Annotated in this window: 31 protein-coding genes (1 of these 31 running past the window's edge); 8 read left to right on the top strand and 23 right to left on the bottom strand. The window is 73.4% G+C overall.

Features of this window, described 5'->3' with window-relative positions; all coding sequences use genetic code 11:
• Positions 1 to 303: 303 nt before the first annotated feature.
• Positions 304 to 1134, bottom strand: a complete 831-nt coding sequence (locus AC3EQ1_RS13655) for an AfsR/SARP family transcriptional regulator (protein ID WP_432094585.1) — start codon at positions 1132 to 1134, stop codon at positions 304 to 306.
• Positions 1135 to 1812: 678 nt separating this feature from the next.
• On the opposite strand from AC3EQ1_RS13655, the gene AC3EQ1_RS13650 reads away from it, so the two are divergent.
• Complete coding sequence (locus AC3EQ1_RS13650) at positions 1813 to 2772, top strand: MBL fold metallo-hydrolase (RefSeq protein WP_432094584.1); 960 nt, start codon at positions 1813 to 1815, stop codon at positions 2770 to 2772.
• Between the two features lie 349 nt (positions 2773 to 3121).
• Here the strand turns inward: AC3EQ1_RS13650 and AC3EQ1_RS13645 are convergent, their stop codons facing one another.
• The 8 genes from AC3EQ1_RS13645 to AC3EQ1_RS13610 form a co-directional block, all read right to left on the bottom strand.
• Complete coding sequence (locus tag AC3EQ1_RS13645; protein WP_432094583.1) at positions 3122 to 3601, bottom strand: hypothetical protein; 480 nt, start codon at positions 3599 to 3601, stop codon at positions 3122 to 3124.
• A gap of 203 nt (positions 3602 to 3804) precedes the next feature.
• The gene (locus AC3EQ1_RS13640) at positions 3805 to 5205 is read right to left on the bottom strand and encodes a hypothetical protein (protein ID WP_432094582.1); all 1401 of its coding nucleotides are present in this window, start codon (positions 5203 to 5205) and stop codon (positions 3805 to 3807) included.
• The gene (locus AC3EQ1_RS13635) at positions 5202 to 10523 is read right to left on the bottom strand and encodes a hypothetical protein (RefSeq protein ID WP_432094581.1); all 5322 of its coding nucleotides are present in this window, start codon (positions 10521 to 10523) and stop codon (positions 5202 to 5204) included. The genes AC3EQ1_RS13640 and AC3EQ1_RS13635 overlap by 4 nt, the downstream gene beginning before the upstream one ends.
• Positions 10520 to 12733, bottom strand: coding sequence for a CHAT domain-containing protein (locus AC3EQ1_RS13630; protein WP_432094580.1), 2214 nt, complete (start codon positions 12731 to 12733; stop codon positions 10520 to 10522). Before AC3EQ1_RS13630 ends, AC3EQ1_RS13635 begins: the two co-directional genes overlap by 4 nt.
• Positions 12730 to 13608 (bottom strand): hypothetical protein, encoded by an 879-nt coding sequence (locus AC3EQ1_RS13625; protein ID WP_432094579.1) that lies wholly within the window; start codon positions 13606 to 13608, stop codon positions 12730 to 12732. The genes AC3EQ1_RS13630 and AC3EQ1_RS13625 overlap by 4 nt, the downstream gene beginning before the upstream one ends.
• Before the next feature lie 439 nt (positions 13609 to 14047).
• The gene (locus AC3EQ1_RS13620; RefSeq protein ID WP_432094578.1) at positions 14048 to 14395 is read right to left on the bottom strand and encodes a DUF3140 domain-containing protein; all 348 of its coding nucleotides are present in this window, start codon (positions 14393 to 14395) and stop codon (positions 14048 to 14050) included.
• Positions 14396 to 14833: 438 nt separating this feature from the next.
• Entirely contained in the window at positions 14834 to 15835 is a 1002-nt protein-coding gene (locus tag AC3EQ1_RS13615) for an SDR family NAD(P)-dependent oxidoreductase (protein ID WP_432094577.1), read from the bottom strand.
• 207 nt (positions 15836 to 16042) lie between these two features.
• Positions 16043 to 16513 carry an Asp23/Gls24 family envelope stress response protein gene (locus tag AC3EQ1_RS13610; protein WP_432094576.1) on the bottom strand — a complete coding sequence of 157 codons (471 nt, stop codon included), beginning with the start codon at positions 16511 to 16513 and terminating at the stop codon, positions 16043 to 16045.
• Between the two features lie 537 nt (positions 16514 to 17050).
• Here AC3EQ1_RS13610 and AC3EQ1_RS13605 point away from each other — a divergent pair.
• Positions 17051 to 17587 carry a CHRD domain-containing protein gene (locus AC3EQ1_RS13605; protein WP_432094575.1) on the top strand — a complete coding sequence of 179 codons (537 nt, stop codon included), beginning with the start codon at positions 17051 to 17053 and terminating at the stop codon, positions 17585 to 17587.
• A gap of 284 nt (positions 17588 to 17871) precedes the next feature.
• Here AC3EQ1_RS13605 and AC3EQ1_RS13600 read toward each other — a convergent pair whose 3' ends face one another.
• Together AC3EQ1_RS13600 and AC3EQ1_RS13595 are read right to left on the bottom strand one after the other, a co-directional pair.
• Positions 17872 to 18210, bottom strand: a complete 339-nt coding sequence (locus AC3EQ1_RS13600) for a chaplin (protein WP_432094574.1) — start codon at positions 18208 to 18210, stop codon at positions 17872 to 17874.
• Between the two features lie 592 nt (positions 18211 to 18802).
• Positions 18803 to 19108, bottom strand: coding sequence for a hypothetical protein (locus AC3EQ1_RS13595; RefSeq protein ID WP_432094573.1), 306 nt, complete (start codon positions 19106 to 19108; stop codon positions 18803 to 18805).
• Positions 19109 to 19682: 574 nt separating this feature from the next.
• Between AC3EQ1_RS13595 and AC3EQ1_RS13590 the strand changes: the two genes are divergently transcribed.
• Both AC3EQ1_RS13590 and AC3EQ1_RS13585 read left to right on the top strand, forming a co-directional pair.
• A complete protein-coding gene (locus AC3EQ1_RS13590; protein ID WP_432094572.1) occupies positions 19683 to 19880 on the top strand; it encodes a cold shock domain-containing protein in 198 nt (65 codons plus the stop codon).
• Between the two features lie 626 nt (positions 19881 to 20506).
• Positions 20507 to 21160, top strand: a complete 654-nt coding sequence (locus tag AC3EQ1_RS13585; protein WP_432094571.1) for a DUF4360 domain-containing protein — start codon at positions 20507 to 20509, stop codon at positions 21158 to 21160.
• A 447-nt stretch (positions 21161 to 21607) separates the two neighbouring features.
• On the opposite strand, the gene AC3EQ1_RS13580 is transcribed toward AC3EQ1_RS13585, so the two are convergent.
• The 3 genes from AC3EQ1_RS13580 to AC3EQ1_RS13570 form a co-directional block, all read right to left on the bottom strand.
• Positions 21608 to 22237, bottom strand: coding sequence for a hypothetical protein (locus AC3EQ1_RS13580; RefSeq protein ID WP_432094570.1), 630 nt, complete (start codon positions 22235 to 22237; stop codon positions 21608 to 21610).
• Positions 22238 to 22551: 314 nt separating this feature from the next.
• Positions 22552 to 22986, bottom strand: coding sequence for a histone-like nucleoid-structuring protein Lsr2 (locus AC3EQ1_RS13575; RefSeq protein ID WP_351511305.1), 435 nt, complete (start codon positions 22984 to 22986; stop codon positions 22552 to 22554).
• Between the two features lie 269 nt (positions 22987 to 23255).
• Positions 23256 to 23714, bottom strand: coding sequence for a cyclic nucleotide-binding domain-containing protein (locus tag AC3EQ1_RS13570; protein ID WP_432094569.1), 459 nt, complete (start codon positions 23712 to 23714; stop codon positions 23256 to 23258).
• A gap of 319 nt (positions 23715 to 24033) precedes the next feature.
• On the opposite strand from AC3EQ1_RS13570, the gene AC3EQ1_RS13565 reads away from it, so the two are divergent.
• The 3 genes from AC3EQ1_RS13565 to AC3EQ1_RS13555 all read left to right on the top strand — a co-directional run bounded on the left by AC3EQ1_RS13565 (position 24034) and on the right by AC3EQ1_RS13555 (position 29917).
• Entirely contained in the window at positions 24034 to 25944 is a 1911-nt protein-coding gene (locus AC3EQ1_RS13565) for a glycoside hydrolase family 15 protein (protein ID WP_432094568.1), read from the top strand.
• 5 nt (positions 25945 to 25949) lie between these two features.
• On the top strand, positions 25950 to 26900 hold the full coding sequence (locus AC3EQ1_RS13560) for a cyclase family protein (RefSeq protein ID WP_432094567.1): 951 nt from the start codon (positions 25950 to 25952) through the stop codon (positions 26898 to 26900).
• 254 nt (positions 26901 to 27154) lie between these two features.
• Positions 27155 to 29917, top strand: coding sequence for a winged helix-turn-helix domain-containing protein (locus AC3EQ1_RS13555; RefSeq protein WP_432094566.1), 2763 nt, complete (start codon positions 27155 to 27157; stop codon positions 29915 to 29917).
• Positions 29918 to 30089: 172 nt separating this feature from the next.
• On the opposite strand, the gene AC3EQ1_RS13550 is transcribed toward AC3EQ1_RS13555, so the two are convergent.
• From AC3EQ1_RS13550 to AC3EQ1_RS13535, 4 genes are all read right to left on the bottom strand, one after another.
• Positions 30090 to 31514, bottom strand: coding sequence for a DUF2252 domain-containing protein (locus AC3EQ1_RS13550; protein WP_432094565.1), 1425 nt, complete (start codon positions 31512 to 31514; stop codon positions 30090 to 30092).
• Between the two features lie 275 nt (positions 31515 to 31789).
• Entirely contained in the window at positions 31790 to 33268 is a 1479-nt protein-coding gene (locus tag AC3EQ1_RS13545) for a glutamate-cysteine ligase family protein (protein WP_432094564.1), read from the bottom strand.
• A gap of 159 nt (positions 33269 to 33427) precedes the next feature.
• A complete protein-coding gene (locus AC3EQ1_RS13540; protein WP_432094563.1) occupies positions 33428 to 33949 on the bottom strand; it encodes a metallophosphoesterase family protein in 522 nt (173 codons plus the stop codon).
• Positions 33950 to 34226: 277 nt separating this feature from the next.
• Complete coding sequence (locus AC3EQ1_RS13535; RefSeq protein WP_388852372.1) at positions 34227 to 34427, bottom strand: cold-shock protein; 201 nt, start codon at positions 34425 to 34427, stop codon at positions 34227 to 34229.
• A 287-nt stretch (positions 34428 to 34714) separates the two neighbouring features.
• On the opposite strand from AC3EQ1_RS13535, the gene AC3EQ1_RS13530 reads away from it, so the two are divergent.
• Entirely contained in the window at positions 34715 to 34966 is a 252-nt protein-coding gene (locus AC3EQ1_RS13530) for a hypothetical protein (RefSeq protein WP_432094562.1), read from the top strand.
• Between the two features lie 131 nt (positions 34967 to 35097).
• Here the strand turns inward: AC3EQ1_RS13530 and hypE are convergent, their stop codons facing one another.
• The 5 genes from hypE to hypB all read right to left on the bottom strand — a co-directional run.
• Positions 35098 to 36087 carry a hydrogenase expression/formation protein HypE gene (hypE, locus tag AC3EQ1_RS13525; protein ID WP_432094590.1) on the bottom strand — a complete coding sequence of 330 codons (990 nt, stop codon included), beginning with the start codon at positions 36085 to 36087 and terminating at the stop codon, positions 35098 to 35100.
• A 133-nt stretch (positions 36088 to 36220) separates the two neighbouring features.
• Positions 36221 to 37354 (bottom strand): hydrogenase formation protein HypD, encoded by a 1134-nt coding sequence (gene hypD / locus AC3EQ1_RS13520; RefSeq protein WP_432094561.1) that lies wholly within the window; start codon positions 37352 to 37354, stop codon positions 36221 to 36223.
• Complete coding sequence (locus tag AC3EQ1_RS13515) at positions 37351 to 37689, bottom strand: HypC/HybG/HupF family hydrogenase formation chaperone (RefSeq protein ID WP_432094560.1); 339 nt, start codon at positions 37687 to 37689, stop codon at positions 37351 to 37353. The genes hypD and AC3EQ1_RS13515 overlap by 4 nt, the downstream gene beginning before the upstream one ends.
• A gap of 9 nt (positions 37690 to 37698) precedes the next feature.
• Complete coding sequence (hypF, locus tag AC3EQ1_RS13510; protein ID WP_432094559.1) at positions 37699 to 40185, bottom strand: carbamoyltransferase HypF; 2487 nt, start codon at positions 40183 to 40185, stop codon at positions 37699 to 37701.
• A gap of 18 nt (positions 40186 to 40203) precedes the next feature.
• A protein-coding gene (gene hypB, locus AC3EQ1_RS13505) for a hydrogenase nickel incorporation protein HypB (RefSeq protein WP_432094558.1) crosses the window boundary here: on the bottom strand, positions 40204 to 40526 show its final stretch. The gene runs 466 nt beyond the window's last position; 323 of the gene's 789 nt are visible here — the last part of the coding sequence; its start codon lies beyond the right edge, outside the window — the gene reads right to left on this strand; the stop codon is at positions 40204 to 40206.

The following is a 40526-nucleotide window of genomic DNA, read 5'->3' as shown; positions in this document are numbered from 1 at the left end:
GTCGGGGAGCGCATCTTCCTCCGATTGCCGTCATCGGGCCCGGTGCGCTCCCGGACCGCGCGCGGCCGGGGATGATCTCTTGTGCGGTGACCGGATCTCCGGCCCCGGAACAAGAGATCATCCCCGGCCGCCCTGCTGTACTGCCGTCTGCCGCCCTGCCGCCCGAATTTCCGCGTCCACCGCTTCGGCTTCCGGCGTTCCGGCGTTCCGGCGTTCCGGCGTTCCGGCGTTCCGGCGTTCCGGCGTTCCGGCGTTCCGGATACAGCCTGTCATGCTGTACGCAGCGGTGCCGGTGTGCCCGTTCTAGGCCACATGTCCGGAGGGTCCGAGCTCCAGCAGGAAGAGTCCGGAGCTGCTCTTGGACTCCAGCGAGGGATCCGACCGGAGAATCGCCTGCTGAAGTCCCCGCACACGCGAGGATGGATCGATTCCCAGCTCTTCCCGGAGATTCTTACGCAGTATGCGGAACGCCTCCAGCGCCTGCGCCGGCCGACCCGCGCGGTACAGCGAAATAATGAAGAGCGAATAGAGATTCTCGTGCAGCGGGTACTGCACCACCAGACCGGAGAGTTCGCCGATCAACTCATGGTGTTTTCCCAGCCGGAGATCCGATTCCACCCGCTGTTCGACCACGCTCAATCGGTTCTCCTCAAGACTGATGCGGTGGGCCAGCAGTTGCGGCCCCACCCGTACGTCCGCGAGGACCGGTCCGCGCCAGATCCGTAACGCCCGGCGCAGCATCAGTGACGCCTTGTCGTTCTCGCCGTTCAGCAGAGCACGGCGACCCAGCTCCGCGAACCGCCCGAAAACACTGGCGTCCACCGCTCCGGGATCCGCTGCCAGGCGGTAGCCCCAGCCCGTGAACGGCAGTACATCGCGGGCGACCTCGGCGGCGCTGATCTGCAGGGCCCTGGCGAGCGAGCGCCGCAGCAGCACGATGTACGTCTGCACCGTGGTGACGGCGCTGGCCGGCGGGCCGCTCTCCCATAATTCGTCCACCAGGTGATCAACCGGGACGACCTGGCCGGCGCGGGCCGCCAGCAGGGCCAGCAATTGCCGCGGTTTCGGAGCGGTCGGCGCCGCTTCTCCGCCCGTGGACCGAACCGCCAAAGGCCCAAGAATTCCAATGTCCATGTTGGTTCTCCCCCCGAAACACATACGCCTCGACGTCGACTCGAGAAAATCGATGCAGTTGAGAAGGCGTACGTTCCGTCGCCGTGCAGACTTCGCGGCCGCACGGATCAGCCACGAAGAAAAGTTCCGTTCGATGCACCAATGGACGCAGATTCCACCGGGATGTCATCGAAATATTTTTGACGCCGTATCGCCTGAATCCTACCGGGACCACCTTCAACTATGTCAAGGGCGCATCGAGCTTTACGGCGCCCTGGCCATCGTGTGCCCATGTTAGCCGGAAGTAAAAATCGGAATGGCTCATTCCACCCATGTTCGGGATGACGGAAGGATGTCGTGCGGGAGCTTCGCGGGTTAAAGGCCCGCTATTTTCGAGAGTCATTTCGATATTCGAGAGAAAGGTGCCGCGCCAGTCCCCGTTCCGTGTACGCGTCCCGCTGCCTTGAGCGTTTCTGTGGCGAGCTCTGACACGGTGTCGCGCCCCCCATGGCTGCAGCGGGCTCCATGGCGGCAGCAGACAAGGAGACGGATCGTCATGATCTCTGCTCACCAGCGCGCGGTGCCACGACGGCAGCCGGCGCCCGGCGGACCGGTGGCCGCCCCTCCCGTCCACGGCAGCCCGGGGAACGGACCGGGGTCGGGCACGCACCGCCCGGCGACGGCCCCCGGAGGCCTGTCGTGACCGGCCGGAGCCCGGCAACGCCGTCGCACCGGGTCCCCTCGTCACCGCCGGTCCCCGCCTCGCACGAGGTGCGGGAGATCGCGGATGGCGTCCACGCCTATCTGCAGCCGGACGGCGGCTGGTGCCTGAACAACGCCGGCATCCTGCTCGGCAGGGACGGTGCCGTCGTGGTGGACACCGCGGCCACCGAGGCGCGGGCCCGCACGCTGCGGCAGACGGTGAGCGCGCTGAGTCCCCGGCCGGTGACGCTCGTCGTCAACACCCATAGCCATGGCGACCACACGTTCGGGAACCACCTCTTCGCCGAGGAGGCCACCGTGGTCGCCCAGGAGCGCGCCGCGGCCGAGATGGCGGAGCACGGACTGGCGCTCCAGGGCCTGTGGCCGGGAGTGGAGTGGGGACGGATCGAACTGAGCCTCCCCCGGGTCACGTTCCGCGACCGGATGACGCTGCCGGTCTCCGGTTTCCGGGTGGAACTGCTGCACCTCGGGCCGGGCCACACCGCCGGCGACGCCGTGGTGTGGCTGCCCGACCAGCGCGTGCTGTTCACCGGTGATCTGGTGTTCTCCGGGGCGACCCCGTTCGTCCTCATGGGGTCGCTGACCGGTTCGCTGCGGGTCCTGGACCGGCTGCGGGCCCTGGAACCGCTGCACGTCGTACCGGGGCACGGACCGGTCGGCGGGCCGGAGCTGCTGGACACCAACGCGGACTACCTGCGCTGGGTGCGCTCGGTCGCCCGGTCGGGACTGGCGGAGGGGCTCACTCCGCTGGAGCTCGCCCGCGCGGCCGGACCGGGCCCATTCGGTCATCTGCTCGACAGCGAGCGGCTGGTGGCCAACCTGGTGCGGGCCTGCGCCGAGGAGGCGGGTCTGGCCCCGGCGGGGCCGCTGGATGTGGTGGCCGCGTTCCAGGACATGGTCACCCTGCACGGGGGGCTTCCGGTCTGCAACGCGTGACGGACCGGACCCGCGTGAGGCCCGTCTCCGGAGACGACGAGGAGCCGGGCGGTCTCCACCGGATCGACGAGGAGGGCGGGCTCGGCGTCCGACGAGGAGCCGGGTACGGGTCTGTCGCTGTGACGGGACCGGACAGCCGCCCGGTCCCGTACCGGCGACCGGAACGCGATGGTCCGGTCGCGTTCCGGTCGGCAGAAGCAGCCCGTAGCGCAGCTGCCAGGCCACCGGGGCATGGGAACAGGGTCCGTACCGTGCGCCGATGGCGCCCGCGGTCGCGGCCGTGCCCGCCCCGGCGGCCCGTCAGCCCGGCGGCCGTCCGCTCCGACGCGACACCGTCGGAGCGGCAGCGCTACTGCCGGGCAGCTCCGTTCACCCGCTCCGCCCCGGTGCGGGCGTCCTGCGGCGAAGACGTGGACGCCGCTGGGGCGGGCTGCGGCGCCGCGGTGGGCGCGGCCCCGTTGATCTTGTCGATCGCCTGCCGGGCCTGTTCGATCGGCGACTGGGTCCCCGCTGCCGGCGCGGACGGCGGCAGCGGGGGCCGGCCACGGTCCGGTGTGCTCTGCACCGCGGTCGGACCGAGGTTCTCCTGCCCGTTCTGCGCGGCGGACGACCCGGGACTCTCCTGTCCTCCCCGCGAAGGGGCGGACCGGGAGCGCAGACGATGGCTGGCGGCCTCGTCGAGGCTGACCGGGCGCTGCAGATGCGCAGCGAGCCGGCCGGCCTCCTGGCCCAGTGCCGCCACGTCCTCCCAGCGGAGTCGGAGCACCACGCGGAGTTCGGCTTCCCCGTCGGGCAGTGCGTGCAGGGGAAGGCTGCTCTGGTCGTTCATGTGCTGTTCCTCCCGGAATCCGACAGGGAGCGCGGATGACGCCGCGCGCCCTGAAGGTGCTGACGTGCACCGAGTGGTACGCACATTCGACTCCAGCCGTTCACCGCTCCCCCACATCGCGTGCTACGCGATCCCGGCAGACCGTCACCGGGTGCCGTGCGGACGGGCCACCCCGCCACCGGGCCACGGTGGGTGACCGGACGTCAGTCCGCGGCGGCGCCCTCCGGCTCCCGGGTCGCCCGGGCGGCGTCCAGCAGCATGCGCCCGAGTGCGGCGTCATCGGGCGCGCCCTTGGGCCCCGGACGATTGCGGATGCCCTCCGGAACCGCCGCGGCGACCTCGTCGAGCACCCGCTGGTGGACCCGCCGTCCGGCGTAACCGCCCGGGTCCCGGCCGAAGGCGACCGCCGCCCCCGCCAGCGCCGGGGCGGGTGCCCCGGCCGTCCCCGGCTCCCGCCCGGCCAGCAGCCGTCCGGCAGCGGATTCGCCCTCCCCGGGCCGGGTGAGCAGCAGGACTTCGGCCAAACGGCGCCCGCCCAGTTCCTCGTACGGATCGCACAGCAGCGCTTCGGCCACGGCCCGCGCCTCCCCGTCCTCGTCCTCCCGGCCCGCCAGGAACTCGGCCGCCGCCGCGGGCACCGACTCCCGGGGGCCGTGCCCGGCGACCCGGAGCGCGGCGAGGCAGAGCCGCAGGCGCAGCAGGGGCGGTGGGTAGCGGTCCGCTCCGCTGCCGCTGCCGCCGGACGGAACCGCGAGGGAGTCGGCGAGCACGGCGGCGTAGGCCGGACCGGCGATGAGGCAGGCGCAGATGTCGGCGAAGGCCTCGTCCGCCCAGTCGTTCCAGAGCGCGGCCCGGGACGCGTCGGGGGTGCTGTGCCGCAGCCGGTACGGCAGTGTCCCGGCGCGCAGCAGGTCGTCCTGGATGTGGTGGCCGACCTCGTGCGCGACGAACAGCAGACCCGGCAGGTGGTTCCGGTGGGACCACGGCAACTGGACGACCGGGAAGGGTAGGTGCCGCACCAGGTGCGATCCGGGCACGGTGTGGAGGCCGCCCCGGGGCAGCAGGTCGCGGTACTGGCTGCCCTTGCGGTGTGCGCGGGGGGACGCGTCGCGGTGCAGACTGACCAGCGGGGGTTCCTTGGGCACCTCGGCTCCGCCGGCCGCCGTCAGCGCGGCCCGGTAGCCGGACCAGGCGAGTTCGTCGGCGACCGTCAGGAATGTGGCGTGCGACGGGATGTGGCGCAGCAGCAGCTTGCTCCGGAAGTAGTCCCAGATGTGGTGCAGATCGAGTACTTCCGCGGGCAGGTCGGCCGGGGGCGGGACGGTGATCCGCTTCTGGGTGGCGGAGATCGCTCCGGAGAGCGTCGCGGCGATCCGGGCGAACTGACTGTGGTTCCGCTGCAGGGGGCCGCCCGGGCGGGTGTATTCCGTCCAGAGCAGCAGTTCCTCGCGGAGTCCCTGGAGTCCGTCGTGCAGCTCCGCCGCGTGCCGGGCGCCGGCCCACGTGCTCCCGGCCCTCGCCGTTCCTGCTTCCGTCCCGGCGGGGGCGTCCTCGCTCCGGGGTGGCGGAAGACCGGCCTCCGCTGCCGGTGGCCGGCGCCTCACGGTGCCTCGAAGGCCGAGGGCGTGGCGAAGATCGCTGTCGCTGCGGTCGCCAGGGACTCCCCGGCCCGCCAGAAGCGGTTCCCCACCGGACGGTCCGGCAGGGTGCCGCCGTGCAGCCGGTGGCTGAGCTCCGCCAGCGACTGCCCGTCCGCGAGGCAGCCGGCGAGGATCCGGGTCGTCCGGAGGCTGCCCGCCCGGTCGAGTCCGGCGCCGACGACGGTGGGCACCGACCCGTGGGCGAACAGCAGGGCGGCGAACAGGTTGCGCAGCACCAGCTGGCGTCCGACGTCGATGTCGGACGCGGGGCGCGGCGGGTCGAGCACCACGAGCGGTTCGGTTCCGGAGGGGAAGGCCTCGAACCAGCCCGCCAGTTGGAAGGGGTAGAGGTCGGTGCCGGTGGTTCCGCGGCGGGCCGGCCAGTCCTCGGCGTAGGAGGACAGGTCGAAGCACGGGGTGCCCTGGTGAATGCGGAGCGGCGCGTGGACGTGGATCACCGCGGCACGGCTGCCGGGTGCCGCGGCGAGTACGAGCGGACCGGCGGCCTCCACGTCGAGGACCCGCCATCCGGCCCGCTCGTAGGCGCCGACCACGTCGTGGGAGTGGCGCACTCCGCGGGGCAGCGCGGGCAGTTCCTTGCGCAGCGTCGCCACCTGCGGGACGCCGGGGCTGAGCTGCCGTCGCCGGCGCATCCGGAACGCGGTGATCAGCGCGATTATGCCGGCGGCTCCCGCGGTGGCCGGCAGTGCCGCCGCCGCGACCGCCGCGGCAGCGGCGGCGGACGCGGTGGCCACCGTGGCGAGGGCGGCCACCGCGTCGTCGGACATGCCGCGCCGGAGCTTCGTCAGGGCATCGGACTGCGCCCCGGATCCGGGCCGGGTGTCGGCGGGGGCGCCCTCGCCGACGACATCGACGACCGCCGAGCGCAGCCATCGGGCCTCCAGCCCCGAGGCCGCCCGGGGAAGGCTGCGGTAGACGGGCAGCGGCCGGCCTCCCGGCCAGCCGTCCGGCGGGTCGGACCACAGGGCCAGTTCCCAGGGCAGGGCGTGGACGATCGGGTCGTCGCAGTCCAGACGCAGGGCACCGGCGTCGCGGTCCGGCCCGGCCCCGCCCCGGGCGGCCAGCACCCGGCGCATGAGCGGCTCCACGTCCTGCCAGTCGGCGGCGAGCAGATCGTCGGAGGACAGCATGCGCTGCTGGTCGAGACCGTCGGGCCAGACCACCGGGACGATGTGCTCCCCGGGCCGCCTCGACAGGAGACCGGACACCGGCGGGACGTCCCGGCCGGGGGCGGGCCAGCCGAGTTCGCGCAGCATCCGCCGGGCGTGCTCGGCCGCCGCGTCGTCCCGGGCCTGCTCGGCACGGTGCAGCCGCAGCCGGGCCGCCCACGCCGTCGGACGCTGTACGGCGCCGGTCAGCTCCGCGGCCTTCTCGATGAGGTCCGCCGCCTGTCCCGGGATCTGGCCGGGCGCTTCGGCGAGGTACAGCAGGCACACCCCCCGCAGATGGGGGAAATCGCCACCCGCGGCGTGGAGTTGGGGCAGCAGCCGGACCGCCTGCGCGGTGGCACCGCTGCGCAGGAGTGCCTGGGTGCCGCGCCAGACGGTCAGCAGCCGGTCCTCCCCGAGCTCCCGGCACGCCTGCTGAAGGGCCACTTCGAGCCGGGCGGTCGCGCCGGCCACCGGGCTGCGGTCCCCGGCGAGCGGTCCGGTGGCGTCGTACCCGGCGAGTACGAGCCGCTGGGCGTCGGTGTCCTGGCGGGTGGTGGCGGTGGCGGGCGCCGGGGCGAGGAGCGGGCGCAGCAGTTCCCACCAGGCCGAGCCGCCGCCCGAGCCGTCCGCCCACAGGTCGTCGCGGAGTTCAGCGAGCAGCGCGACTCTGGCCTGCGGAGGGCTCAGCGCCGCCACCGCGGACTCCAGCGCGGCCGCGGCCTCGGGCGTCGGTTCGGGGTGCTCCAACAGCAGGCGCAGGGCCAGCAGTCTCGGCGAGGCCCGGTCCTCGGCCACGGCGGCCTGCGGAACGCATACGGGGCTGCCGGTGTCCGCCGGGGGGCGGGGCCCGCCGGGGAGCTCGAGGTCCGGGGCCATCCTGCGGAGGGCGCGCAGCAGCAGCGCCGCCTTCAGGTCGTAGACGGCGGCGGTGTCGTCGGGGGCGGGACCGTTGCCGTCGGAGGGCTGGTCCCCGCCGTCGGGGGCCGGCTGCGGCGCGGGCGAGGCGACGCGGGCGGCCGTGCGCAGGTCGCCCACTTCGTCGGCCAGGAAACGGGCGTGCAGGTAACGGCACTCGGGGTGGCCGTCCACATAGCCGAGTTCGGCCCAGAGCCGGGTGGCCCGGTGGAAGCAGCTCTCGGCCCGTTCGACGGATCTCAGCTCGCCGAGGACGGCGCCCCGGAGCTGCTCGGTCTCCGCGAGGTGGCGGTAGCGGGCGGTGCCGTCGATGCCCCGGGCGTGCCGCTCGGCCTCGTCCAGGGCGGAGAGTGCCGCGACCGCCCTGCCCAGCAGCCATGCGGAGCGCGCGCGGAGCCGGGCCGCCGTCGAACGGTGGGCCGGGTCGGCCCACCGGGCCTCCGTCAGCCGGCTCAGGGCCGCCGCCGGCTCGTGGCGGGAGAGGAGCACGAAGGCCTCCTCCAGAGCGGCCCGGCCGTCGGCGTTCCGGGCGGCGGACCGGTGCACGTCCACCGCTCTCCGGCACCAGTCGAGAGCCTGGTCGAGGCGCCCGGCACGGCTGTGGTGCCGGGCGAGCGCGAGGGCGGCCTGTTCGGCCATGTCCAGATCGCCGAGGTCACCGGCCCGTCGGCCCAGGGCCTCCAGAATGGCCGCGGCGGCTCCCGGATTGCGGTCGTCGGCGTGACAGTCGCTCAGCACCCGCCAGAGGTCGAGGGTGCGGACCGGGTCGGGATGGTCCCGCAGCGCCTGCCACACCGCTTCGGCGGCCTCGCGGTGCTGTCCGTGGATGCGGAGCAGGGCCGCCTGGACCGCGGTCCGGCGCGGGTCCCGGGCGTCGGGGCCGCCGGGTCGGCGGTAGGCGTCCGCGCGGGAGGTGTGGCGCTGCGTCTCGGACCACAGGGGGTCGGAGGAGTCGACCTCGTCGCGCAGTGCGGTGCGGAAGGCCGCGTAGGCGAGGTGCTGGTGGGCCTCGCGCAGCACGTCGGGGCCGACGAGGGGGCGCCCGTGGGGCCCGGGCCGGGGCCGGCCGTCGTCGTCGACGTACTCCTCCCCGAGGACCTCCCCGGCCAGTTCGCGGACCCGTTCGAACGCCCCGTCGTCCAGGGCGCGGTGGACGGCGCCGCGCCAGCGGTCCACGGCCTCCGGGTCGCCGGTCTGGAAGCGGTGGTAGAGCGCGTCGGCGAGGTTGGACGACCACTCCTCGGGGTTGCTCTCGGCCCGCTCCTCGAAGCGTCGGGCGAAGGCGAGGTGCAGCTCGCGGAAGACGGGCTTGTCGGCGATGAGCCGGCGCATCGGGGCCCGGACGTCGCTGTGGAAGACGACGGTGTGCTCGTCCCCGCTGACGTCGGAGATCCAGGACGCCTGTCCGGCGTAGCCGAGGAGACGGCGCCAGGCGCGCTTCAGCTCGTCGGCCTCCAGCTGCGGCGGGGCGAACGGTCGGGCCTCGTCCCGGGAGCCCGCACCGTGGTCGAAGGGGAAGACGTCGTCCCGGCCGCGCAGGTGGTGCCGGTCCTTGCGGGGGTCGTCACCGTCGCCGGGCACGCTCATCCCGCGGGCCAGGGGCCGGCACATCACGTCGGTGAGGTGCTCGAACCGCAGCCGGCGCGGCACCACGCCGTACCGCAGGAGCCAGCGCACGGCCGGGTCCTCGATCCGCTGCACGACCCGGTCGACGAGATAGCGGACGAGCGGTTCGTGGTTGCCCGCCAGCTCCTCCGGGGTGATGCCCGGTTCCTGTTCGATGGTGTCGGCGAAGAGGGCGAGGGTGAAGGGCAGGCCACGGGAGCGGGCGACGGCCACGGCACGGAGCCGGGGGTCGGTGACGCCCCGGATGTCGCGCAGGTAGCCGTCCGCGGTCTCGGGGGAGAAGCGCTTCAGCTCGTGGTGGGCGGCGGGGCCGAGCGCCCGGTTGGCCTCGGCGCACCGGCGTCGCGGATCGAACCGGCCGGAGAGGACGAGGCGGAGCCGCGGGCAGGCCCGGACGATCTCGCCGAGGAAGCGCAGCAGGCGGTCGGCGCCCCCGTCGGAGCGCAGGGCCGCCTCCTCCATGGTGTCGACGACGACGAGTACGGGGCCGGGGTGTTCCAGCCGGTTGAGCCGGTTGACGAACTGCCGGGTGACGGTGGCGCTCAGCGAGCGGGCGCCGGAGCTGCGCAGGGCGTGGGCCGCGCTGGCGGTGGCGTCGGTGGACTGCCTGCGTAACAGCCGCCGGTAGGGGGCGAATTCGTCGAGGCGCTCGAAGGAGCGCTGCGGCAGCCGCCGCTGGAGCTGGTCGGCGATCTCCAGCAGCAGGAGCCAGGGGTGGCGGGCGGCGTTGACCGGGTCCAGGACGTCGAGGTCCAGGCGGGCGCAGGCCACGTCCCGGGGGGCGGGGACGCACACCCGGGACACCAGCCAGCGCAGGGCCATCGTCTTGCCCGCGCCCCCGGTGGCGTACAGCTGGAGTACGCGGGGCCCGTCCTCCCCGAGCAGCTCCATGGCCTGTTCGCGCAGGCCCGCCGGTTCCCGGTAGAGCGCGGACCGGGCGTAGTCGGCCGCCCAGTACGCCTGGGCCCGCAGATAGCCGCTCCGGTCCAGGGCCAGTGCGGCGGTGCCGGAGTCGGTGTAGGGACTTCGGTCGGGGTCGGTGAGGACGTCGACGAGGTCCTGGCAGCGGGCGAAGTCCCGGTCGTGGTCGGCCTCCTCGAACAGGGCGCCGAAGAGCTCGGCCGCCGCGGCGGGGTCGGCCAGCAGCAGGTGGCGCAGCTCCTCGGTGCGGTCCCCCGCTGCCCGCCAGTGGGTGGCCAGCCGGTCCGCCAGGGACCGCAGTTCGGGCGGGGGCGTGCCGTCGGTTCCGTCGAACCAGCGGGCGAGGTAGTGCGAGCGGTCCTCGTCGGCGAGCTGGTAGCGCCCCTCTCCGCCGGGGAGCGGCACGACCAGGCGCTCCGCCACCAGATCCGGGAGGCCGGGGGCGGCCGGGCCGTCGCAGGCGGGCCGCAGCAGCTGGTCGTAGACGGTGCTGTCGAAGACCGCGGCGGCCGCCGCGGCCCGCAGGACGGGGCCCCACTCCGCCGGCAGCGCGGAGCGGCGGATGGCCTCCGGCGACTCGCCCGCGATGAGCCGCCGGACGAGCTCGGCGACGGGGTCGTCGGCGGCTCCCTGGGTCGGGTCGGTCACGGCACCTCCTCCGACATCCGCGCGCCCTTCAGCTGGGCGGGGGGAAAAATCCTGCAGAGCTTCCCGAACAGTCCCACGGGCACCGGACCGTTGCAGAACTTACCGCGCGCCGCTTCGAATACCTGCTCGAACCACTCGAACTGCAGCCCGCTGCGCAGGCAGTGCTCGCGGGCCAGCCGGTGGAACTCCCCGGCGTCGAAGTCCTCCAGCGACACCTGCTGACGGAGCATCTCGTCCTCGGCCGGCAGGGAGCGGTGGACCCAGTTGGGCTCGGCGACCAGGACGAAGCGCACCGCGCCGCCGCGGTCCAGGGCGACGGGCCGCAGCAGCAGCGGGTAGACGAACTGCTCGAAGGCCTCCGGCAGGATCAGGTCCGCATTGTCCATGACGATGACGTGCGGCTGTTCCTGGGCCGAGGCACGGAGCACCTTGAGGAGCCCCGCGAAGATCTCCGCCCGGCGCGCGTCGGGCCGGCTGCTGTTCTCGTCGAACGGCAGCCACTCGTCGACGGTCGAGCTGACCGGATCGGCAGAACTCGGGGGAAGACCCCGGACGGCGCGGTTGAACGGCTCGTAGGAGTCGGCGAACACCGCTTCCGGCATGGGGGTGAGCTGGACCGGGTCGAGACAGGCCTCCCGGACCACCCGGACGGTGTCCAGCCAGTCCTTGTGGGTGCTGCGCCGCTGCGGGCTGCCGGGCCCGGGCCGGGGAAGGTCCCTGGCGGCCAGGTCGACATAGGTGGCCCGTTCACCGCGCAGGGCGCAGGTCAGCAGCCACCAGTGGGCGAGCCAGGTCTTGCCGATCCGGTACTCCGGGAAATAGTGCGTCTCGCCGGTGAGGACGAGGAGGCGGCTGCCGCGCCGGTCCCGGCCGTCGCTGTCGACCGACCACCAGGCGATCCGGCGTTCCGCCGAGCGCCCCAGGAAGAGCCGCAGGTCCGCGTACTGCTTGTTGAGCAGGACATCGGTCAGGGACTCGTCCGCGAGCGCGAATCTGACGGGGACGGCCAGCTGCGGGTCGCAGACGGTGGTGAGGACGGGCAGCGCCCACGAGCCGTCCGCGGTGGGCTCCGTGCGGAGCCGGCGCCGGGTGGCGGCCAGCGCGTCCTCCAGGGGTTCCTGTGCCCCGAGCCGCCGGTAGAGCTCGGCGGAGAAGGCCACCGCGACCCGGGACCGGATGTCCGCCTGCATCGAGATGACGGCGCGCGAACCGGTCCTGAGGAAGGCGTCGGCGAGGCCCCCGAGCCGGTCCGCCGGGTCCTCGGCGCTGCGGCAGGCGTTGAGCACCACGAGCCCGGGCCGCCAGGAGGCCAGCTCGGTGACGCCGGTCGAATCCAGTTCCCAGCCCGGGCCGGCCGCGGCCGCACCGCCCGCCGGCGGACCGCTCCCGGGCACGCCGCTCGGGGCGAACGGGTCCTGGGCGGAGGCCCAGTTGAAGACCAGCGCCGCCGATCCTGCCTCGCCACGGGGCATCCCGTGTCCGATGAAGTGCAGCACATGGGGACGGAGCCGTTCGATCGCCCGGGAGAGCCCGGCCTTCGAGGGGCCGTCGAGCACCTCCACGTCGCACCGCCCCGGCCGGTCCGCGAACGCGCCGCGGATGGAGGCCACTTCCTCGTCGGCGAGGAGCGTGCGGTCCCGGGGGTTGCAGACCACCACCAGGATCCGCAGCGGGCCCAGTTCGGCCTCCCCCGGGCACACGGGGCACTCCCCTTCGCCCCGGCAGTCCCGGGTGTCGGCCGCCGCCTCCGCTCCGGCGTGCCGCAGCAACCGCAGGCGGTCGTCCTGCCAGAGCCACTGCGGCCCGCGGCGCAGCAGCTCCCAGGGGACGACCCGGAGCCGGGCGGGGCCGATCTCCAGCCGTACCCGGAGCGGTGTCCTCGCACCGGGACGGGGCCGCAGTCCGTCCCAGAGCTCGGCGACGGGCCCGTCGAACAGGGCCCCGTACATCAGCTCGCCCGCGGCTTCCCGTTCGGACTCGCGGACGCCCGGGTCGAAGAGCCCGTCGAGGCGGGCGGGGCAGCGGTCGGCGGGACCTTCCAGCAGGTCCGCCGCGCCGGCGGTGACGGTGTGCCGGGCCTCGGTGCCGTCGGCGGCGCGCAGCCGCACTTCCAGCCGGCTGCCCGGGGTGTCGTCCAGGGCGTGGATCGAGAGGACCGCGCCGGCGCGGTCACCGGCCGGGCAGGTGCCCCCGGCCGCGGCGGCAGTCATGATCCATGGCCGTGGTCGCCGCAGCCCTCCTGGCTCCCCGGGCCCGTATCGGAACCGGCACCGGTGACGGACGGGGCGGGCTGCTCGGCGACGGCGACGGTCTCGAGCACCGTCGCCGGATCCTCCTGGGCTTCCGCGAGCAGCAGCGGGGGGACCGGGGCGGGCGCGGCACCGCGGCCCGGCTGCGCGAGGTCGTACTCGGCCGAGACCTTCCCCAGCCAGCTGCGGCGGATCCGGACGACACGGTAGAAGGGGGTCAGCTCCCGGCCGACCCACTCCAGCCCCAGCCGGTTCCGCTTGCTGAGTGCGGCCCCCGTGGCGATGTCGGCGAGCTGCACCGGGCCGGCGCCCAGTCCGGCGGAGAGCCTGAGTTCGGCCTCGGCCCCGGAGCCCGCGGCGGAGAGGACGGTGCCCGCCCCCACGTGCACCAGCTCCGTGACCGCCAGCAGCGCCGGGTCCCACCTGCCCTGCCAGATCAGGGCGGCCAGGTCGGAGGCCAGCCGACGGGTGTCCGCCACCCCGCTCTGGGTCAGGCCGTTGAAGACCGCGAGGACGCCGGCGTCCCTGCCGAATTCGACCCGGATCCCCGCCTCGGCCTGGGCCAGCGAGGAGAAGGCGGCGTCGGTCGCGCCGGCCGCTTTGAGGTTCACCTTGGCCGAACCGGCGGAGTCGTAGACGAAGTGGTCCTCCGTCGACTGCGTGCGGGTGGCGAATGCCACGCCCCGCTCGGCGAGCGTGCCGGCGCTGCGCACCGCGTCTCCGTCGTGGACCAGGACGTCGCCCAGTGCCACCCGCCGGCTGAGCGGCCAGCTGAGCCACCAGTCCGACCAGAAGTCGCTCATGGCATCGCGGTACGCCTCGAATGTTCTCTGCATGCCCCGTCATCCCCCCGCTCGCGGCCGATTTCCCCCGGTTGCATCGGCCCGCACGCTAACAGCGCTTCTTGCCATAATGTGACCGCTCGGGCACGGTGCGCAAGGTTCGGATGAAAAGTGAACATCCGGAGCGGAAGGCGGATCAGTTCTGGCCGAGCCTGACGATTGTCGATCGGTTCTCGTCGGCTACCCCCGGTGCGCCCTCCTCCCGGGCGGGCCTCACCGGCGTTCCGTTCCCCCGGGCCCCGGAAGCCGGGTGCCGACACGTCGCACCGGCATCCGCACGCGGCGGGCGGCACTCGGGCAGCACGCCGCCGCGTGTCCGTCCATCGGTGTGCGGTGGGCCCGTTGCCCTGTGCCGACCGGCCCGTGCGGGGCGCCGGTTCCGCCGCCCCGGCCGTCTGCGGGCTGCCGCATGGCGACCGGCGCGCCCCGATGGTCAGGCGCGTGGCTTGAGCGGGTCGTGCCCGACCAGCATCATCCTTCGCCGCCAGGGGCTGTTCTCGCCCTGGTCGGCCTCGTGGTCATCGCGATGGTCGTCGACCGTGTCGACCACGCGGAGCATCAGCCGCACATCGTCGTCGGTGAGATCCATACGGCGCTTCTGGAGCACCGCCAGGACCTGCTGTCCGTCCTCCGAGCCCGCGGCGTCCGCGGGGAGACCCGCGTCCTCCCGAGCTGCCGCCTCCGTTGTCAGGAACGCGCTCAGCTCCGTGGACGTCATGTTCACCACGCGGTGAAACTCGTCCCACACCGCCTCGAGCTCGAACTCGGAGATCTCCGCCACCGTCACTCCCCAGGGCCTGCTTGCCGACTACCGTGTCAAGGGCGTGTCACCGGGGCACCGGCTCCCGGCCGGCGACAACCGCGCGGTCCGCGACGGCCCTCGCCCGGGGACCGGACCCGCAGACCCGCCGCGCAGCCGACTCCGCGTCCCGCCGCACGTCCGTGCACCGTACGTCGCGGCCCGCTCGGGGCGACCCGTGCGACACACCCTGCTCGGGCGGGTGCCCCGGGAGGCCCACCGGAAACGGTCCGGCCGGACCCGGCCGGCAGCACGGCCCCGGGTCGCGAGCACGGCCCACGGTCGCGAGCACGGCCCCAGGTCGCGCGAGGAAGCCGACCGCCGGGCGTCGGCCGCCGAGCCGCCGCGGACGCACGACGCGCCACGAGTCCCCGCCGTCGACCGCCGGGGGCTCGCCACGTCGACAGGGGACACTCCGCGTCAAGAGGAGGGGCGGGGCCGCTCCCCCGGCCCGGCCGGGACCGCGCCGTACTGGTTGAACCGCTCCGCGGCCCGGCCGTTCAGGCGGCTGAACAGGGTGACCAGCCGGGCCTGCGCCACGCGCCCGGTCCGGGCGATCACCGAACCCTCCACCGTGCCGCCCGACGCACCGTCACCCGGCGGCAGCACGCGGGCGAGCAGGGAGTTCACCCGGGTCGTGACGACCGGGGCGACACCGTGGACCCGGGCGCCGATGCGGGCCATCGGCGTCAGCACCAGCCGTGGCCGACGGCGCTCGACGGCTTCCACGATGCGGTCGGCGGCCCGCTCGGCGTTCATGGACAGCAGCGGCAGCCCGGCGACCGCGGCGAACCAGGCGAACTCCCGGTCGGGATCGCCGGCGAACCGCGCGTGCAGATGGGATCCGGTGCGCATCAACCCGGGATGCACGGCGGTGACACTCACCCCGTGCTGTGCCTGTTCCTCGTGCAGCCCTTCGGCGAGCGTGCCGATCGCCGCCTTGGCACACGAGTACGGCAGCAGGTGCGGCACCGCGAGCAGCCCGCCGATGGAGCCGATCAGCGCCAGCCGCCCGCCGGCCCGGCTGTTCCGCAGATACGGAAGGGCCGCGAGAGAGGTGTTGAGAGCGCCGAAGAACATCGTGTCCATGGCGTCCCGGAACTCCTCGAGGCCGACCGATCCCACCGGCCCGACCTGGATGATCCCCGCGCTGCCGATGACGATGTCGACGCCCCCGCCCTGCGCCGCGGCCTCGGCCATCAGCCGGCCCACCGCTTCCTCGTCCCGGACGTCGCAGACAACGGTGTGCACGGTGACCCCGTACCCGGTGCGCAGCAGTTCGGCGGCCTCCGCCAGTTCGTGACCGTCCCGGGCGGCCACGGTGACCCGGCTGCCGCGGCGCCCCAGTTCCTTGGCCAGCAGCAGCCCCAGCCCCCGGGATCCTCCGGTGACGACGGCGGACAGCCCTCGCAGGTCGGACATGGACGCGCCTCCTCAGATGCGCTCCCGGCGCCCGCCCCGCCGGACACGGCACCTTCCGACCCGGCGCATCCGGCGGGTGCGCCGGGCAGCGGTGAACCGGGACCGCCCGGCAGGGCGATCACACGGCAGGCCGGAGCCCACCGCGCCGCCGCGGCGGCGGGTGACGCGGTTGCCCGGCACGGGTGCGCCGACGGACGGACCGGCCAGTTACTGGACCCGGGTCTCCTCGGGTTCCTCCTCGTCGGGGAGGTGGACGTCGTCGACGGCGATGTTGACCTCCACGACCTCCAGCCCCGTCATCCGCTCGATCGCGGAGATCACGTTCTCCCGCACATCGGCGGCGACGTCCGTGATGGAGACTCCGTACTCGACGACGACATCGAGGTCGATGGCCGTCTGGCGTTCGCCGACTTCCGCCTTGACCCCGCGGGTGACACTCGGGCGCCCGCCCGGGGCCCGCTCGCGTACCGCGCCCAGGGTCCTCGCCATACCGGCGCCGAGTGCGTGGATGCCGGGTACCTCGCGGGTCGCCATTCCCGCGATCTTCGTCACCACGCTGTCGGCGATGGTCGTCTTGCCGCGTTCGGCGGGACGCGCCGTGACCCTCTGTCCGGTCTGGGTTCCGGCTGCGCGCGTGCCGCCGGATTCCGTCTGTGTCGCGCTGAGCTGTTCGCCCATAACAGCCACCTCTCTCCGGGGACGCTGCCGTCGGACGGCAGCCTCCTCGTCGGCGTATCCGGGCCTCCTCCCACCCTAGGCGCGGTGCCCATCCTCGGCGCGTCGAGTCTCCGCGGGGCCGTCCGGCACCGCCGTTCCCGTCGTCGGTGGGTACGCGGCGGCGCCCGCCGCGCCCCCGGTCGGCCACCGACTCCGCGCCAGCCGCGCTCCCGGCCGGAATCCGGCACGGATCGGGGGCGACGCGGCACCCCACCGACGGCCCGCCCTCCCCGGGAAGCCGGCCGCGGCCGACCGACGGAGCCCACCCGGGTGACCGGTGGTGGGCCGGCCGGACGCCTCCGGTCCCCGTGCGCCGACGATTCGACCCTCTTTCGGGCGAAGAACACCGGAACATCCCGGATCCGGAGTGCTGGGGATGGTCTGGTGCTCTCTGTTGCGATCAGGGCCGGCGGACGAACGAGCCGCGGCCCTCCAGGACAGCGAAGCCTTGCGGACACGGCCCGCCCGCGCCCGCACGACACAGAATCGAAGAGGTCCATGCGCCCACTCACCGGCACGGCACTCACCCTGGCCTGCTGCGTCGCCGCCCTCGTGGCACCGGCCTCACCCGCCGGCGCGTCCCCCGACTCCGGTGCCCGCGCCGGCACCCGCACCGCGGCCGTCCCGGCCGGAGCGCACGGCGGTCTCCCCGAGGAGACCGGCAGCCTCCGGTTCGACGCCCGGCAGGACGCTCGGGCCGCTGAGGACCCGGACGCCCACGGCCGCTTCTGGTACCGCGTCAAGGACGGCGTGTTCTGCTACGAACTGACGGTGCGGAACGTCGCCACGCCGACCTCCGCCCGGCTGCACACGGGCAGCGGCAGGACGACCGGCCCCGTGGTGGTGACGCTCAGGACGCCGACGCGAGGCACCGCCGAGGGCTGCATCACCGCCCGGCCCGCCCAGACCCCGGCCAACGCCGACCGTGTGCTGACGGAGCAGGAGCTCGCGGACTTCGTCGACGACTCCTCCGGCTTCTCCATCGTGATCCGCAACAAGCCCTACCCCGAGGGGGCGATCCGCTGGCGGCTCTGACCGCACCCGGCGGCAGCCGACGCGGGGCGCGCACCCCGAAGGCTCCTCAACACTCCTGTTGTGGACGGCTGTTGACAGAAGTGCCGCCGCCGGTCGCGAGCCCCCGAGGCCGGGAGCTGCGATCGGCCCGGCGAGAGGCACGCGGGTGCGGATCCGGGCACACGAACGGGCCCCCGGCTGGAGCACCGGGGGCCCGTTCCCATCGGCCGACGCCGAGGAGAGGAATGTGCATTCCCTCTCCGATACACCCGAAGTGCATCGGCCAATGGCTCCTGCGCATGAAATCAGCGGTTCAGGCAGGTGTTTCCGAAGGCCGGGTTGAGAATTCCGGCACCGAGGTCGGTGGTGTTCCCGCAGGCGTTGGTGTCGAGGCCGGTGACGGCCTGCGTGACATTCCCGGAAAGGTAGCCGGGAGAGCCGAAGGAGGAACCCTTGACGCTGTCGTCCTCGATGTAGACGCGCTTCTTGACGACCTTCGTGCTCTTCTTGTGTGCCTTCGAGGCGTGGCGGCTCTTGTCGTCGTGCTTGGCCTTGTCGCCCTCGTGTGCCGAAGCGGCACCCGCGCCGGCCGCCAGCATTCCGGCAGCCACTCCGACAACAGCGATGCTCTTGATCGCCTTCATGACGAAACTCCCTCAGTAAGCGTGTGAAGCTGCCGCTGTCCGAAGCGGCTACCTACCCAACGCCTCCGACGCCGCGGAGTAACCGACGATCACCCGAATGGCCCCGGAAGAATGTGCCGTATCGAGGCCGCGTTCCACGGTCCGCGCAACGCGCCGGGCACGTCGTCCACATCACCGCTCACGCACGGGCGCATGAGCCGCTCCTGACAGCCCCGGGACGGCCCGTGCGCCGGCGGCCCCCGGGCCGGACCGGCAGTCTCCGGGGCTGCGTCCATGCCCGGCGCCGAGACATGAAAAGGGGAGAAACACATCCCGGTAAGCGGATGTGTTTCTCCCCTGCGGAGCCTTTACCGGCATCGCGCCCCGTGGCTTTCGCGGTCCCTTGCGCGGGATAGTGCGGGATCCATCTGAGCCCGCCGCACGTTCACGCCACAACGCTCAATGCATTCCACCCCGCACTGCGGAAGGGAATTCGTCCGGACCGGGAAACCCGTGGCCGGAGGACCGGGGCTCCGAACTCCGTCGCCGCCACAGCGGCCGCCCCGGTTCGCGATGGCCCGGTGGGTCCGCGCTCGCCCCGGGGCGAGAAGCCTCAGAGGACCGGCAGGGCGCCGAGGTCGAGGTCGCCGAGGTAGATCAGGCTGGTCTCGGGTGCGTAGTTGATGGCGGTGTTGTTCTCGCCGTTCTGGCAGAAGACCGGGCCTTCCGCCTCCTGGTGGACGTCGGCCAGGGCGGAGTAGTCGTACGCGAAGGCGGTCTGGTCGGTGTTGCCGCAGACGTTGGCCTGGAGGTCGCCGTCCTTGGCGTGACGCTCGTGGGCGGTCGCGGTGGTGGCGGAGACGCCGAGGGCCGCGACGGCGGCAATCGCCAGCACGGACGCCTTGATGGATGTGCGCATGTGTCTCTCTCCGTTCTCGGTTCTTCTCCGGATGGAAGAACGAATCGAGTATTACCGCCGCCCATGGCGGGGACTAACCGTCGCTCAGCTATTTGCGCCAGGCGCCGTACAAGGCCATCCCAACGGCGTAATAAATCTCGTTCCGAACGATCCGCACTGTGTACCGGCGGCTGCGTACCGGCGCCGTCGGTGGAGCCCGAGAAATGAGCGGAAGCCGTCGGCCGGCCGTCATCCGGTCTTCCGGCCGCCCCTGTCGGCCACTCGGCCGCTCCCGAATCCCCTGCAGCGGCAGGACGGTCCGGCACGCAGGAGTTGAGGGATCCTGCGAAGGGCCCCGTCAGCATGCGGGACTTCGATCGCGGGCTCAAGGGCGGGGGCCGGGGATTCAGCCGCGCGTGTGAATCGCCCGCCGGGAAGAAACCGAATCGGGGTGCCGGCGACTCTCGACTCGTATCCGCCGCCGGTTTCGGGAGATCCCGGCGGCGGCCCCGCGCGGCAACCGGCCCCGCGGGCCACCGCGGCGTGCACCGCACGACCGGCTCACCAGAAATGGACGCCCATGCCCCAGGGGATCGTGAAGTGGTTCGACAACGCCGGACAATTCGGCGCCATTGTGCCCGACGGCTGCGAGGCCGAAGTGGCGGTTCAGTACTGCGTCGTCGCGCAACGAGGCGGTGACCGGTTATTGAAGGCCGGCGACCGCGTCGTATTCGACATCACCCTGGATGCGGACGGCCGCAGAGCGGACAACATCCGTCTTCTCGACGGCTGAGAACGCCCCGTGCGACGGCTGCTTCCCGGTGGCGGCGGTCCGCACCGGTGGCAGGGACCGGAGTTCGTCGCCGGACGGCACCCGAGGGCGGGCAGCCCCTGCCGGGCGGCTGTCCGGGCGCCGAGCCCGGGGAGGCCGACGGGGCCGAACGGCACGATCGCGGCGCGCACCGCCGGCCACTGCGGGCAGGAGTCCTCCGCATCACGGTCGGCGGGCGTGGCGGCAAGGCCTCCGGCGCGCTTCCGGTACACAGCTCCGGCCAGTTCTCACCGGCACCCGGGCACTCATGCACATCGGCCAAAACTTGCGTCCCACACAGAACGCCGATGGCCGGATTCCGCACCGCACTCCGCCGGCTTCCCGCGGCCTTCCGGGGAGATGGGGTCCGGAGGGCCCCATCTCCCCGGGCCGGGCCCGCCGTACCTCCGCTCCGGCGCCGGAACCGGAGGTACCGGTCATGGGTTTCGGCCGTTGCGCGGCCGACCGGAAAGAAGCTGGCTTCCCCTCCCGGCCACCCCCTCCTCCGATCACGCCATGTACACCGGCAATCGCCTGTGGTGACATGGCGCCGCCAACTCGGCCCGCGCGGACCACCGCGCCCACCACCACGGTCAGGAGGATTCCCCATGCCCAGCATGGCGATCACCGGAAGCGCGATGGCGGCCTTGCTCGCCTCGCCCCTCTCGTTCCAGGCAAGCCCCGCTCCGACGCTTCCGGTTCCGCCCGACAAGATCGTCGTCGAGCTCGCCACCGTCAACGGTTCCGGGTGTCCCGAGGGCACAGCGGCCGTGGCCGTCGCTCCCGACAACACGGCGTTCACCGTGACCTACAGCGACTACATGGCGAAGGTGGGAGTGGGTGCGGATCCCACCGCGTTCCGGAAGAACTGTCAGCTCAATCTGAGGGTTCACGTTCCGCAGGGCTTCACCTATGCGATAGCCGCGGCCGACTACCGCGGCTTCGCCCATCTGGAACGCGGCGCGACGGGTCTGCAGAAGGCGAATTACTACTTCCAGGGGTCACCACAGACCACGGATGCGAGACATACGTTCACCGGGCCACTGAACGACGACTGGCAGACGTCCGACGTGACGGACATCCATGCGCTGGTCTGGGCTCCCTGCGGTGAGCGGCGCAACTTCAACATCAACACCGAACTGCGGGTGAACGCGGGGACGTCGAACCCGCAGAAGACGACGAGCTTCATGGCGATGGACTCGACGGACGCGAGCGTCAACACGGTCTACCGGCTGGCTTGGAAGGAGTGCCCGGAGAACTGATCCGCTCCGTACCGGCCCACCTGCGCCGGCGCGGCGGAGCGGCAGTCCCGACCCAACGGGGCGCGGCCGCGGGCGGTGCGTCCGGCGGCCGCGTCCCGGTCCGGCGGTGCCGTACGGGGCCGGGACCGGGCTTCGCGCCCCGGGTTCGGGATGCATGCGGGCGCGGGACGGGCACGGGCGCGTGACGGGGGCGGGCGCTCGACGGCGTCCGGCGGGGGTGAGTGGTGACGGCCGCCGCTCCCCACGGCAGCGGCCGTCCACCCGGGAGGCACTGACAGCCGTTCGCCCCAGTTCTGCCGGTGCCCGTGCTCCCACTGCCATGGAGCACTGACTGTCGAGTGATCCGCACAGGGCGGTTCAACCGCCGATTTTCAGCCCCGGTGCTGCACCGGCGGCGGGCGACGCACGGGGCGCGTCAGGCACTGACGGCACCTGACGCGCCTGCCGTCACTCGGCGTCCGGGAGTCCGGACATGGCGATGGCCGGGGAAGCGGCGGCTTCCCCGGCCATCTCCATCAGGGCGTCGTTGCCGACGGCCTGGTAGCAGGAGTCGGTGCCGTCGGTCCTCTTGGCGCACTTGCGGATCTGCTCCCCGACGACGGTGCCGTTCTCGCGGATCGTCAGGAGCGCGGTCTGGCGGGGCTCGCTGGGGTCGACCGTGCCGGCGGCCCACAGATCGCCGGTGAACCGGGTGCCGGAGGTGCCCTTGGTCGGCCGCTGGAAGCGGTGCGGGGCGGACACCCGCAGTTCGACGGTGACGTTGGTGGGCTGCCGGCAGGTCACGTCCCAGTGCGCCTTGGTGGTGGCGGTCCGCCCGTTCACGTCCACGTCGAGGTCGCTGACCAGCACGGTGCAGTTCGCTTCGGGCGCCTGGGCGGCGGCCGGAGTCGTGGCGTCGGCCGTCCCCGCCGGGGTGGCGGCGGCCGGGGCGGTGCCCGTGGGAGTCGTGGCGCCGGCCACGTCCGCCGGGGAGGCGGCGGCCGGGGCGGTGCTCGCCTGGGCCGTGGCCGGCGGCACGGGGTCCGCCGCGGCGGCGTCGGCCGGCGCGCCGACGGCCAGCCCTCCGACGAGGGTCATGGCGGCCAGAGCAGTCCGGGGAAGACGGGGGTGCATCGGTTACTCCCAAGGGTCCGGATGGAGATCGGTGATGTTCGCGATAACCGATCCTCCGCAGCCGGACCACCGGCGCGCGTGAGCCGCGCTGGCTTTCCCCACGATTCCACCCCAACACCCCACCCGGTCCCACGACCGGATGAGCCCCGGATGGCGGGACGGCGGAACAGGAATTCCCGGAGGCCCTCCGCGCGCCGGCCCGGGGTATTCGCACCGAACGGGACGGAGCCCCCGGCAATGGCACACGCCGGGGCCGGGAGCTCCGTCTCTCCGCCGCGTCAGTGGGCGGCTTCGTACTTCTCCACGACGTCCTTCGGAACGCGCCCGCGCATGCTGACCTCGATGCCCTGGGCCTTGGCCCACTCGCGGACCTTCACCGGGTCGGGCTTCGAACCGGAAGCCTGGGCGCGCTTGCCCTGGCCGCGACGGGAGCCGGAAATCTTGCGGCCCGCGCTGACGAACGGCCCCATGGCCTCAAGGAGCTTGTCGTAGTTGTCGGCACCGAGGTCGATCTCGTAACTGATGCCGTCAATGCTGAAAACGTGCGTAGCAATGTCGTCGCCCTGCTCCCCACTGATGTCGTCGGTAATGAGGGTGATCACGCGCTGTGCCACTGTGTCGGTCCTTTCCGGCAGGCCCATGGACGTTGCCTGCCGCTGCTGAATCTGCTCCGCATAGAGAGAGGCGCCGACCCGGGCCGGCGCCTCCGGCATGAAGAAGGATGGTGCTCCGATTCCCAGGAAATCGCGAGCTCGTGGACGATATTGTCATCCGTTGAACGAACAAGCCACCGCCATCGACGAACCTGACCGCAGAAATCGTGACCTTCCCGAGGAAGGACGAACGCGGAACGGAGTGCGTTCCCGCCCCGTAAGCGCTTACCGGTACGGGAGTTGAAGAACACCCCTTCAGGACCGTCGCCGCGGAACCCTGCCCCGGGTGACCGGGCGGACTTCCGGCCCGGCGCATTCCGGCGGGCCGGTCAGAGCAACGGCCCGCTGCCGGCCGGTCCGTAGAGGTCCAGCAGGCGTCTGCGCGATGCGGCGAGCCGGTGCCCGATGACCGTGGCGACCGCCGTGACCAGCTCGAGTCCGAGCGCCGGCTCGTCACGGCAGAGGCCGGTCACCGCCTCCGCGTCGAACTCGAAGGCCTCGACCTCGGTCAGCGTCTGGGCGCCGAGATGCCAGCGCCGGGGCGGTGCGAGCCAGGACCAGCCGACCAGATCGCCTTCTCCCAGTGTTTCCACGACGGGTGCGCGGCGGCCGGGGACATGCACATCGAGCGCCACTCCGCCCCGTCGAATGACCCAGAACCGGTCGGCCCGGCTCCCCTCCTCGAAGAGCCGCACCCCCGCCGGAATGAGCGTGACACTCGCCAGCTCCAACAGACGTTCCCGGTGGGCGTCCGACATATTGCTCAGCACTCCGGTGGGGACACTCATCGGGAATCCTCACTGCCGCCGGACGGAATCCACCGGGCCCCTGGGCCCATGGCGCCGTCGGACGGAAACCACTGGGCCCCTGCCCATGGCTCCATCGTCCGCCACCCCGCCGACGGCCGCACCGTCGCCCACCGCGACCGCGCCGTACCCCGCGGCGCACCGACGACGGAGACCCGGTGCGTCCGCCCGGTTCCGGTGGGTGACGGCGGGAGGGCCCCTCACCCGGTGCGGGTGAAGACCGGCCCCCGGGCGGATTGCGACGCTGGCGTTCCGTCGCACTCCGCGTCGCCCCGACGCCGCCCGGCCGGAAGGGTTCACCATGGACGACTACCCGCTCATCGCGGACCACGGCCTGATCGGCGATCTGCAGACGGCCGCGCTGGTCTCGACCGACGGCAGCATCGACTGGTTCTGCTGCCCCCGGTTCGACTCCCCGAGCGTCTTCGGCGCGCTGCTGGACCATGGGCGCGGGGGGTACTTCCGGGTGAGCCCGTCGAGGGGCGCCTACTCCGTCAAGCAGCTGTACCACCCGAACACCGCCATTCTCATCACCCGGTTCATGACGGAGGAGGGGGCGGGCGAGGTGGTGGACTTCATGCCCGTCTCCCGTGGCCTGGCCGCCACCCGGAACCACCGGCTGGTGCGCATGCTGCGCTGTGTGCGCGGGCGGATGGAGTTCAAGGTCGAGATCGCGCCGCGGTTCGACTACGGCCGCAGCCCCCACGAGCTCCATGTCAGCGAGTACGGGGCGGTGTTCACCGGCAACGGCATGGAACTGACCCTGCACACGGTGCGGGAGCCGGACGACGCCCGGCCTGCCCACGGGCGCTCGGTGGGCGGTGACATCCATGCGGTGCTGCCGCTGGAGGCGGGACAGCAGCGCGGCGTGGTGCTGGAGTCCTTCGCGGACGGGCCGCCCCGGGAGATCCACGCCGCCGAGTTCCAGCAGCTGTTCGACGACACCGTCCGGTACTGGCGTACCTGGCTCAGCCGTTCGCAGTACATCGGGCGGTGGCGGGAGGCCGTGGAGCGCTCCGCGATCACCCTGAAGCTGATGACGTACGCGCCGAGCGGGGCGATGGTGGCGGCCCCGACCGCGGGCCTGCCGGAGCAGCTCGGCGGCGAACGGAACTGGGACTACCGCTACACCTGGATCCGCGACGCGTCCTTCTCGGTGTACGCGCTGCTCGGGCTGGGCTTCACCGAGGAGGCCGCCGCGTTCATCAACTGGCTGCGCGACCGGGTGCGGGAGCAGGCCGGCGGCCGGAGCAGTCCCCTCAACATCATGTACCGGGTGGACGGCTCCGCCGACCTCACCGAGGAGGTGCTCGACCACTGGGAGGGCTACCGCGGTTCCCGGCCGGTGCGGATCGGCAACGGCGCGGCGGACCAGCTGCAGCTCGACATCTACGGCGAGGCGCTGGACAGCATCTCCTTCGCCGACCGCCGCGGGATCCAGCTGGACCACCGGGGCTGGATCTCGCTCAGCACCATCATGGACTGGCTGACCGAGCACTGGGACCAGCCGGACGAGGGGATCTGGGAGACCCGGGGAGGGCGCCAGGACTTCACCTACGGCCGTCTGATGTCGTGGGTGGCCTTCGACCGCGCGGTGCGGCTCGCCGCGGAACGCGGCCGGCCCGCCGACCTGCCGAGCTGGACCACCGAGCGCGACAAGATCTACGCGGAGATCATGGAGCGCGGCTGGAACCCCGAGCGGCAGGCCTTCGTCCAGCACTACGGAAGCGATGTGCTGGACTCGTCGCTGCTGCGGATGTCCACGGTCGGCTTCATCGCACCCCATGACCCGATGTGGACCTCGACGCTGGCCGCGATGGACCAGGAGCTGGTGTCCGACAGCCTGGTCTACCGGTACAACCCTTCGGCCTCGCCCGACGGGCTGCAGGGCTCCGAAGGCACCTTCTCGCTCTGCACGTTCAGCTATGTCGACGCACTCGCCCGGGCCGGACGGCTCGACCAGGCACGACTGGTCTTCGAGAAGATGCTGACCTACACCAACCACCTGGGGATGTACTCCGAGGAAGTGGCCGTGACCGGTGAGCAGTTGGGGAACTTCCCGCAGGCCTTCACCCACCTCGCGCTGATCGACGCGGCCATCACGCTCGACCGGGCGCTGACCCGGGCCGCGCACAACGCGCCGCCGGTCGCGGTGGGGATCCCGCCGCGCACCGTGGACGAGCCGTCCGATCCCGCGCGGCCCGCCGGGTGACCGCGATGACGACACGAACGGGGCCGGGCACCGCACCGCCGCTGGACCGGGACGCCTTCGAGGCCCTGCGGCGCCGGCTCGCCGACGAGGTGCGCCGGGGGCCGGACGACCGGCGCGGCGGCCTCGGGGAGCTGACGCCGGCCCGGCTGCTCGCGGCGGCCGGGGAGATCCGTACCGGCCGCACGGTCACACTCGCGGCGCCCATCGGGACCGAGCCGACGGCCGACAACCCCGAGCCGTGCGACCACCGGATGACCAGCCCGCCGGAGAGCGGGGCGAGCCCGGCCGGGCTGCACTTCGCCCTGGACCGCTTCGCGATGAACGTCCACGGCAACGCCGACAGCCACATCGACGCGCTGTGCCATGTGGTCTACGACGCGACGCTGTACAACGGGGTTCCGGCGACGGCCGTGACGACGGGCGGGGCGAGCGAACTCTCCATCGACGCGGCGCGCGACGGCATCGTCGGACGGGGCGTGCTGCTGGACATCCCCCGGCTGCGCGGGGTGCCGTGGCTGGAGCCGGGCGACCAGGTGACCGCGGGGGAGCTCGCGGCGGCCGAGGCCGCACAGCAGGTGCGCGTCGGCGAGGGGGACCTGCTCTTCGTACGGGTCGGCCACCGCCGGCGCCGCAACGAGCTCGGGCCGTGGGACGTCGCGGCGACCCGGGCCGGACTCCACCCGGAGGCCCTGCGGTTCCTGGCGGAACGGCGGGTGGCGGCGCTGGGCAGCGACAGCAACAGCGACGCCGCCCCGAGCGCCGTGCCGGGGGTCGGCTTCCCGGTCCATGTGCTGGGCATCCATGCGATGGGGCTGCATCTGCTGGACTATCTGCAGTTCGAGGACCTGCTGCCGTTCTGTGAGCAGCTGGGGCGGTGGTCGTTCTTCTGCGCGATCGCCCCCCTGCGGCTGCCGGCGGCCACCGGATCGCCGGTCAATCCGATCGCCGTGCTGTGACGGTGAGGGGCGACGCTCCGGGCCGGGCCCGCGGCACGTGAGCCTGGCGGCTGCGGCTGTAGCTGTAGCTGTAGCTGTAGCTGTAGGGGCGTGTGTGCTCCGAGTGGCGGACCGGGGCCGGTGTCGGTTTTGATGGTGTTCACCCCCCGGGTGGGGAAGCGCACCGGCCGATGGGCGGCGGCGACACCGTTGTCGCAAGCGTCCGCCACGGCCGGCCGTACCGAGAAGGCGGCCGAGCGCTCACGGTGGTGATCATGCGTCTGAGCACATCCCCGGCGTCCGACGAACCCCCCGAGAATCCCGTGTCCCGTGCGCGCCGCACGGCGCCCGCGGGCGGTGCGGCACGCGGCGGCAGCCGGACGCCCACCGGGGATCCGCTGCTCGGCGCCCGGTTCGCCGTTCCTCCGCCGCCGCGGACCCATGTGGTGCGCCGACGCCTGCTGACCCGGCTCACCGAGGGTGTCACCGGGCCGGTGACGCTCGTCAGCGGGCCCGCCGGGACCGGCAAGACCGTGCTGGTGGCCTCCTGGGCCGCCGAGGAGCAGCCGCCCGGTCCGGTGGTGTGGCTCACCACGGAACCGGACAACAACGCCCCGGGGGTGTTCTGGGCCTACACCCTGGAGGCCTTCCGTCACCACAGCGTCACCCTGGGTGACGACATCGGTGTCCCGACGCACGCGGATCATGTCGACCGGTCGTTGCTGACCCGGCTCGCCTGTGCCCTGTCCCGGCTGCCCGAACCGGTGGTGCTGGTCCTCGACGACTTCGACGAGGTGCGTTCCCGGGAGGTGGCGGCGGGTCTGGAGTTCGTGGTGCGCCACGCCGGGCCGCTCTTGCGTCTGGTGCTGGTCAGCCGGCTGGAACCGCTGCTTCCGTTGCACCGGCACCGCGTCGCGGGCCAGCTCACCGAGATCGACGGCGCGGACCTGGCGTTCACGCCGCGCGAGACGGCGCTGCTGCTGCGCCGCCACGGGCTCGATCCGTCGCCGGACAGCGTCCGGACGCTCTCGGCGCGGACCGGGGGCTGGGCCACCGGGCTCCGGTTCTCCGCGCTGTCCCTGCAGCGGGGCGACGCGCCGTACGGCTCCCCCGCGGGGCACGACGCGGTGGCCGACTACCTCACCGCGGAGGTGCTCGCGCCGCAGCCCGCGCCGGTCCGGGACCTGCTGGTGCGCAGCAGTGTGCTGGAGCGGGTGCATCCCGGCCTGGCGGACGAGCTGACGGGCCGGGACGACGCGGCCCGCACCCTGGCGGCGCTGGCCCGGGCCCACGCGTTCGTCGAGGCGGAGACCGGCACGGGGTGGTACCGCTGCCATCCGTTGTTCGCCGAGGTGCTGCGGGCCCGCCTGCGGCTCGCCGACGGGGCGTTGGAGCCGGAGCTGCACCGGCGGGCAGCCCGGTGGCTCGCAGCCGCCGGAGAGCTGGACGCCGCGCTCCCCCACGCGGCGGCGGCCCGGGACTTCGCCTTCGCGGCCGGGTTCCTGGTCGACAACCTCGCGGTCGGCCGTCTGCTGATGGGCGCCGGAGCCGACGAACTCAACGGGCTCCGGCCCGCGGTCGCCCCGGACCCGGACGCGGGGGCCGCCGTCCATCTCGTGGCAGCCGCCTGCGCCCTGGCCCGGGACGACGCCGCCGGCTGCCCGGCCCATCTGGAGCGCGCACGGCGGACGTTGGCCGACGACGACCCGGCGGCCCCGGCGCCGCGGCTCTCCCTGACGCTGCTCGGGCTGCTGGCCGGGAGCGGTACGGCGGACGGGGACGGCTGCGCCGCGGCGGACCGGGCCGCGGCCGAGGTGCGGGACCTGCTGGCGCACCTGCCCGGTCGCTGCGCGGCGGAGCATCCGGAGCTGCCGGCGCTGGCCCGGTACGGCGTGGCGGCCGCCCGGCTGCGCGCCGGCCGGCTCGACGAGGCCGAACACGCCTTCCGGGAACTGCGGGAGTGCTGCACGGACCCGGTCACCCGGCCGCTCCACGATGCGGCACTCGGTGCGGTCGCGCTGATCGAGTCGCTGCGCGGCGCGCTGACCGCGGCCGAGGCACACGCCCAGCAGGCGCTGGCGGCGGGGCGGCGTACCGGCCCCGCGCTGCTGCGCCCGTGGGGAACGGGCCATCTCGCACTGGCCGGTGTCGCCTCTGAGCGCCATGAGCTGCCGGCCGTCAAGCACCATCTGCAGCTCGCCGCCGAGGAGTTCGGCGCTCCGCTCGATCCGGTGGTGCGCACCGAGTGCGCCGTCATCCGCTCCCGCCTCGACCTGGCCACCGGCGACGTCCGGGGGGCTCTCGGCGGCATCGAGGCGGTGGCCGGAGGTCTGCCCCGGGAGGGCACCGATGCGGCAGCGGCTCCCCCGACCTGGCTGGAGGAGCGGGCCGCCGTCGCGCTGTCCGCCGCGCATCTGGCCGCCGGTCATCAGGAACGGGCCGTCGCCGTCCTGGAACCGGGTGCACCGGGTCGCCCCGCGCGCCTCGCGGCGCTCGCCCGGGCCCGGCTGGCGGCGGGCGACACGAGCGGGGCGCGGGAGCTGCTGGCCGCGCTGTCCGACGCGCCGGGCGCGGGTACGGCGGACCGCGTCCGCCTCCGGCTGCTCCAGGCCCGGGTGGCGGAACTGGACGAGGAGCCGCGGACGGCGCGGCGGTTGCTCGGTCAGGCGCTGCGGCTCGCCCGTCCCGAACTGCTGCGGCGGCCCTTCACCGACTCCGGCCCCTGGGTCGGCCGACTGCTCCGGGACGGGGCCGGGACGGCCGAGGAGCACGACTGGCTGGCCGTCGGGGCGGCGGGGGGCGGCGCGCTCCCGGAGGCCGGGAGTGGGCCGGAACCGGTGATCGTGGCGTCGCTCACCGACCGGGAGCGCGAGGTGCTGGCGCAGGTCGCCGGAATGCTGTCGACCGAGGAGATCGCGGCGGAGCTCTGTCTCTCGGTGAACACCGTGAAGACACACCTCAAGAGCATCTACCGCAAGCTGTCCGCCTCCCGGCGCAGCGAGGCGGTCCGGCGGGCCCGGTCACTCGGTCTGCTCTGACGCGCGCCTGCTCCGACGACCCGCACCTGCTCCGACGCGCGGATACCGGGGCGCTTTCCTGGGCGTGCGGCGGCCGGGCCCGCACTGCGCCGGGCCGTCCGGGGTGCCTTGCCGGGGCGCGCGGCGGCCGGGCCGCGCTGCCGGGCAGGCCGGCAGGCGTGCGGAACGCCCCTCACGCCGAGCGGGCCGTGACCCGGCCGGTCCGTACCGCCTCCACCAGCGCCGCATGATCGCGCTCGTTGCGGTCCGCATAGCTCTCGGCGAACCGCACCATGGCCTCGTCGAAGACGGCGCCGCGGCCCAGGTAGGCGGCGATGGCGATCCGGTCCCCGGACCGCGCGTGCGCCCGGGCCAGCGTGGCACCGCTGAGCCGGCCGAACCGCCCCAGCATCTCGGGGGCCATCGAAGCGGGCTCGGCGATGCCCTTCCAGTCCCGCAACTGGCGGACGTAGAAGTCCCGCTGCCGGCCGTCGATGCCCTCGGCGCGCTGCCAGCCGAGGAAGATGTCACTGGCCGACTGCATCAACCGCTGTCCGGCGACGACCCGTTGACCCTGGTTGTCGTAGGCGCTGGCCCCCACATGCGGGGCGAGGACGGACTCGTCGGCCTCCTTGGCCTGGAGCAGCAGCGGGTCCTGGTCGTCCCGGCCGAGCATCAGCACCAGCCAGCACCGGGTGCCGACGCTGCCGACGCCCACCACCTTGCGGGCCACGTCGGCCAGCCGGTACTGCTCCAGCAGGGTGCGGTGGTCGGAGCTGAGGCTGCGGCCGTACCGCTCGATCAGCTCGCGGAGCGCCTGTTCCAGCATCTCCCGCTGCACCTGCGGGAGCAGGTCGGTGAGCGGCACGATCAGGGGCGGGTCGGCGGCGATCCGGCGCTCGCCGTCCACGACGTGGGTGAGCTTCTCGAACGCCTGCAGCGTGTCGTGGGACCGGGCCTTGTCGAGGGCGCGCGCGAGGCGCTTGCGGTGGGCCCGGTCCAGCTGCTCCGCCTGGATCGCCTGGATCTGGTCCATGTCGGCGTGGGCGTACCAGACATCGAGATTTCCCATGTCCGCGAAGAAGCGCATGCGCTCCCGGTAGGAGCCCACGGCGGCCCGGACGATCGCGGCGCGTTCGGCCTCGTCCCAGCCGTTCTCGCGGCAGGCGATGACCAGGCTGGTCGCGAGCCGTTTCACGTCCCACTCCCAGGGGCCGGGCAGTGTCTCGTCGAAGTCGTTGATGTCGAACATCAGGTGCCGCTCGGGGGAGGCCAGCAGCCGGAAGTTCAGCATGTGGGCGTCGCCGCACAGCTGCGTGGTGAAGCCCGACACCGGCGTGTCCGCCAGGTCGGACGCCATGATCGCGGCTGCGCCCCGGTAGAAGCGGAACGGGGATTCCAGCATGCGTCCGTACCGGAGGGGCACCAGCTCCGGCACCCGGGTCGCCGACTGCCGTTCGATGATGTCCACCGGATCCGGGCGGCGCGGCGACGGCTCGAACTCTCCGTGGCTGGATCGGGGCGTGCGACCGCGGGCCGTCTTCCCCTCGTCGGCGCGCTCGCGCGGGGTCCGGAACGGCGCCTGAGTCTGGCTCGGTGGGGCCTGGAGCTGGGACATGGCGGACCTCCTGACGTACCGGCGCGGGCCACGCCCCCGGACGCGCCCGGAGCCGCGGGATCCCGCGGCCCGCCCCGTCCGGTGACCCGGCGAGCCGCCCTGGGAGCGCCACCGGCGGCTCTCCCTCTTCACGGTTCCACACGTCCGCGGGGCGCGCATGCGCACCCGGAACGGGCACCGCGCCGCAGCCGCGTCCGGGCCGCGCAGGGCGACGGACCGGCGGGAGGGGCCCGGGCCGCCGCGGCGCGGACGCCGAGGGCCGCCCGCGGCCGGGGTCAGTCCACCGGCCAGGTGTGGACCGGCGCGTTGAGGTGCATGTACGCGATGTACTGCTCGGTCATCCGGCGCAGCGCCTCATGGTGCCCGACCTGCGAGTTCCGGTCGATCGCGTGGAACATCTCCGCCTGCCAGAGGGCGCCGTTCCGCCCGCTCACGCAGCGCTGCTCGATGATGCCGAGCAGCGGTTCCCGCCACTCCGCGTCCAGCCCGAAGCGTTCCAGGCCGCGGTGGGCCAGCGGCAGCAGACGCCGCAGGACGAGTTCGGTGACCGGCACCTCACCCATGCCGGGCCAGTACAGCCGGGCGTCGATGCCGTGCCGGGCGGCGGTGTGCAGGTTGTCCTCGGCGGCGGAGAAGGACATCCGGGTCCACACCGGCCGGTCCTCCTCGGCCAGGGCGCGCACCAGACCGTAGTAGAAGGCGCCGTTGGCGTTGAGATCCGCCATCGTCGGCCCGGCCGGCAGCACCCGGTTCTCCACCCGCAGATGGGGCCTGCCGTTCACCACGGCGTACACCGGCCGGTTCCACCGGTAGATCGTCCCGTTGTGCAGGGTCAGCTCGGCCAGCTGCGGGATGTCGCCGTTCTCCAGGGTGTCCAGCGGGTCCTCGTCGTCGCAGAGCGGCAGCAGCGCCGGGTAGTAGCGGGCGTTCTCCTCGAACAGGTCGAAGACCGAGGTGATCCAGCGTTCGCCGAACCAGACGCGCGGCCGGACGCCCTGTGCCTTGAGCTCCTCGGCGCGGGTGTCGGTGGCCTGCTCGAAGAGCGGGATACGGGTCTCCCGCCACAGCTCCTTGCCGAAGAGGAACGGCGAGTTGGCACCGAGGGCCACCTGCACCCCCGCGATGAGCTGCGCGGCGTTCCAGTAGTTGGCGAAGTCGTCCGGGCTGACCTGGAGATGGAACTGGGTGCTCGTGCAGGCGGCCTCGGGGGTGATGGTGTCCGCGTAGGTGCGCAGCCGGTCGACGCCCTCGATCGCGATCCGCAGGTCCTCCCCGCGGGCCGCGAAGACCTGTTCGTTGAGGAGCCGGTAGCGCGGGTCCTCGGAGAGCGCGCCCGCACCGACGTTCTGCTGCTCCAGGGTCGGCAGGATGCCGACCATGATCAGATGGACGCCCAGGTCCGCGGCCCGGTCCTCCGCGTGGTTGAGGGCGTCGCGCACCTCCTGCTCCCAGGCGCCGGGGCCGCCGGAGGTCAGCCGGCGGGGCGGAATGTTGACCTCCAGGTTGAACCGGCCGAGCTCGGTGGACCAGGCGGGATCGGCGATCGCCTCCAGGGCCTCGGTGCTGCGCATCGCGGGCTCCGCGGCGCCGTCCACCAGGTTGAGCTCGATCTCCAGGCCGACCTGGGGACGCTCGAACTCGAAGCTCTCGGCCTGGAGCATCGCGGAGAAGGCGTCGAGGCAGCGCTGCACCTTCCGCCGGTACCGGCGTCGGTCGTCGCGGGTGAACACGAGCGCCGGGACATCGCGTCCCATCTGCCCTCCCGGGGTCTCCTCGGCCGTACACCCCCGCACTTCAGCGTCCCACGCCCGGCACACCCCGGCCAGCGACCGCGGACCGGGGCCGGAAGGTGTCACCGACCGTGGACCGGGGAGCACGGTCCGTACGGTGTGCGGCTCTGCCCCGGCGCGCGATCAGCCGGGGCCGGAGGCCGTGCGGCGCGGGGGCAGCCGGTGCAACTCGACGGCGGTGAGCGCGCCCTGGGCGATCTCGGCCGTCAGGTACGTGCAGTACGGCTGGCGTCGGCGGTCGGTGGGGGAACCGGGGTTCAGCAGGCGGAGGCCACCGGCGGCGGTGGTGTCCCAGGGGATGTGGCTGTGGCCGAACACCAGAACGTCGGTCTCGGGGAAGCGTTCGGCGCAGCGCCGCTCGCGCCCCTGCGCCGGTCCGGTCTCGTGCACGACGGCGAACCGCACCCCGTCCAGCTCCGCGCGGGCGACCTCGGGCAGCCGGGCGCGCAGTGCGGGGCCGTCGTTGTTGCCGTACACCCCGATCAGCCGTCGCGCGCGGGTTTCCAGGAGGTCCAGGGTCGCGGTGTCCACCCAGTCCCCGGCGTGGATCACCACATCGGCCCGGGTGATCCGGTCCAGGAGTTCGGCGGGAAGTTCCCGGGCGCGGCGGGGCAGGTGGGTGTCGGCGGTCAGCAGCAGGCGCACGGGGCGACGGTACCTCCGGTCACCGGCCGGCGGCCGCCCCGCGGACGGAGGGTGGCACGGCGCGCCGGGCGGCGCCTCGGGGCGTTCGTGCCGCTCCCCCGGTTGCCGCACGGAGAGCGGGACTCCGGTGGCGCACGGAGAGCGGGACGCCTGTGGCGCACGGACGACGGGACGCCGACACCGCGGGTGCGACGGGCTCCGGCGCCCGCGCGGACGGCGGGACGCGGCCGTGGTGGCCGCGTCCCGCCGTCACGCCGTCCGTCGGCGGCCCGCTCGGTCAGATGCCGCGAACGCGGGCCGCCTGCGGGCCCTTGGGGCCCTGGGTGATGTCGAACTCCACCCGCTGCCCCTCCTCCAGGCTGCGGTAGCCGACCCCTTCGATCTCGGAGAAGTGGACGAACACATCCGCACCGCTCTCGCGCTCGATGAACCCGAAGCCCTTCTCACCGCTGAACCACTTCACTCTGCCCTGTGCCACTTCCGCTCTCCCTGAAGAATGCGAGTCCTGAAAACGCGAGTCCTGAACAGCGCGTGTCCTCGAACAGCACGAGTCGCGCCTGTCCGACGGCCATGGGTAACCGGTCCGCCGGCGACGGAAACTCGAACAGAGGCACGCCGGCGTGCCCGCGGGAGTGACGCGCCGACGGTGGGCGGGCACCGTCGCGGTGCAGGGCCCCAGCGGGAGCCGGCCGGGCGGTGGGCCGATCCGGTGACCCTCCGCCGCGCCCCTGGCGCCGGTGCCCGGGGCGGCGCGAGGATCGTCCGATGAACCCGCCCTCCGGCCGCCCCGCACCCCACCTCGACCCCCGGGACGCCCACGGCGGCCAGGAACAGGAATCGCACCGGGCGGCGGCGGAGTGGCGGCGGCTGCGGGCCGCGGCGCGCAAGGTGGTCGCCGGGCACGCCGAGGACGCGGACGACCTGGCGTTCCTGCTGGAGGCCCTCGATCTGCACCCGGGAACCGACGGGCGGGTGCGCAGGGCGGAGCCCGGTGAGGGGCCGGTGCCGGGCTGCTGACCCTACGGGGCGCGCCGCCCTCCGGGACGCGTGGCCTTCACGGACCGGTCCGGGGCCGATGCCGCTGCCCCGGACCCGCCCCGGGCGGGCGGATGCCGGTCCGCCGCCGTGGCCGTACCTCCGTCGTCCGCTCAGCAGATGCGCGGCAGCTGCTCGCCGAGGGGGACGTCGACCACCCGGGTGCCGCCGAGGCCGGTGGCGGCCACGACCATCCGGGGGTGGTCCTCGACGCACTCGCCGACGATCACCGCTTCCTTTCCGTGCGGATGGGACCGCATGGCCGCCAGCACGGCCTCGGCGTGCTCCCGCGGTACGAAGGCGACGAGCTTGCCTTCGTTGGCCACGTACAGCGGGTCGAGGCCGAGGAACGCGCAGGCGTTGGCCACCGCGTCGGGCACCGGGAGGTTCCGCTCCTGCAGGAGGATCCCGACGCCGGACGCCGTGGCGATCTCGTTGAGGGTGGTGGCCATGCCGCCGCGGGTGGGGTCGCGCAGCACGTGCAGATCACGGCAGGCGCCGAGCATCGTCGCGACGAGCCCGGCGAGAGCGGTGGTGTCGCTCTCGACCTCCACCCCGAACTCCAGGCCCTCCCGGACGCTCATGATGGCGACGCCGTGCGCTCCGATCGCACCGCTCACGATGACCACATCGCCCGGCCGGGCGCGCTGGGGCCGGATGTCCACCCCGTCGGGGATCACCCCGATGCCCGAGGTGTTGATGAAGATCCCGTCCCCGTGTCCGGCCTCGACCACCTTGGTGTCGCCGGTGGCCACGGCCACGCCCGCCTCCTTCGCGGCGGCGCCGAGCGCCTGGGCGACCCGGCCGACTACGGAGATCTCCACGCCCTCCTCGAGGATGAAGCCGCAGGACAGATAGGCGGGCCGGGCACCGCTCATGGCCAGGTCGTTGACGGTGCCGTTGACGGCGAGGTCGCCGATGCTGCCGCCGGGGAAGAACAGCGGGCGCACCACGAACGAGTCCGTGGAGAAGGCCAGCCGTGCTCCGCCGAGGTGCAGCGTCGCCGAGTCGCCGAGTTCGGCGAGTTCCTCGCTGCCGAAGGCCGGGGCGAACAGATGCTCCACGAGCTCCGCCGACAGCGCCCCGCCGCCACCGTGCCCCATGACCACCTTCTCCTGGTCGCGCAGCGGTGCCGGGCAGGTCCAGCCGGAGAAGTCGGGGGCGTCCCCGGCACCCGGTGCGGCGTCCACCGGGGCGATGGCATCGGTCAGTTGCACCACATGCCGGTCGGCCGAATCACCCAACGGAAGTCGCCTCCTCCGTCGCATCGGACGCAGGCGGCTCGGACAGCCTGCGGTAGAGGTAGTACGCGGCGCAGGCGCCCTCGCTGGAGACCATGGTGGCGCCGAGCGGGTTGCGCGGGGTGCACTCCTTGCCGAACGCGGCGCACTCGTGCGGCTTGATCAGCCCCTGGAGCACCTCGCCGCTGCGGCAGACCGTGGACTCCCGGGTGTCGATGCCGGTGACCGCGAACCGGTGCTCGGCGTCGTACTCCCGGTACTTCTCCGACAGCCGCCAGCCGCTGGCGGGGATGGTGCCGATGCCCCGCCAGGCGCGGTCGGTGATCTCGAAGACGTCGTCGAGCATCGCCCGGGCCGCGGGGCTGCCGTCGGGCTGGACGGCGCGGGGGTAGGCGTTCTCCACCGTGTGCTCGCCCGCCTCCAGCTGGTGCACGGCGCGGCGGATGCCCTCGAGGATGTCGAGGGGCTCGAAGCCGGTGACCACGATCGGCACCGCGTGCCGCTCCGCGAGTTCGGGGTACTCCCGGATGCCCATCACCGTGCACACGTGGCCGGCGGCGAGGAACGCCTGCACCCGGCAGTCGGGCGCGTTCATGATGGCGTCGATCGCCGGGGGCACCCGCACGTGGGAGACGAGCAGGCTGAAGTTCTCGATGCCGAGCTTCTTCGCCTGGTAGACGGTCATCGCGTTGGGGGGCGCGGTGGTCTCGAAGCCGATGCCGAAGAACACGACCTGCCGGTCCGGGTTGTCCCGCGCGATCTTCAGGGCGTCCAGCGGCGAGTAGACGACGCGTACGTCGCCGCCCTCGCTCTTCACCTGGAAGAGGTCGCGTTTGCTGCCCGGCACCCGGAGCATGTCGCCGAAGGAGCAGAAGACGACGTCCGGCCGGGACGCGATCTCCAGGGCCTTGTCGATGACGTCCAGCGGGGTCACGCAGACCGGGCATCCGGGGCCGTGGATCAGCGAGATCCCGTCGGGGAGGAGCTGGTCGATGCCGTGCCGGATGATCGAGTGGGTCTGCCCGCCGCACACTTCCATCAGCGACCAGGGCTGCGTGACCGTGGCCCGGATGTCGTCGAAGAGGCGCTTGGCCAGAACGGGGTCGCTGAATTCGTCGAGGTACTTCATGACGGTGCCTCCTTCGACGGGTCGTTGCCGGGGCCGTTGCCGGTACCGGCCGGTCTGCTGGCCCCCGCCTCCTTGGCGGCGCGGCCCCAGGCGTCTCCGAACTCCTCGTCGAGGACGCCGAGGTGTTCGAACAGTTCCAGCGTCTGCCGGGCGGACTCCTCGTCCAGCCGCTGGAGGGCGAAGCCGACATGCACGATGGCGTAGTCACCGATCCGCATGTCGGGCACGTACTCCAGACAGACGTCCTTGACCACGCCGCCGAAGTCGACGCGGGCCATGCGTGTTCCGTCGCGCTCCTCGATCTCCAGCACTCGGCCGGGAACAGCCAGACACATCGCTCCTCCTCAGCTCGTGGCCCACGGACCGGTCGGTCGCGGTTGCTCCGCCGGGGGCCCGGACGCGGTTCGGGCGGCGACCATCACCTGTCCCAGGGCCAGGCCGCCGTCATTGGGGGGCACCTTGTGGTGCCGCAGCACGGTGAATCCGTCGGCGCCCAGCTGCTCGGCGCACGCCGTGGTGAGCACGGCGTTGCAGAAGACCCCACCGGTGAGGGCCACCGTGCTCAGGCCGGTCGCCTGCCGGGCCGCCGCGCAGATCTCGCCGACCAGGCCGGCCACGGCGAGGTGGAACCGGGCGGCGACCTCTCCCGGGCCCGCGCCGGAGCGCAGGTCCCGGACCACGGCGGCGAGCACCGGGGCCGGGTCGGCGAGCAGCGGGCCGCCGGTGCCGTCCCGGACGGCGAACCGGTAGCCGGGGCCGCACTCCGCGGTCCACGCCAGCGCCGCGTTCTCCAACTCCATGGCGGCCTGCGCCTCGTAGTCGACCCGGTGCCGGACGCCGGCCAGCGAGGAGACCGCGTCGAACAGCCGGCCCATGCTGGAGGTGGGGACGCAGTTGAGGTTCCGGTCCAGCTGCCGTCCGAGCAGGCGGAGTTCGCCGGGGCGGCAGGCGGCGGTGCAGGGGAGGTCCTCGTCCCACGGGAGGCCCGCGGCCCGCAGATGGGACAGCGCCATCCGGTAGGGGTTGCGGACGGCCGCGTCGCCGCCGGGAAGCGGGACGTACGCGAGGTGGGCGAAGCGCTCGAAGCCGTCGTAGTCCGCCACCAGCACCTCGCCGCCCCAGACGGCGGCGTCGTCGCCGTAGCCGGTGCCGTCGAAGGCGACGCCGATCACCGGGGCGGATCCGTCCAGGCCGTGCTCGGCCATCGTGGAGGCGACATGGGCGTGGTGGTGCTGCACCCGGCGCAGCGGGCGCCCGGCGGCGGTGCGCCCGGCCCACTGCGCGGACCGGTAGCCGGGGTGCCGGTCGGCGACGGTCACCACCGGGGTGACCGAGGTGAGCGCCCGCAGGTGACCGGTGGCCGCTTCGAACGCGTGCAGGGTCGACAGGTCGTCCATGTCGCCGACGTGCGCGGACAGCCAGGCGTACCGCCCGTCGGCGACGCAGAAGGTGTTCTTCAGGTCGCCGCCCACCGCGAGGACCGGCTCGACGGACACGGGCAGGGCGACGGGGAACGGGGCGTAGCCGCGCGAGCGGCGCACCGGGAGCTCCTCGCCGCCGCACACCCGCACCACCGAGTCGTCGCACGGGACGTGGATGGGGCGGTCGTGGGTGAGCCAGGCGTCGGCCAGCCCGTCGAGCCGGGTCAGTGCCTCGGCGTCGTCGGTGACGATGGGCTCGCCGGACCGGTTTCCGCTGGTCATGACCAGCACCGGGGGCCCTTCGGGGTCGCCCGGCAGTCCCAGCAGCAGCTGGTGCAGCGGGGTGTAGGGCAGCAGGAAGCCCAGGTCGGGGCTGCCAGGGGCGACGGCGTCGGCAACGGCCGGGGTCCCGGCGGCGGGGGTACGGCGGCGGAGCAGGACGACCGGCCGGCGGCGCCCGGTGAGCAGGTCCCGTTCGGCGGGGCCGGCGTGGGCGAGCTGTTCGACGGTGGTCAGGGAGCGGGTCATCACGGCGAACGGCTTGTCACCGCGGTTCTTCCGGCGGCGCAGCGTCGCGACGGCCTCCGGGTCGCCCGCGTCGCAGGCCAGGTGGTAGCCGCCGAGGCCCTTGACGGCGACGACGGCGCCGGAGGCGAGCAACCGGCGGGCCTCGGCGAGCGCGGCCTCGCCGGTGAGGCCGTCCTCGGCGGGGACGCGCGTCTCGCCGGTCACGTTCCGCGCGCTCCGGGCCCCGTCCGGGCCGGGGGTCGTTCGGCCGGTGCCGGGCCGGCCGGCGCGGACGAGCCGCAGCCGGGGGCCGCAGGCGTTGCAGGCGACGGGCTGCGCGTGGAAGCGGCGGTCGGCCGGATCCTCGTACTCCCGGGCGCAGTCGGCGCACATCGGGAAGCGGGCCATCGTCGTCCGCGCCCGGTCGTAGGGCAGCCCGGTGACGACGGTGAACCGCGGCCCGCAGTGGGTGCAGGTGATGAAGGGGTGCCGGTACCGCCGGTCCGCCGGGTCCATGAGTTCGCGGAGGCAGTCGGCGCAGGTGGCCACGTCCGGGGAGACCAGGGTGCGGCCCGCGCCGTCCTCGGAGGTGTGGATGGCGAAGCCGGTGCCGCCCCGGCCGGGCACCACCTCGTGGGTGACGGACTCGACGACCGCCAGCGGCGGTGCCTGGGAGGCGACGCGGGTGCAGAACGCGGCCACGTCGGCGGGGGCCCCCTCCACCTCGGTCAGCACGCCCTCCGGGGTGTTGGTGACATAGCCGCTGAGGCCGAGTTCACCGGCGAGCGCGTACACGAAGGGGCGGAAGCCCACGCCCTGGACCACTCCGCGCACGGCGATCCGGCGGCGCTCGCGGAGCCGCGCGTCGCCGACGGGGGCGGATGGGGCGATCGGACGCGTCATGAAGTCCTCCGGTCGCGGCTAGCCGGGCAGGCCCGCCGGATGGTGGTGGTCCTCGTGTCCATCGTGCGCGCCGTGTCCATCGTGCGCGCCGTGGTCGTGCCGGTGCATGTGCTGCTGATGCGTCCGTGCGAGAGACGGCTGGTGCACCGGGGCGCCGTCCGCGGCGGCGAGGACGGCGTCGAGCAGGGCGTCGGCCCCCGTCGTGGTACGGGCGGAGGTCAACAGGACCGGCACACCGGGGTTGACCTGCTGCACATGGCGCAGGAACGCCGCCTCGTCGAAGTCGACGGCCTCGGCGATGTCGGTCTTGGTGATGATCACGAGGTTGGCGAGCCCGAAGG

The sequence above is a fragment of the Streptomyces sp. bgisy100 genome, assembly GCF_057709105.1.
The sequence above is the reverse complement of the archived record's forward strand: the minus strand, read 5'-3'. Positions and strand labels throughout refer to the sequence as shown.

Coding starts and splice junctions, on each gene's coding strand:
- AC3EQ1_RS13515 (WP_432094560.1), bottom strand. CDS start 37,689: ATGTGTCTGGCTGTTCCCGGCCGAGTGCTGGAGATCGAGGAGCGCGAC.
- AC3EQ1_RS13585 (WP_432094571.1), top strand. CDS start 20,507: ATGCCCAGCATGGCGATCACCGGAAGCGCGATGGCGGCCTTGCTCGCC.
- AC3EQ1_RS13600 (WP_432094574.1), bottom strand. CDS start 18,210: ATGAAGGCGATCAAGAGCATCGCTGTTGTCGGAGTGGCTGCCGGAATG.
- AC3EQ1_RS13615 (WP_432094577.1), bottom strand. CDS start 15,835: ATGTCCGACCTGCGAGGGCTGTCCGCCGTCGTCACCGGAGGATCCCGG.
- AC3EQ1_RS13595 (WP_432094573.1), bottom strand. CDS start 19,108: ATGCGCACATCCATCAAGGCGTCCGTGCTGGCGATTGCCGCCGTCGCG.
- AC3EQ1_RS13610 (WP_432094576.1), bottom strand. CDS start 16,513: ATGGGCGAACAGCTCAGCGCGACACAGACGGAATCCGGCGGCACGCGC.
- AC3EQ1_RS13565 (WP_432094568.1), top strand. CDS start 24,034: ATGGACGACTACCCGCTCATCGCGGACCACGGCCTGATCGGCGATCTG.
- AC3EQ1_RS13645 (WP_432094583.1), bottom strand. CDS start 3,601: ATGAACGACCAGAGCAGCCTTCCCCTGCACGCACTGCCCGACGGGGAA.
- AC3EQ1_RS13575 (WP_351511305.1), bottom strand. CDS start 22,986: ATGCCGGAGGCGCCGGCCCGGGTCGGCGCCTCTCTCTATGCGGAGCAG.
- hypD (WP_432094561.1), bottom strand. CDS start 37,354: ATGAAGTACCTCGACGAATTCAGCGACCCCGTTCTGGCCAAGCGCCTC.
- hypE (WP_432094590.1), bottom strand. CDS start 36,087: ATGGGGCACGGTGGCGGCGGGGCGCTGTCGGCGGAGCTCGTGGAGCAT.
- AC3EQ1_RS13570 (WP_432094569.1), bottom strand. CDS start 23,714: ATGAGTGTCCCCACCGGAGTGCTGAGCAATATGTCGGACGCCCACCGG.
- hypF (WP_432094559.1), bottom strand. CDS start 40,185: ATGACGCGTCCGATCGCCCCATCCGCCCCCGTCGGCGACGCGCGGCTC.
- AC3EQ1_RS13605 (WP_432094575.1), top strand. CDS start 17,051: ATGCGCCCACTCACCGGCACGGCACTCACCCTGGCCTGCTGCGTCGCC.
- AC3EQ1_RS13530 (WP_432094562.1), top strand. CDS start 34,715: ATGAACCCGCCCTCCGGCCGCCCCGCACCCCACCTCGACCCCCGGGAC.
- AC3EQ1_RS13555 (WP_432094566.1), top strand. CDS start 27,155: ATGCGTCTGAGCACATCCCCGGCGTCCGACGAACCCCCCGAGAATCCC.
- AC3EQ1_RS13655 (WP_432094585.1), bottom strand. CDS start 1,134: ATGGACATTGGAATTCTTGGGCCTTTGGCGGTTCGGTCCACGGGCGGA.
- AC3EQ1_RS13545 (WP_432094564.1), bottom strand. CDS start 33,268: ATGGGACGCGATGTCCCGGCGCTCGTGTTCACCCGCGACGACCGACGC.
- AC3EQ1_RS13560 (WP_432094567.1), top strand. CDS start 25,950: ATGACGACACGAACGGGGCCGGGCACCGCACCGCCGCTGGACCGGGAC.
- AC3EQ1_RS13580 (WP_432094570.1), bottom strand. CDS start 22,237: ATGACCCTCGTCGGAGGGCTGGCCGTCGGCGCGCCGGCCGACGCCGCC.
- AC3EQ1_RS13550 (WP_432094565.1), bottom strand. CDS start 31,514: ATGTCCCAGCTCCAGGCCCCACCGAGCCAGACTCAGGCGCCGTTCCGG.
- AC3EQ1_RS13625 (WP_432094579.1), bottom strand. CDS start 13,608: ATGCAGAGAACATTCGAGGCGTACCGCGATGCCATGAGCGACTTCTGG.
- AC3EQ1_RS13630 (WP_432094580.1), bottom strand. CDS start 12,733: ATGACTGCCGCCGCGGCCGGGGGCACCTGCCCGGCCGGTGACCGCGCC.